The 44720-nt window shown below is 38.3% G+C and carries 40 protein-coding genes, 10 tRNA genes, 1 rRNA gene, 1 pseudogene, 2 riboswitches and 2 other annotated features; of the genes and pseudogenes, 41 read left to right on the top strand and 11 right to left on the bottom strand.

Features of this window, described 5'->3' with window-relative positions:
- Positions 1-10: 10 nt before the first annotated feature.
- The 24 genes from rrf (at position 11) to ACYVQZ_RS08540 (ending at position 16188) form a co-directional block, all read left to right on the top strand.
- Positions 11-127: ribosomal RNA gene (gene rrf, locus ACYVQZ_RS08425) — 5S ribosomal RNA — on the top strand.
- A gap of 55 nt (positions 128-182) precedes the next feature.
- A tRNA-Ser gene (locus tag ACYVQZ_RS08430) sits at positions 183-274 on the top strand.
- Positions 275-279: 5 nt separating this feature from the next.
- A tRNA-Glu gene (locus tag ACYVQZ_RS08435) sits at positions 280-351 on the top strand.
- 8 nt (positions 352-359) lie between these two features.
- Positions 360-432: transfer RNA gene (locus tag ACYVQZ_RS08440), tRNA-Val, on the top strand.
- Between the two features lie 43 nt (positions 433-475).
- Positions 476-548, top strand: a tRNA-Phe gene (locus ACYVQZ_RS08445).
- A gap of 6 nt (positions 549-554) precedes the next feature.
- Positions 555-637, top strand: a tRNA-Tyr gene (locus tag ACYVQZ_RS08450).
- A gap of 11 nt (positions 638-648) precedes the next feature.
- Positions 649-719 (top strand) — tRNA-Trp (locus ACYVQZ_RS08455).
- 17 nt (positions 720-736) lie between these two features.
- Positions 737-809: transfer RNA gene (locus tag ACYVQZ_RS08460), tRNA-His, on the top strand.
- Between the two features lie 7 nt (positions 810-816).
- Positions 817-889: transfer RNA gene (locus ACYVQZ_RS08465), tRNA-Lys, on the top strand.
- A gap of 18 nt (positions 890-907) precedes the next feature.
- Positions 908-978 (top strand) — tRNA-Cys (locus tag ACYVQZ_RS08470).
- A 33-nt stretch (positions 979-1011) separates the two neighbouring features.
- Positions 1012-1095 (top strand) — tRNA-Leu (locus ACYVQZ_RS08475).
- Between the two features lie 290 nt (positions 1096-1385).
- Positions 1386-2858, top strand: coding sequence for a choice-of-anchor L domain-containing protein (locus ACYVQZ_RS08480; RefSeq protein ID WP_461240969.1), 1473 nt, complete (start codon positions 1386-1388; stop codon positions 2856-2858).
- Between the two features lie 125 nt (positions 2859-2983).
- Positions 2984-3071, top strand: a riboswitch (TPP riboswitch).
- A 114-nt stretch (positions 3072-3185) separates the two neighbouring features.
- On the top strand, positions 3186-3746 hold the full coding sequence (locus ACYVQZ_RS08485; RefSeq protein WP_461240970.1) for an ECF transporter S component: 561 nt from the start codon (positions 3186-3188) through the stop codon (positions 3744-3746).
- A gap of 12 nt (positions 3747-3758) precedes the next feature.
- On the top strand, positions 3759-4673 hold the full coding sequence (locus ACYVQZ_RS08490) for an ABC transporter substrate-binding protein (RefSeq protein ID WP_461240971.1): 915 nt from the start codon (positions 3759-3761) through the stop codon (positions 4671-4673).
- A gap of 331 nt (positions 4674-5004) precedes the next feature.
- Positions 5005-7218, top strand: coding sequence for an anaerobic ribonucleoside-triphosphate reductase (gene nrdD, locus ACYVQZ_RS08495; protein WP_461240972.1), 2214 nt, complete (start codon positions 5005-5007; stop codon positions 7216-7218).
- Positions 7163-7744 carry an anaerobic ribonucleoside-triphosphate reductase activating protein gene (gene nrdG, locus ACYVQZ_RS08500; RefSeq protein ID WP_461240973.1) on the top strand — a complete coding sequence of 194 codons (582 nt, stop codon included), beginning with the start codon at positions 7163-7165 and terminating at the stop codon, positions 7742-7744. Before nrdD ends, nrdG begins: the two co-directional genes overlap by 56 nt.
- A gap of 169 nt (positions 7745-7913) precedes the next feature.
- Positions 7914-8681, top strand: a complete 768-nt coding sequence (gene sufC, locus ACYVQZ_RS08505; protein WP_461240974.1) for a Fe-S cluster assembly ATPase SufC — start codon at positions 7914-7916, stop codon at positions 8679-8681.
- A complete protein-coding gene (locus tag ACYVQZ_RS08510; RefSeq protein WP_461240975.1) occupies positions 8681-9847 on the top strand; it encodes a SufD family Fe-S cluster assembly protein in 1167 nt (388 codons plus the stop codon). The genes sufC and ACYVQZ_RS08510 overlap by 1 nt, the downstream gene beginning before the upstream one ends.
- A gap of 4 nt (positions 9848-9851) precedes the next feature.
- Positions 9852-11051: an aminotransferase class V-fold PLP-dependent enzyme gene (locus ACYVQZ_RS08515; protein ID WP_461240976.1), complete on the top strand. Its 1200-nt coding sequence runs from the start codon at positions 9852-9854 to the stop codon at positions 11049-11051.
- Positions 11044-11478 (top strand): Fe-S cluster assembly sulfur transfer protein SufU, encoded by a 435-nt coding sequence (gene sufU, locus ACYVQZ_RS08520; protein WP_461240977.1) that lies wholly within the window; start codon positions 11044-11046, stop codon positions 11476-11478. Before ACYVQZ_RS08515 ends, sufU begins: the two co-directional genes overlap by 8 nt.
- Entirely contained in the window at positions 11475-12881 is a 1407-nt protein-coding gene (gene sufB / locus ACYVQZ_RS08525; protein ID WP_461240978.1) for a Fe-S cluster assembly protein SufB, read from the top strand. Before sufU ends, sufB begins: the two co-directional genes overlap by 4 nt.
- A gap of 144 nt (positions 12882-13025) precedes the next feature.
- Positions 13026-13874 carry an aldo/keto reductase gene (locus ACYVQZ_RS08530; RefSeq protein ID WP_461240979.1) on the top strand — a complete coding sequence of 283 codons (849 nt, stop codon included), beginning with the start codon at positions 13026-13028 and terminating at the stop codon, positions 13872-13874.
- A 16-nt stretch (positions 13875-13890) separates the two neighbouring features.
- Positions 13891-14406, top strand: coding sequence for an acyl-CoA thioesterase (locus tag ACYVQZ_RS08535; protein ID WP_461240980.1), 516 nt, complete (start codon positions 13891-13893; stop codon positions 14404-14406).
- Positions 14407-14599: 193 nt separating this feature from the next.
- Positions 14600-14831, top strand: a binding site (T-box leader).
- 202 nt (positions 14832-15033) lie between these two features.
- A complete protein-coding gene (locus ACYVQZ_RS08540; RefSeq protein WP_461240981.1) occupies positions 15034-16188 on the top strand; it encodes a 5-methyltetrahydropteroyltriglutamate--homocysteine S-methyltransferase in 1155 nt (384 codons plus the stop codon).
- A 77-nt stretch (positions 16189-16265) separates the two neighbouring features.
- Here ACYVQZ_RS08540 and ACYVQZ_RS08545 read toward each other — a convergent pair whose 3' ends face one another.
- Complete coding sequence (locus ACYVQZ_RS08545) at positions 16266-16940, bottom strand: GntR family transcriptional regulator (protein ID WP_461240982.1); 675 nt, start codon at positions 16938-16940, stop codon at positions 16266-16268.
- A gap of 150 nt (positions 16941-17090) precedes the next feature.
- On the opposite strand from ACYVQZ_RS08545, the gene uxuA reads away from it, so the two are divergent.
- A complete protein-coding gene (gene uxuA, locus ACYVQZ_RS08550; protein ID WP_461240983.1) occupies positions 17091-18176 on the top strand; it encodes a mannonate dehydratase in 1086 nt (361 codons plus the stop codon).
- A gap of 34 nt (positions 18177-18210) precedes the next feature.
- A complete protein-coding gene (locus ACYVQZ_RS08555) occupies positions 18211-18855 on the top strand; it encodes a bifunctional 2-keto-4-hydroxyglutarate aldolase/2-keto-3-deoxy-6-phosphogluconate aldolase (protein WP_461240984.1) in 645 nt (214 codons plus the stop codon).
- 60 nt (positions 18856-18915) lie between these two features.
- Here ACYVQZ_RS08555 and ACYVQZ_RS08560 read toward each other — a convergent pair whose 3' ends face one another.
- Positions 18916-19887 (bottom strand): NAD(P)-dependent oxidoreductase, encoded by a 972-nt coding sequence (locus ACYVQZ_RS08560; protein WP_461240985.1) that lies wholly within the window; start codon positions 19885-19887, stop codon positions 18916-18918.
- 44 nt (positions 19888-19931) lie between these two features.
- A complete protein-coding gene (locus ACYVQZ_RS08565) occupies positions 19932-20564 on the bottom strand; it encodes an endonuclease III domain-containing protein (protein ID WP_461240986.1) in 633 nt (210 codons plus the stop codon).
- Positions 20565-20785: 221 nt separating this feature from the next.
- On the opposite strand from ACYVQZ_RS08565, the gene ACYVQZ_RS08570 reads away from it, so the two are divergent.
- Positions 20786-21226 (top strand): Hsp20/alpha crystallin family protein, encoded by a 441-nt coding sequence (locus tag ACYVQZ_RS08570; protein ID WP_461240987.1) that lies wholly within the window; start codon positions 20786-20788, stop codon positions 21224-21226.
- A gap of 146 nt (positions 21227-21372) precedes the next feature.
- Entirely contained in the window at positions 21373-23130 is a 1758-nt protein-coding gene (gene recQ, locus ACYVQZ_RS08575; protein ID WP_461240988.1) for a DNA helicase RecQ, read from the top strand.
- A 62-nt stretch (positions 23131-23192) separates the two neighbouring features.
- Here the strand turns inward: recQ and ACYVQZ_RS08580 are convergent, their stop codons facing one another.
- The 3 genes from ACYVQZ_RS08580 to ACYVQZ_RS08590 form a co-directional block, all read right to left on the bottom strand.
- Positions 23193-23363 carry a hypothetical protein gene (locus ACYVQZ_RS08580; RefSeq protein ID WP_461240989.1) on the bottom strand — a complete coding sequence of 57 codons (171 nt, stop codon included), beginning with the start codon at positions 23361-23363 and terminating at the stop codon, positions 23193-23195.
- 45 nt (positions 23364-23408) lie between these two features.
- Complete coding sequence (locus ACYVQZ_RS08585) at positions 23409-23942, bottom strand: VanZ family protein (protein WP_461240990.1); 534 nt, start codon at positions 23940-23942, stop codon at positions 23409-23411.
- Between the two features lie 84 nt (positions 23943-24026).
- Positions 24027-24485 (bottom strand): Fur family transcriptional regulator, encoded by a 459-nt coding sequence (locus tag ACYVQZ_RS08590; protein WP_461240991.1) that lies wholly within the window; start codon positions 24483-24485, stop codon positions 24027-24029.
- A 160-nt stretch (positions 24486-24645) separates the two neighbouring features.
- Here ACYVQZ_RS08590 and ACYVQZ_RS08595 point away from each other — a divergent pair, with 160 nt between their 5' ends.
- The 3 genes from ACYVQZ_RS08595 to ACYVQZ_RS08605 all read left to right on the top strand — a co-directional run bounded on the left by ACYVQZ_RS08595 (position 24646) and on the right by ACYVQZ_RS08605 (position 27632).
- Positions 24646-26058 carry an MDR family MFS transporter gene (locus ACYVQZ_RS08595; protein ID WP_461240992.1) on the top strand — a complete coding sequence of 471 codons (1413 nt, stop codon included), beginning with the start codon at positions 24646-24648 and terminating at the stop codon, positions 26056-26058.
- Between the two features lie 82 nt (positions 26059-26140).
- Positions 26141-27121 carry an asparaginase gene (locus ACYVQZ_RS08600; protein WP_461240993.1) on the top strand — a complete coding sequence of 327 codons (981 nt, stop codon included), beginning with the start codon at positions 26141-26143 and terminating at the stop codon, positions 27119-27121.
- A complete protein-coding gene (locus tag ACYVQZ_RS08605; protein WP_461240994.1) occupies positions 27108-27632 on the top strand; it encodes a DNA-3-methyladenine glycosylase I in 525 nt (174 codons plus the stop codon). Before ACYVQZ_RS08600 ends, ACYVQZ_RS08605 begins: the two co-directional genes overlap by 14 nt.
- 30 nt (positions 27633-27662) lie before the next feature.
- On the opposite strand, the gene ACYVQZ_RS08610 is transcribed toward ACYVQZ_RS08605, so the two are convergent.
- Entirely contained in the window at positions 27663-28391 is a 729-nt protein-coding gene (locus ACYVQZ_RS08610) for a hypothetical protein (RefSeq protein WP_461240995.1), read from the bottom strand.
- 135 nt (positions 28392-28526) lie between these two features.
- On the opposite strand from ACYVQZ_RS08610, the pseudogene ACYVQZ_RS08615 reads away from it, so the two are divergent.
- The 4 genes and pseudogenes from ACYVQZ_RS08615 to ACYVQZ_RS08630 form a co-directional block, all read left to right on the top strand.
- Positions 28527-29309: pseudogene (locus tag ACYVQZ_RS08615) on the top strand ((S)-acetoin forming diacetyl reductase); the annotation flags it as partial.
- A gap of 202 nt (positions 29310-29511) precedes the next feature.
- Positions 29512-30483: a S1C family serine protease gene (locus tag ACYVQZ_RS08620; RefSeq protein WP_461240996.1), complete on the top strand. Its 972-nt coding sequence runs from the start codon at positions 29512-29514 to the stop codon at positions 30481-30483.
- Between the two features lie 88 nt (positions 30484-30571).
- Positions 30572-30676, top strand: a riboswitch (SMK box riboswitch).
- Positions 30674-31861, top strand: a complete 1188-nt coding sequence (metK, locus tag ACYVQZ_RS08625) for a methionine adenosyltransferase (protein WP_461240997.1) — start codon at positions 30674-30676, stop codon at positions 31859-31861. (Overlaps the previous riboswitch by 3 nt.)
- A 91-nt stretch (positions 31862-31952) precedes the next feature.
- Positions 31953-33434, top strand: coding sequence for an MDR family MFS transporter (locus tag ACYVQZ_RS08630; protein ID WP_461240998.1), 1482 nt, complete (start codon positions 31953-31955; stop codon positions 33432-33434).
- 59 nt (positions 33435-33493) lie between these two features.
- On the opposite strand, the gene mnmM is transcribed toward ACYVQZ_RS08630, so the two are convergent.
- Both mnmM and ACYVQZ_RS08640 read right to left on the bottom strand, forming a co-directional pair.
- Positions 33494-34054: a tRNA 5-(aminomethyl)-2-thiouridylate-methyltransferase MnmM gene (gene mnmM, locus ACYVQZ_RS08635; protein WP_461240999.1), complete on the bottom strand. Its 561-nt coding sequence runs from the start codon at positions 34052-34054 to the stop codon at positions 33494-33496.
- Positions 34051-34695: a phosphatase PAP2 family protein gene (locus tag ACYVQZ_RS08640; protein WP_461241000.1), complete on the bottom strand. Its 645-nt coding sequence runs from the start codon at positions 34693-34695 to the stop codon at positions 34051-34053. The genes mnmM and ACYVQZ_RS08640 overlap by 4 nt, the downstream gene beginning before the upstream one ends.
- Positions 34696-34793: 98 nt before the next feature.
- Positions 34794-34991 (top strand) — a binding site (T-box leader).
- Between the two features lie 79 nt (positions 34992-35070).
- On the opposite strand from ACYVQZ_RS08640, the gene leuS reads away from it, so the two are divergent.
- The 3 genes from leuS (at position 35071) to ACYVQZ_RS08655 (ending at position 40144) form a co-directional block, all read left to right on the top strand.
- Complete coding sequence (leuS, locus tag ACYVQZ_RS08645) at positions 35071-37491, top strand: leucine--tRNA ligase (RefSeq protein ID WP_461241001.1); 2421 nt, start codon at positions 35071-35073, stop codon at positions 37489-37491.
- A gap of 266 nt (positions 37492-37757) precedes the next feature.
- On the top strand, positions 37758-39407 hold the full coding sequence (locus tag ACYVQZ_RS08650; RefSeq protein WP_461241002.1) for a putative polysaccharide biosynthesis protein: 1650 nt from the start codon (positions 37758-37760) through the stop codon (positions 39405-39407).
- A gap of 11 nt (positions 39408-39418) precedes the next feature.
- On the top strand, positions 39419-40144 hold the full coding sequence (locus tag ACYVQZ_RS08655) for a pseudouridine synthase (protein ID WP_461241003.1): 726 nt from the start codon (positions 39419-39421) through the stop codon (positions 40142-40144).
- On the opposite strand, the gene ACYVQZ_RS08660 is transcribed toward ACYVQZ_RS08655, so the two are convergent.
- Entirely contained in the window at positions 40141-40965 is an 825-nt protein-coding gene (locus ACYVQZ_RS08660; protein WP_461241004.1) for an NAD(P)H-hydrate dehydratase, read from the bottom strand. The genes ACYVQZ_RS08655 and ACYVQZ_RS08660 overlap by 4 nt on opposite strands.
- Positions 40966-41099: 134 nt before the next feature.
- Between ACYVQZ_RS08660 and pepV the strand changes: the two genes are divergently transcribed.
- Complete coding sequence (gene pepV, locus ACYVQZ_RS08665; protein WP_461241005.1) at positions 41100-42500, top strand: dipeptidase PepV; 1401 nt, start codon at positions 41100-41102, stop codon at positions 42498-42500.
- Between the two features lie 87 nt (positions 42501-42587).
- The gene (locus tag ACYVQZ_RS08670; protein WP_461241006.1) at positions 42588-43088 is read left to right on the top strand and encodes a universal stress protein; all 501 of its coding nucleotides are present in this window, start codon (positions 42588-42590) and stop codon (positions 43086-43088) included.
- 102 nt (positions 43089-43190) lie between these two features.
- On the opposite strand, the gene ACYVQZ_RS08675 is transcribed toward ACYVQZ_RS08670, so the two are convergent.
- Complete coding sequence (locus tag ACYVQZ_RS08675) at positions 43191-43919, bottom strand: helix-turn-helix domain-containing protein (protein WP_461241007.1); 729 nt, start codon at positions 43917-43919, stop codon at positions 43191-43193.
- 273 nt (positions 43920-44192) lie between these two features.
- Here ACYVQZ_RS08675 and ACYVQZ_RS08680 point away from each other — a divergent pair, with 273 nt between their 5' ends.
- On the top strand, positions 44193-44645 hold the full coding sequence (locus ACYVQZ_RS08680; protein WP_461241008.1) for a hypothetical protein: 453 nt from the start codon (positions 44193-44195) through the stop codon (positions 44643-44645).
- Positions 44646-44720 lie beyond the last annotated feature (75 nt).

Raw genomic sequence — 44720 nt, forward strand, 5'->3', positions numbered from 1 at the left:
TGCATATTAGTGTGGCGGCGATGGCCAGAAGGATACACCTGTTCCCATGCCGAACACAGAAGTTAAGCTTCTGAGCGCCGAGAGTAGTTGGGGGATCGCTCCCTGCGAGGGTAGGACGTTGCCATGCGAAATAGTGGACTTCGGCACTCGATGACGACATAGTTGTGTCGAGGTCGGATAATGGAGAGTTGTCCGAGTTGGCCGAAGGAGCACCACTGGAAATGGTGTAAACGGGTAAAAGCCTGTTTCAAGGGTTCGAATCCCTTACTCTCCGTTTATGACCCCTTGGTCAAGTGGTTAAGACACCGCCCTTTCACGGCGGTAACATGGGTTCAAATCCCGTAGGGGTCACTTATTTTGGAGGATTAGCTCAGTTGGGAGAGCGTCTGCCTTACAAGCAGAGGGTCACAGGTTCGAGCCCTGTATCCTCCACTAATGACTTAATTGTCATTGCGTTTAGTTAGCAGAGTCATTTGGCTCGGTAGCTCAGTCGGTAGAGCAACGGATTGAAGCTCCGTGTGTCGGCGGTTCGATTCCGTCCCGCGCCACTTTATGGAGGGGTAGCGAAGTCTGGCTAAACGCGGTGGACTGTAAATCCACTCCTTCGGGTTCGGTGGTTCGAATCCACTCCCCTCCATCTTTTTTTATAGGGATATAGTTTAATGGTAGAACTACGGTCTCCAAAACCGTCAGTGTGGGTTCAACTCCTACTATCCCTGCTTAACTGAATATTTTGGCGGTAGTGGTGAAGTGGTTAACACACCGGTTTGTGGATCCGGCACGCGTGGGTTCGATTCCCACCTACCGCCCTTTGATTGGGTTTATAGCCAAGTGGTAAAGCAATGGACTTTTGACTCCATCATGCGCTGGTCTAATCCAGCTAACCCAATTAGTTTTGGCAAGTCATGGTGGTATAGCCAAGTGGTAAGGCAGAGGTCTGCAAAACCTTTATCACCGGTTCAAATCCGGTTACCACCTTGTTTTTGTTTCGTTTAATTATAAGATTCATTTGCCGCTGTGGCGGAATTGGCAGACGCGCTGGACTCAAAATCCAGTTCCCATTAGGGAGTGTGGGTTCGACCCCCACCGGCGGCATTTAATTAAAGGAAATAAGACAGGGAATCCTCGTAAACAACGTTTACGAGGATTTTTTTGTATGTTGTTATTTAAGAAGGATCGGTGCGTTATCATATACTAATATTAACTAATTAAAAAATATTATAATTAAACAAAAAACTCTTTGTAGGATTGAAAAAACGAGATATATTATCTAATTTTTTAATATTTATCATAAAATTGTTTATTGTATTAACAATTATCGTTTGCTAAAATTAAGCGAATTTAACTTGTACAGACATTCACAGGACAATTTTGGGAGGAATATTATGAAAACAAGATTTGTAAAATTGGGGTTAGGGACGGCAATAATTGGTGTGGGCCTATTTGTTGCTAATCAGCAAATTGTTTCAGCTGATGATAACCAAGCTGATCCAAATACAGCGCAAACACCTAGTGCCACGACCACTGATCCTACACAACCACAAACTGATTCAATGGAAGTTGCAACCAGCACGCCTACTGATATGGCGCAAAAGCTAGTTTCGGCTGATAATACGGTGCAAATTAGCAACGTTAAATACGAAGGTAGCAGTGATGCTTCTGGAGAGTTCAAAGGTGGAACCCAAGTATTTGGTTTTGATAGTGGTGTTGTACTTGCATCCGGATCTGTTAAAGAGAGTGTAGAAGACCTTGGTGAATCAGGTGATGCAGATATTGATACAATGACTGGCTCAGACTCTCATGACGCAGCAGCGCTTGAATTTGACTTTGTTCCGAAATATTCACAACTTGAATTCAAGTATGCTTTTGGTTCCGAAGAATATCCAGATTTTGTTGATAGTCAATTCAATGATGCATTTGCGTTCTTTGTGAATGGTAATAATGTTGCAACACTTCCTAATAGCAATGAGTTTGTCTCCATTAACAATGTCAATAATGGGGACCTTAACGGTAACCATGTCAAAAATAGTGAATACTTTATTGACAATACGGATGCACATCTATCAGTGCCATTTACAACTTTTGGCGGCGTCACAAAGGAATTGACAATTTCAGCTCAGGTTAAGCCAAACGAAGTCAACCATATTAAAATTGTGATTGCTGATCTTAGTGATAGTGTCTTAACTTCATTTGTGGGAATATCTGACAACAGTTTTAAATCTGTTGGAAAAGTGCAAGTTCACTACATCGATGATGCTTCAAATACAATTGCCGATGACGATAATTTGGACGGCGCAACTGGAAGTACCTATACTGCCAATGAAAAAACAATTTCAGGTTATGTTTTTGACCACTGGGAAGGTAATCAAACTGGAACAATTGGTGAGGATCCAATTGAAATATTTGCCGTTTATAAAACTGCACCAATTACTAATGGTTCCGTTCAAGTTCAATATGTTGATACAGACGGCAATGCACTAGCAAACCCTATTGAACTGACAGGAACAACCGGTACTGGCTTTACAGCAGACGTTAAAGACTTCGATGGTTACACATTCGATCATGCTACACCAGCAACGAATGGTGAATTTGATGGTGGGCAACAAACTGTGACATTGGTTTATAGTAAAGATGTTGTCACACCAACAAATGACGTTGTGACACCGACACAATCAACACCCGAACCAATTTTAACTGCGACCACGGTTGTGAAGACACCAGTTGCGACACCAACAAAAAAAGCCGCTGCTAAATTACCACAAACTGATGAAAACAGATTTGCCGCAATTTTCCTTTCATTTTTAGGAGTCTCGGGCCTATTGGTGGGATTAGGAGTTAATCGAAAAGAAACTAATTAGATCGAATTTAAGAATGAAAAAGTTCAAGTAAACGCTTGAACTTTTTTTCTGGAAAAATTTGGATGAATTTAAGCAACAAAAATTTGTTATTTTTCCGATGCATGGTAAACTAATCCTAATTGAATAATCGTTAATTGGGGTGCCGAAGGCTGAGATTATACTCATTGACCTGATCTAGTTAGTACTAGCGGAGGGAATTACTTGAAATGTAGGGCAACTATATTTTACTTTGTGTAGCGCAATTAGACTTTTTGTTTAATTGCTTTTTTTATTCAGTTAGTTTGGTAAGCCATGATGATTTTCAAAAAATTTGTAGGGGGTTCTATTTTGATTAAGAAAATGAAAGTGCAGCATATCATTTTGTTAGCTTTAATTGCAATTTTTTTTGGTGTCATCTATTGGGTGATTGGACCATTATATAACGTTCTCACCGCATTGCTGGCCCCATTTGGTTGGGGACCAGCGGCAAACGATATTTTGGAGGGCGTCTGGGTCATGGCAGGACCATTAGTGGGTTATCTATTCCGCATTCCAGGTGCTGCCATTTTAGGAGAAACACTCAGTTCAGTGGTAGAAATGTTTATCGGTAGCCAATTTGGTGCTGCAGGAATTATAGCCGGTTTACTACAAGGATTTGGGGCCGAACTAGGTTACACGTTAACCGGATACAAAGTCTACAACTGGATTAGTTTATCATTGAGTGTGGTATTCGTGACAATTGTGACTTTTGGTCGGGAACTCTTTTTCTTTGGTTACAACAAGTACGCGCCATCAATGTTAATTGTATTATTCATTATTCGCTTAATTTCAACTTTCATTTTTAGCGGCGTCATCAACAAAATGATTATTAATTTACTAAAACGCGCAAAAGTTTTGAACATTCAATAGGGGGGTATTGGCATGCAAACAATTCGATTAGCATTAGAATGGATTCCAAACACTGTTCATACAGGATTTTATGAAGCAATTGATCGGGGTTATTATGCCCAAGCAGGGTTAAATGTTGAAATTTTTATGCCAGATGACCACGGTGATGGTCGTCAGTGGTTATTAAATGGCAAGGCAGATTTTGCGATTACTGAACAGATGTCGATGTCAGATTTTTTTGTGAAAGATCAACAAACCCCATTAGTGGCACTTGCTGCACTGATGGATCATAATCGTTCAGGATTATTAACTAACAGTGATATTAAGTCACCGAAAGACTTGACGCATCGAACATATGCGACATTTGGTTACCCAACTGAGCAGCACATTATTGGCGATACGATTAACGCTGATGGGGGCGATTTTAGCCAAACTAAAATGATTTCAAATGACATGATTTTCGACCCAGTAACCGATCTACAGCAAAGAAAATATGATGGTATTTTTGTCTACCATCATTGGGAAGGACTCATGGCTAAACTGGCAAATAATAATGAACACTACAATTTCTTTTATGTGAAAGACTTTGTGCCGGCGTTTGATTATTACACACCCGTAATTGCAGCCAATCAAAATTTTGTTGATGACAATCAAACAGTTGTCCGACAATTTTTGCAAGCTACAGCTCATGGTTACGCGGCAGCTAAAAATGATCCTGAAGATGCTGCCAAAGTTTTAATGAGATATGTCCCTGATCGAATGTTGCAACGAGAGTTAGTAGTGGCTTCTCAAGTAGAGGTTAGCCAGCACTATCGTCTTGCAGATGACCAGTCATTTGCTCCAATTGATGAACAAAACTGGCGTTTATTTTATGACTGGTTAAATCAACAAGGATTGGGTCAACAAATTGATCCAAGTATTGGATTCGATAATCAATACTTGAATTAGAGACCACAAAGTGTGGTTTAGGTAACAATATGTGGTGATAGACCAGTTTTAAAATGCATAAAAATGGCCTAGCAAATAATAAGTCATTTAGTGTGAATTTTAAGCATTGGTCGTACACAATTGATTATCGCAAATCTGAATTAAACAGGGTTGTCTTCTGTAATCAAATGATTAGCGAATCAGACAAAACAAGCTAAAAATTAAAATTAAATAAAAATGCATAAAACACAATATATTGTATTAATTAATTAAAGTTAACACAACATATTGTGTTTTTATGTATTTGGGCTTAGTATTATTAGTAACAATTTTAATGCTTGGAGGAATCAAAATGGATGTAAAACTAACTGCGCAACAGTCATTAGATCTATTAAAAAAAATAACGGTTGTTAAACGTGGTGGTGCGACAACCAAATTTTATGGATATAAGATTTTGTTTGTTTTGCATCAACTAACTGATGATGAATTGCTCATTCAAAGTGTTTGCCAATCGTTAGCGCAACACTTTGAAAATGCTGACGAAGTAACAACTGAAGAAATTGCAGACGAGTTAGTGTCAATCTTACAGGCATCCGATGCCACTGATGAAGCTAATGCCTACCTCAAAAAGTTTCATGAAAATCAAGCTGCATTTCAAGCAGCCATTGATCCACAACATCGCCTAAATAAATTATTTAATCAAAGTGATGATGTCGTTCATGAAAATGCCAATAAAGACAGTAAAGTATTTAATACACAGCGTGATTTAGAGGCGGGTTCAGTGAGTCGCGCCATTGGCTTGAAAATGTTACCAGAAATGGTGGCTAAAGCACATTTACGAGGCGATATTCATTGGCATGATCTGGATTATTCACCAGCAACACCAGAAACAAACTGTTGTCTCATTGATTTTGATGAAATGTTGACTAACGGTTTTAAGATCGGAAATGCCTGGGTTGATTCGCCCAAATCAATTCAGACAGCCACTGCTCAAATGTCACAGATTATTGCCAATGTAGCATCACTACAGTATGGTGGCTGTTCGGCTAATCGTGTGGATCAACTGTTAGCGCCTTACGCACAGTTAAATTACGATAAACATTTGGCTGATGCTAAGCGTTGGATTGCGCCTGACAATCAGGATGCATTTGCTAAGGAAAAGACCACCAAAGACATTTATGACGCGATGCAAGCGTTAGAATACGAAATTAACACCTTGTATTCATCACAAGGTCAGACACCATTTACAACGGTTAATTTTGGTTTAGGGACGAATTGGATTGAACGAGAAATTCAAAAGGCAATTTTGCAAGTGCGCATCAAAGGATTGGGCAAAGAACACCGAACAGCTATTTTTCCGAAGTTAGTTTTTACAGTAAAACGTGGATTGAATCTCAATCCTAATGATCCAAACTACGATATTAAGCAATTAGCATTGGAATGCTCAACAAAAAGAATGTACCCAGACTTGTTAATGTATGACAAGATTGTTGAATTAACCGGTAGTTTCAAAACACCAATGGGTTGTCGTTCATTTTTACAAGGGTGGAAAGATGAGAATGGTAAAGAAGTTAATTCAGGCCGGATGAATCTCGGAGTTGTCACTGTCAATTTGCCGCGAATTGCACTTGAATCAGCTGGCAATCAAGATGAGTTCTGGGAAATTTTTGATGAAAAAATGGCGATTTGCCACGAAGCACTATCCTACAGAGTTGAACGAACGAAGCAAGCAAAACCCGAAAATGCACCATTATTGTATATGTATGGTGCTTTTGGGAAACGATTGAATAAAGACGATAGTGTGGATGAAGCGTTCAAAAATCAACGGGCAACTGTATCACTTGGCTACATTGGATTATATGAAGTTTGTACTGCATTTTTTGGCTCAACTTGGGAAACCAATTCTGAAGCCCATGACTTTGCTGAAGAGATTGTAGCTAAGATGAATGCTTATTGTCAGCAGTGGGCAACTGAAAGTGGTTATCACTATAGTTTATATTCCACGCCTGCAGAATCACTGACTGACACCTTTTGTCGTGATGATATTGAAAAATTTGGCCGTATTAAAGATATTACCGATAAAGAATACTACACGAATAGTTTTCACTATGACGTGCGTAAACATCCGACACCATTTGATAAATTAGGATTTGAAGAGGTATTTCCTAAATATGCTTCCGGTGGGTTCATTCACTATTGTGAGTATCCAAATTTACGGCAAAATCCAAAGGCGCTCGAAGCAGTTTGGGATTGGGCCTATGATCATGTCGGTTATTTAGGCACCAACACATCGATTGATCAATGTTTCAAATGTGGCTTTAAGGGAGACTTCAAGGCCACTGCGCGCGGGTTTGTTTGTCCACAATGTGGTAACCATGATCCCCAATTTTGTGATGTGGTCAAAAGAACCTGTGGTTACCTTGGTAACCCACAACAACGACCAATGGTTCACGGACGACATAAAGAAATTGCTTCGCGTCAAAAACATATGAATCAGGAGATGATCGGCCATGCCGCAGCATATGAGAAAGCCAAACAATCCGACTCCCAAAGAGTGGTTGGCTAAGGATCATAGTTTAGAGTACATCGCCGACTATAAAGCGTTTAACTTTGTTGACGGTGAGGGCGTGCGATGCAGTTTATATGTCAGCGGGTGTTTATTTAATTGCCCGGGATGTTATAACGTTGCAGCTCAAAATTTTCATTATGGTCAACCATATACACAAGAACTAGAAGATCAAATTATTCGAGACATGAGTAACGATTACGTGCAGGGACTAACGCTCTTAGGTGGCGAACCATTTTTGAATACTCAAGTTTGTTTAAGATTGTGTCAACGAGTACGACAAGAATTTGGTCACACTAAAGACATTTGGTCGTGGTCAGGTTATACCTGGGAAGAATTACTACAAGACTCATACGACAAATTAAAAATGCTTTCAATGATAGATATTCTGGTAGACGGTCGCTTTTTAGAGGATCAAAAAGATTTGACGCTCCAATTTCGTGGGAGTGCAAATCAAAGGATTATTGACGTTCAGAAATCATTAGAACAAGAACGAGTTGTGATCTGGGATAAGTTGGTGCATTAAACTAGAGTGCGGAGAGCAACGGGTTGCTTCTGAGGATTAACGTGATATTAGGGAAATTCCAGAGCTTGGGATTTTTCTAATATCGGGTTAACCGCAGGAAGCAGTTGCTCGGAGCACGTTTCAGCAATAAAAAATTAAAAAAAAACAAGCAAAAAAGAAGGCCAAAAAAATGACACTCACCATCAAAAACCTCCACGCCACCATCAAAGAAACTCAACAAGAAATACTAAAAGGCGTCAATTTAACAGTACCCGATGGTGAAATTCACGCCATCATGGGCCCCAATGGTACAGGAAAATCAACCCTAGCCCAAACTATCATGGGCTACCCGGCTTATGAAATCACCCAGGGTAGCGTAACCTTTGATGATCAAAACGTCATTGATGCGAGCGTAGATGAGCGCGCAAAAATGGGGATGTTTTTGGGGATGCAATATCCGGCAGAAATTAGTGGCATCAATAATGCTGATTTCTTAAAAACTGCGGTAAACGCAGTGTCACCAGAACATATCAGTCCCATTAAATTTATGCAGCGATTAACTGAAACGATGCAATTTTTGGAAATGCCTGAAGATTTTGAAGAACGTTATTTGAATGTTGGCTTTTCCGGTGGTGAAAAAAAACGCAATGAAATTTTGCAAATGATGATGTTGCGACCCAAGATTGCAATTTTAGATGAAATCGATTCGGGTTTAGATATTGATGCCCTAAAGGTGGTTTCTAAGGGAATTAATCAATTACGCGGCCCAAAGTTCAGTGGCCTATTAATTACGCATTACGACCGGCTATTAGAATATGTGATACCTGATGTGATTCATATCATGGTCGATGGTCAAATTGTGACGTCCGGTGGACCAGAATTAGCACAAAAATTGGAGCAGTCAGGTTACCAACAATTTAAAAAATTAACACCAGCAGATAATGGAGTGATGAACTAATGACAGATTTACTCACTCAGATCGTGACGCAATCAATTAAAAATCATGAACCAAAATGGCTAACTGAAAAAAGAAAGTTAGCTTTTTTGCTCATGGATCAGTTGCCGGCAAATAAAGACGATGACTCAATCATGACCAGTTTGCAAAACCAGGCCACTGAATTAATTCAACCATTAACGCCACGAACGCAAGCAACAGTGGACGATGGCAATCAGTTAGTTAACATGGACTTATTAACTGCAGCACAGCAATTTCCAGAATTATTACAAGAAAATTTGATGGAAAAAGCCATTAATTGGCAAGATTCACAGTTAAATGCGCTCCACTTGGCTTTAATGACAGGTGGCCGGTTTATTTATGTACCAGATGACTGGCACAGCACGACACCAATCGTAATTAACTTAAATGCTCAGCAAAATGAACACGCACTAGTGATTGTTGGTGCTAACGCGCAAGTTGATTTGATTGAAAAGGTTGTCGGTGAGAAAAGTTCAATGAATTATTTAGGAACAGAAATGTTGCTCGGTGCTAATAGTCGGGTTAACTATTATCAAGCTAATCAATTAGCGGGTCAGGTAAATCACCAAGAAGTAAAGGTGTATCAAGCAAAAGAATCGCAATTGCAGATTTATGCCGCAATGTTTGAGAAAGTTGACTGTCAAAGTATCATTAATGTTGAATTAAATGGGTTTGGTAGTAGTGCGACGGTCAATATGGTGGCAATGGCGGATCAACAACAAACACAGACTATTGAGACGCATATTAATAATGTAGCGCCTAAAACGGTTGGTCAGATTAACCAACACGGTGTGGCAAAAGATGCATCTCAGTTAACCTTTCATGCTACTGGCAAAATCATTCATGGTGCTCATCAAGCTAATTCTCAACAAACTAGTCGCATTCTCACGTTATCTGATACATGCCATGGCGAAGCAGATCCGGTACTTTTAATTGATGAAAATGATGTTAACGCTGGACACGCGGCAAGCATCGGTAAGTTTGACGAAGAACAACTCTACTATTTGCAAACCAGAGGAATTACCAAACAACAGGCCCAATTTTTGTTAACGAGTGGTTTTTTGGAACCTGTATTGCATCAATTTCCATGTGAAGCATTGAAGCAACAAGTCACATCGATTATGAAACGAAGACTAAAGGTGGGGTGATGAGATGACGGTTCGACAAGATTTTCCGTTTTTGACAAATAATGAACTCATCTATTTTGATAACGCTGCAACAGCACAACGACCACAGACCGTGATTGATGCGATTAATGACTATTATTTACAAATGAACGTCAGCGTTCATCGCAGTACATTCCAGTTAGCCTATGAAGCAACACAACGGTATGAGCACGTTAGGAAACAAGTTGCTGACTTTATTCATGCTGAATCTCCAGAAGAAGTGGTGTTTACTAAGGGAACAACCCAATCCCTGAACTGGATTGCATTTGGTTTTGCCAAACAACAATTGCATTCGAGGGATGAAATTTTAATTTCGCAGATGGAGCATCACAGTAATTTAGTGGTGTGGCAACAAATTGCCGTGCAAACAGGGGCGATTTTAAAGTATATTCCGTTGACTGCTGATCAAACATTAGATATGAAAGCTGCAGCTAAACTAATTACGAGTAAAACCAAAATTTTAGCGATTACAGGTGCTTCAAATGTTTTGGGGGTCATTACACCAATCGATCAATTAAGTCAGCTGATTCATCAAGTAGGTGGCTATTTTATTGTTGATGGAGCACAGTTTCTACCAACTAAAGCAGTAGACGTTGTCAAAGCAGACATTGATTTTCTAGCATTTTCTGGTCATAAATTGTTTGGGCCTACTGGGATCGGCGTTTTATATGGCAAAGCGCAATTATTACAGCAACTAGAGCCCCAAGAATTTGGTGGTGAAATGATTGATGAAGTTACTGAACAAACGGCGACTTTTCAACCAGGGCCTGCAAGATTCGAAGCCGGTACTCAAAATGTGGCCGGTGTTTTTGGCTTAGGCGCTGCTATTGCTTATCTAGAACAACTTCAAATGTCTGTGGTTGAGAAAAGAGATGCTAATTTAGGTCAGTATTTGGCAGATCAATTGCGAAAAATTGAGGGTGTTGAGGTGTATGGCCCGCAAATTCGGCAAACCGGGATTGTTGCTTTTAATTTAGAGCAAGTTCATGCCCATGATGTGGCCAGTGTTTTAGACATGCAACAAATCTGTGTCCGGGCGGGTCAACATTGTGCCCAACCGTTGATGACTGCGTTGAATATTAATGCTTGTGTTCGCGCCAGTTTAGCATTTTATAATACTCAAAATGAATGTGATCTTTTAGTGGCAGCAGTGAAGCAGGCAAAGGAGTTTTTTATGCATGACTAATTTAAATCATCTGTACCAGCAAATCATCTTGGAACATGCGACTGAACAGCATCACGCCGGGAAATTAACAGGTGATGAGGTGGTTAAAATACATACAAAAAATATGTCCTGTGGCGATGATCTAGTGTTGATGGTTCAAATTCAAAATCAGCTTATTAGCAATATTGGGTATCAAATTAAGGGTTGTATTTTATCCAAAGCATCAACCAGTATTATGACGGATCAGATGATTGGCAAGTCGATTCTAGAATCTAAGAAATTAATTAAACAATTCTCATGCTTAATGACCAATCAAGATGTTGTTAATCAGTTAGATGAAGAAGCACAAATGTTAACACAGGTGGTATCATTTCCAATTCGAATTAAATGTGTCATGTTAGCTTGGCATGCGCTCGATCAATTATTAGAACAGGAGTTAACGGAATGAATGAAGAAGACTTCTACGACGAATTAAATCACGATTATCAATATGGATTTAAGGACCAGTTTACGCCGTTATTCACAACCGGCCAGGGATTGGATGAAGACAAAATTCGGGCAATTTCCGCTCATAAAAAAGAACCGCAATGGATGTTAGAATTACGACTTAAAGCTTATCAAAAATTTTTGACAATGAAAAAACCGACATTCGGACCTGATTTATCACGGTTAGATTTGGCTAAAATTAATTACTTCCAACGCCCAACTGAACAGGTGGCGCGTGATTGGGATGATGTTCCGGAAGAAATCAAAACGACATTTGAAAAAATTGGAGTTCCCCAAGCTGAACGAAAATACTTAGCAGGTGCTTCAGCTCAATATGAATCGGAAGTCGTGTATGCCAACTTGAAGCATGAGTTAGAGGCCCAAGGCATTATTTTTATGGATACTGATAGTGCTTTGAAACAGTATCCGGAGTTAGTTCATCAATATTTTGCTCAGTTGGTGCCCTATGATAATAATATTTTTGCGGCACTCAATACCGCCGTGTGGTCCGGTGGCACCTTTATTTATGTTCCCAAAAATGTACATGCGGATGTACCATTGCAAAGTTTTTTTCGGATTAATGCAGGTAATACGGGTCAATTTGAACGAACGTTAATCATTGTCGACGAAGGTGGCAGTGTTAATTATGTTGAAGGTTGTACAGCACCGATGTACTCACAAGAAAGTCTGCATGCTGCCGTCGTTGAAGTCTTTGTGAAAAGAGATGGATTTTGTCGCTATACTACGATTCAAAATTGGTCTGATAACGTCTATAGTTTGGAAACCAAACGTGCCCAAGCTGAAACCAATGCGGCAATGGAATGGGTGGATGGCAATTTAGGATCCAAGGTGACGATGAAGTATCCAAGCATCTATTTAAAGGGTGAATATGCAAAAGGCACAATGTTGTCGATTGCGTTTGCCAATGGTGCCGTTGATCAAGATACTGGCGCTCAAATGATCCATCAGGCTCCCCATACATCGTCTACTATTATCTCAAAGTCACTTTGTAAAGCTGGCGGCATATGTGATTATCGTGGCACGGTAGCAATGGACGAAAATAGCAAGGGGTCTAGTTCGCACGTCGAATGCGACACAATTATTATGGATGACCAATCTTCAAGTGATACGATTCCAATCAATAAAGTAGCGCTTGGGGATGTCTCAATGGAGCATGAAGCTAAAGTTTCTAAGGTTTCTGAAGAAGAATTGTATTATTTAATGAGTAGAGGATTAACTGAAAACGAAGCAACAAAAATGATCGTGATGGGCTTTATTGAACCATTTACGCAACAATTACCAATGGAATATGCGGTGGAACTCAATCGCTTGATTGATTTTCAAATGGAAGGGTCAATCGGTTAAAAAGCCTAATGTTTAGGTTATTGTATGTAACAAATAAATTAATTGCAATACACAATTTTATTAATAAGTGGCATTTCTTGACGACTTTTTAAATTGTAGTTACAATAATTACAATTAAACGAGTGATTTAAAGGAGAATTTAAAATGCGTGCAATTACAATAGCAAATCAGTCGGTTCCGGTCATTGGTATTGGAACTTGGTACATGGGTGAACACCCACAAAAACATGATCAAGAAATAGACGCTATTCAAACTGGTATTAATCATGGTTTGCGTTTAATTGATACTGCGGAGATGTATGGTAATGGTCAATCAGAACAATTAGTGGGTGAAGCAATTCAGCCATTTAATCGTCATCAACTATTTTTAGTTAGTAAAGTACTACCGCAAAATGCCAATCGTCGCAACATGGAAACAAGTTTAAATCAATCATTGAAACGCCTTAATACTGATTATTTAGATCTTTATTTGTATCATTGGCGTGGCGCGACACCGTTAACCGAAACTATTTCAGAATTAATTCGATTACAAAAATCTGGAAAGATTTTACGTTGGGGAGTCTCAAACTTTGATACAATTGATATGAGAGAATTGATGCAAATCACTGGTGGAAAACAGGTCGCAACAAACCAGGTTATGTACAATCTTGGTCAGCGCGGTATTGAATATGATCTCATTGATTTTATGAAGCAGCGCGATCTACCAATTATGGCCTACTCCCCTGTAGCACACGGTGATAGTTTAGGAGAGAATCTGAAGGATCAACAGGTATTACAAGAAATTGCTGTGGCACGGCATATTTCAGTAATGCAATTATTGCTGGCATGGACGGTTCAAAATTCGCAAGTAATGGCAATTCCTAAAACAAGTAGCCCAATGCACATGCTGGACAATATTGCGGCGGGAAAACTTATTTTGACAGCAGATGAACTAGCAGCAATTGATCAACAGTTTCCTAAACCAACAGGTAAAAAACGCCTTGCAATTCTATAAAAAATGGTGAGGAATTATGACGGAAAAACGAATTATTCATTGCAATAAAACACAGGTCATTGCGTGCCATCGTATTTTTGCTGAAGACTTAAACGAACATCAAACGTTATTTGGTGGTCGAATTTTAGATTTTGTTGATCGACAAGCATCAGTCAGCGCTATGAGAGTAGCCAGAACAACTGTCGTTACTGCCACGGTAGATCACGTTGACTTTATTGCACCTTTTAAAATTCAGGATTCAATGTGTCTGCATTCATATGTCACTGGAATGGGGCATCGTTCACTTGAAGTATTTGCCAAAATGATTGGTGAAAATTTATCAACTGGTGATCGATTCCTTGGATTTACCTGTTTTATGACGTTTGTCATCGATGATAAGAATATCTCGTTACCAGATTCACAATTAGTACCAGATACGAAAGAACAAGAAATATTATGTGCAGGCTATGAACAACGAGTTGCTTTACGACGTCAAACCAGAAATTTGCAGGGTGATTTAGGGACAATCATTAGTACTGATTTACCTTGGTAATTGTAACTTTTAAAGAATTTGTAAAGGCCGTCAATTATGATTGATGTTTTATGTGAATCGAAATACTATTAGGGTGTAAACTATTCATCTTGAATATTGTTTACATCAACGATGGCCGGTTAATTTATTTAACCGGCTTTTTTTATTTGACAATTTTAAATAAACCAATTATGATAATTAACAATTTAATTATTAAAATACGATGAAAAGATGAGTAGAAATAGTTAATTGCCCAGAGAGTTTCTATTTGGTGAAAAGAAACCATGCGACTATTTTGAATATGGTCTTGATAGTGTGGGTTGCTAAGCCTAGCAAAGCAATCATGGGGGCGCCCATTATAGCGGCAAGGTATGTTTGTACCTAGCAAGGAAATTTGTGTGAACAAATTTCAAAATAAGGTGGTAACCCGATAAATCGTCCTTACTTTCGCAATAGCGAGAGTGAGGACTTTTTTTGTAGCAAAAATCAAAAGTAGGTGAAAAAAATGGCATTACCCAAAATTTATTATTTACATTTAGATAAAATTACCACGGCTTGTTTCTTAAGTGGTGATGGCATGGTGGATTATGTCATGTCGCTGATTTAAGCCCATTAATTCAATTTTTATAATAAAAGGAGCAAATAATTATGACAGAAAAACAAACAACAGCATTTACACCTCGTAAAACATCACCTTTCCGCTTTGATGTTGTCGGCAGTTTCTTACGACCTGATAACCTGAAAGCAGCAAGACATCAATATGAAAATCACGAAATATCTGCCCAGCAATTAAAAGCAGTGGAAGATCAGGCGATTATTGAATTGATCAAAAAAGAAGAAGCTGCAGGACTACACTCAATTACTGATGGTGAATTTCGTCGGCAACTCTGGCATACAGACTTTTTCTGGGGCCTACAAGGCGTCCAAAAAATTTTTTCTCAGCAAGGATACCAATTCCATGACTTGGTAACGCGAGCTGAATCTGTGGAATTGACAGGTCCAATTAGTGGCGAGAATCATCCATTCGTCGAACATTTCAAGTTTTTGCGGGATCATTTAACTGACCCGGCCACTGCCAAACAAACGATTCCAGCCCCAGCACAATTTTTAGCCGAACTTTACCGCGGCGATAATTTGAAAGTAACCAAAAAATTCTATCCAAACGAAGACCAATTATTAGATGCGATCGCTTCAGCCTATAAAACTGTTGCCTTGGATCTTTATAATGAAGGCCTGCGTGTCTTGCAGTTAGATGACTGCACTTGGGGCATGCTTGCAGGTTTTCATAATGGTGCTATTAATAGCAGTGATACGATTGATGAATCATTTATTAATCAATCTAAAGAACTATATGTGACTGTGAATAATAAGTTCATCGAAGGGTTACCAGATGATTTGATTGTCAACACCCACGATTGCCGTGGCAATTATCAATCAACGTGGGCTTCTTCAGGTGGTTATGAAACAGTTGCGGATCCATTGTTTACGCGTGAAAATGTGAATGCCTATTTTCTTGAATACGATAATGATCGCTCAGGTGATTTTCAACCATTAGCAAAGGTTCGAGATGATCAGTTTGTCGTTTTAGGCTTGATTACTTCTAAAACTGGTGAACTTGAAGATAAACAATCCATTATTAATCGCATTCATGAAGCTGCTAATTATATTGATCTGGACCGTCTTTGTTTAAGCACACAGTGTGGCTTTGCTTCAACTGATGAAGGCAATAAGCTTACTGAAGCTCAACAGTGGGCAAAAATTAAACTAGTCAAAGAAATTGCTGAAGAAGTTTGGGGAGACTAGCTACTACTATGTAATAACAATTAAAAACAACGTCTATGAAATAAAATTTTCATAGACGTTGTTTATTTTACGTAATACTATTTGTTGGCAAAGTACTCAGGAAATGTTTGAAAAAGTTGCGGTTGCTCTTGCAGCATCAGGCGAAGATGTTCACTAATCAAGGCACCCGCTTGCTGAGGTTCATTTTTCTTAACAGCTTCAAAAATTTGAACGTGTTGTTGTTCCAATAAATCCCAATTTAAGTCGACGACTTTAAGACGTAACCAGCGAAAACGATTGAGTTGGATATTCAATGTTTGTAACCAATTCCAGACTAAATTTTTATCGGTAATTTCATAAAACATTTTATGAAATTGTTCATCACTTTCAAAAAAGCCTTCAATATCATGTTTTGCGAGGACGTGGTGTTGGACATTTAAAATGTCTTCCAAGATTTGCGCTTGATTGTCAGTTATTTTTCCGCATGAATCCATGATGATACTTTTTTCGATATTTTCACGAACGAATTGAGCTTCAAGCGCCGCATGGGTGTCAATTAGGGCAATGAATGTTCCGCTTTGAGGAATAACCTTGATCAGGCCGTCACGGCGCAAGTGAAGTAAGGCTTCTCTGACGGGTGTTCGACCAATTTGAACGTCTGTTTCAATGTTTTTTTCAGAAATTTTATTACCAGGTTGATATTCAGCTCGTAAAATTTTGTTTTTGATTAAGTAGTAAGCTTTGTCTTGTAAATTAGTAGCTGCATTTTCCATAGTGATCCTCCAATAACTTCACTAAATATTGTAGCGATTTGAGCAGGTAAAAGTCAAACTAGTTTGTGATTGATTTTTTAAGAACGATTGCTATAATGAAAACGCAAACAAGCGTACTGGTAGATTACTTTTGAAAGGGTTGTTGAATTCATGTTAAAAATGGGATTCCGCTGGTTTGGGTCAAATGACGATGCCATTTCTCTAACCAACATTCGTCAAATTCCTGGAACAACACAGATTGTGGGTGCGCTATACGATGTTGCTGTCGGGCAAACATGGCCAGTACAAAAGATCGCAGAGCTAAAAAAAGAAATTGAAACTGCGGGTCTGAAATTTGAAGTCGTGGAAAGTGTCAATATTCATGATGACATTAAAATTGGCAAGCCATCACGCGACCGGTATATTGAATATTATCAACAAACTATTCGTAATTTAGCCGCAAATGGCATTAAGGTGATTTGCTATAACTTTATGCCCATTTTTGATTGGTTACGAACCGATTTATCATACGAGCTTTCTGATGGTTCCAAAACGATGGCCTTTGAAAATGAAAAGGTTCAAGGCGCTCCTGAAGACATTATTCGATTAGTCAAAAACGATAGTAATGGCTTTTCTTTGCCCGGGTGGGAACCAGAACGACTCGCACAAGTGCAACGACTATTTGCTGACTATGCAGATGTTGATGAAACTAAATTACGGCAAAATTTAAAGTACTTTTTGGATGCCGTCATTCCAGTCTGTGAAGAAACTGGCATTAAAATGGCGATTCACCCAGATGATCCACCTAAGCCGTTGTTTGGATTACCAAGGATTTTTAAAAATCGTCAAGACATGTTGGCTATTGAAGCATTGTACGAGAGTTTTGCGAACGGCTTTACTATTTGCACAGGTAGTTTAGGTGAAAATGCTGACAATGATGTACCAGCTCTTATTCGTGAATTTGTCAGTAAGAATCGGGTTCCGTTCATGCATGTTCGCAACATTAAGTTTGACGGATCAGATGGGAATTTTCATGAGTCAGCGCATCTTTCATCTGCTGGTTCATTAGATATGTATGAAATTATGAAGGCTCTTTATGAAAGTGGATTCGATGGGTATATCAGACCTGATCATGGCCGAGATATTTGGGGCGAATCAGGCAGACCGGGGTATGGTTTATATGACCGCGCTTTAGGAAGTGCTTATCTGAATGGACTATGGGAAAGCTTTGAAAAAAGTCACCGATCTACAAATTAGTTTTAGGTATTTTAGTTGAGAAGGAGAACCAAATATGAAGCGCGTTGATATTTTACAAAGAATTGAACAGGCGGGTGTGATTGCAGTGATTCGTGCACAAACTCCTGAACAAGCTATTAAAACTACTCAAGCTGTGGTTAATGGTGGTATCACAGGAATCGAATTAACCTTTACGGTGCCGCATGCCGATCAAGTGATTACGAAGCTGGTTTCGCAATATGCACTCACAAATGCAATCATTGGTGCGGGAACGGTGTTGGATGCCATTTCAGCTCGTCTGGCAATTATAGCAGGGGCTCAATATATTGTGAGTCCCAGTTTTGATCAAGCCACCGCTGAACTATGTAACCTTTATCAGATTCCTTATATTGCGGGTTGTTATACCGTGACTGAAATAACTGTTGCGATGAAGGCTGGTGTCGATATCGTCAAGCTATTTCCTGGCAGTGTTGGCTCGACGGGCATGGTTAGCGCTATTAAGGCTCCATTACCACAAGCCAATCTGATGCCAGCTGGTGGTGTTAGTTTGGAAACAATGAAAGATTGGTTTGCTGCCGGTGTGGTGGCGGTCAATGTTGGTCATGCGTTGATTGGCCCAGCTGATGATAATAATTTCACTGAAGTAACTGACCGTGCTAAAAAATATGTTGCGGAGTTTAAAAGTATTAAGACAAAATAATCACATTAAAAAGCTTTAGATTCGATTTATGAATCTAAAGCTTTTTTAATCAGGATTAAATTAATAGCCGCGATCTAATTTGACTTCATTCACACTTAGTTGCTGATTTTGCAAAAAAGACTGTAGATTTGGCCAAAGAATTTTAAATTGAGCATCTTCAAAATGACTAATATAACCAGTCGTATGAGGTGTAATCACAACTTGATCTAAATCCCATAATTCATTATCTTCTGGTAACGGTTCAGTTTCAAAGACGTCTAGACCGGCATGCAAAACCTTGTCAGCCTTTAAAGCTGCAATTAAGTCACTAGTGTTGACACTTGGTCCGCGACCAATATTGATAAAACTGAATAGTTGTTCAAAATGGTTAAAAAAGGCTTGATTGAAATAATAATGGGTTTCTTTAGTGAGTGGTAAGGCATTAATGACGACGTCTGCATTAAACACAGCATCTGTCAGGTGATCTAATGCGACGGCCTGATCAAAATAATTACCGGGATGGCCGGTTGTATTGACGCCAATTGTGGTTGCATTGAATGCTTTTAGTAAACGAGCAATTTGTTGACCAATGTGGCCTGTACCAAAGACTACATAAGTGAAATCATCGACAGTTTGAGCTTTTAATTCTGGTTTATAGGCCCAATGATGTTTTTGTTTGTTTTGGTTAGCGAGGTCCAGCTGACGAACAAAATATAAGATATAGGCGATAACAGATTCACTGATAGATTGCGCGTGAATACCGCTCGCGTTGCTTAACTTTATTTGTTTTGTTGCAAATTCTTGTAGTGGCAACGAATCAACTCCAGCAGAAATAGAATGAACCCACTTTAATTTTGAGTTAGGCAATGCCAACAATTTTGGTCCAATTTCTTTATCCCAACCAAATAAAATAGTGATATCAGCGGACGCAACTTTTTTGTCTAAATCTTCCGGAGAAAAAATAGCTACGCCAGCTTGCTCAATTTTTTGTTTTTGTGCAGGAGCTAAAGAAGAAATTAATAATAAATTTTCTGACCTATGATCACCTTTCATTTCAGAATTAAAATTGTCGTTATTATAACACTGCTCGCAAGAGATTAGTTTTCGAGCTGGAAATCGGCAAGAAAACTTGTCTCAAATGTTTTTAATTCTTGTTTGCCGAAATTATCCAACAACCCGTGAAATTCTTGCATTTGTTCTAAGTTAAGCGTTAATTGTTCTTCAGCTAAGCGTTTAAGTTTTAAATAAGTCAAATTCGGTCGTCCAAGTTTAGTAAAGAGTCGTCTCGTATAACTATCTGCAACAAAGACCGGCTTGTCTAAGCAATACAGCAAAATAGAATCAGCTGTCTCATCACCGATACCAGGTAAAGTGATTAATTGTGATCTTAATTGTGCAGTGGTTTGTTTGCTAAGATTTGCCAGCTGAAAATTAGCGGTTTGAAACCAAGCAAACAAAGCAGAAATACATCTTGCTTTGTTAGTGTAAAAGCCGCTAGGTCGAATTAAAGTCTGAAGAGTTTCATTAGAAAGCTGGACAATCTTTTGCGGTTCTAAATGAGTTTCTTGGCGCAGATTCGCTAATGAATATTCAACATTGTGCCAGTTAGTGTTTTGAACCAAAACGGCACCTAATGCAATTTCAAATTTTGTTTCACCGGGCCACCATCCTTGCGGGCCCATATGTGAAAACATCTGATAGTATAGTTGTTCAATTGTGACAGTTTTCAAGGTTGTCCACGCTCCCAGTAAAGTAACTGATTCAAAATTAGCATTGTTGAACCGGAAATACAAAAATATGCATTTAAATCTATGAAAAAAGTGTGAATGTCAAGTAATTAGCACTCTGATATTTAGAGTGCTAATTACTTGCTTTACGGCAAAAACCTGACTACCATAAGAATTGTACGAAGGAATACCGAGTACTTAATACTAGAAAGGAAGTTGTTAGTATGGCTAATGATTTACAAAATCGTCGTAATGATTTATTTGGAGATTGGTTTAATGGTGGCTTCTTCCCGAGCTTTAATAAAGCTTTCGATGCCTTAAGTTCTTCATCAGATGTCATGAAAACAGATGTGTCAGAATCCGATAAAGGATACAAAGTTAAAATTGATTTACCTGGCTATGATAAAAAAGATATTCATTTAAACTATGCCAATGATATTTTAGCAGTAACTGGTCATCGCTCTACATTTGATGATGTTAGTGATGATAACGGCAATATCTTGCATAGTGAACGTGCTTATGGTCAAGTAAGTCGTCAATACAGATTGCCTGATGTGGATCGTGACAACATCAGTGCTAAGTATGACAATGGTGTTTTGAGTCTCACATTACCAAAATTAGATCACACAGGTAAAGATGACGAAGGGTTTATTCAAATTGATTAGATGATCGCTAATTGAATTTCAAAAAGTGCTTATCTCAATAGGATAAGCACTTTTTTGTTTGTAATAAAATTATTGAGTTAATTTAGGAGTTCTCCGTCAAAATAACGTATAGTAGTAATAGACAATCAAACGAGGGGAACTATAAAATGACACCAATTGATGTTTTGCAAAGTAAATTTGGGTACGATAACTTTCGATCAGGTCAACAAGAGGTTATCGATACAATTCTGAAGCGTGAAAACATGCTGGCCATCATGCCAACTGGTGGGGGAAAATCACTTTGTTATCAAATCCCGGCGATGATTCAATCTGGTTTGACATTAGTGGTATCCCCATTGATTTCATTAATGAAAGATCAAGTAGATGCGTTGAACGAAAACGGAATTTCAGCAACCTTTATTAACAGTTCCTTGGAATATACCGAAGTGCTTGACCGCATTCAACAAGCATTTGATCAAAAAATTAAATTATTATATGTATCACCGGAACGTCTAGATTCTGATTTTTATCAACAATTAGAACAATTGCCAATTGAATTAGTGGCCATTGACGAAGCGCATTGTATTTCACAATGGGGCCATGATTTTCGGCCGAGTTACCTAAAATTGACAGATTTAATTGCAAAACTACCGTCCCAACCAACAATCGTCGCCTTGACTGCGACAGCCACGCAGCGAGTGGCTGAAGATATCAAACAACGTTTGAACATCCACCATGAAGTTAATACAGGATTTGCCAGAGAAAATCTAGCGTTTAAAGTTGTCAAAGATCAAGATGAGGATCAGTTTTTAATTGATTATTTGAAATTAAACCACGACCAATCTGGCATTATTTATGCTAGTACTCGTAAAGAAGTTGAACGGCTAACTAAGTTACTCACTAAAAAGAAATTTAAGGTCACGATGTACCATGGTGGTATGACAAAACAGCAACGACGAACACATCAGGAAGATTTTTTATTCGATCGTGTCTCCATTATGATTGCCACGAATGCTTTTGGGATGGGAATTGATAAAAGTAATGTGCGCTTTGTAATTCATGCGCAGACACCCGGTAGTATTGAATCTTATTATCAAGAAGCTGGTCGTGCTGGTCGTGATGGGCTACCAAGCGAAGCAATTTTATTATTTAAATTACAGGATGTGCAAATTCAACATTTTCTGATTGAACAATCGGAACGCCAAGATGCCGAAAAAAACGCCGAGTATCAAAAATTACAGGCGATGACACAGTACGCCAATACTGAACAATGTTTACAAAAGTTTATTCTAGAATACTTTGGTGAAGCTGGGACTGACTGTGGTCGTTGCAGCAACTGTTTAGATGGACGAGAAAAACAAGATATTACGGTCGATACACAAAAAGTATTATCCTGTGTCAAACGAATGGATCAAAGATTCGGGAAAGTACTGGTTGCTCAAGTGCTCGTAGGATCTCACTCTAAACGAGTGGAACAATTTGGATTCGAACGATTGTCTACTTACGGTATCATGAAAAATCAATCCCAAAAACAGGTGGCACAATTAATTGATTATTTGACCGCAGAACAATTTTTGTTGGCCGATGGTGGTCAATATCCCGTTTTACGTGTGGCTAATAAGGGACGGGCAGTCCTGACGGGCCAGGAGAAAGTTTTTCGAAAAACTGCGATGGCGGCCCAAAAAAGTTTACCAGAAAATGATGCCTTGTTTGAAGAGTTGCGAACGCTACGCTTGGACCTAGCCAAACAACAAGAAGTACCACCATTTGTCATTTTTTCTGATCAAGCTTTGCGAGATATGTGTGCTATTTTACCGAGCAATGGTTCTGAGTTCTTATCTGTGCGGGGTGTTGGTGAAAGTAAACTAGCAAAGTATGGCGAAACATTTATGGCACAAATTGAATCATTTTTAGCAAAAAAATAAAAAAGTCGTGATTAACAAGCAAAAGTTGTTAATCACGATTTATTTTTCAAAATGAAATTAAATTATTCCAGGTGTTCTTTAATGCCATTTGGGAAATCTTTGTCGATTTCTTTTAAAATGGGTAGTAAGTAATTGACGTACGTATGGTAAGCCTCGATTGGCTTGGCATCTTTTGCATTAGCAGTAGTCAGAGCTAACGCAATTTGATGAGCACGTTCTTCGTTTGTAATCATTTAGTCATTCACCTCGTTCATTCAGTGTAGCAAATATTGCAATAATCACAAAGCAATTTCTAGCTTTTTAATGAGATTGCGTAGTTTTGTTTGGTTTAACAAATAGACTACACCTAGTCCAATCAACACACCAATCGCATTAGTGATTAAATCATCAACTTCAACCCAGCGGCCTAAGTTGACAAACCAGTTGATGATAAATTGCGTGGTTTCAATCATTAGTCCAGTAGCTAAGGATAAGCCAAGAACTGATTTGACACTTTTTGGATGGAAGATGAGGGCATAGAAAATGCCAGCCGGAATGGTCATGACAATATTCAACCAAAAGGCAATACTCAAATCTTGGAATGGGATTAGGTTAACAATCATGCCGTGTACCCAAAAATAATGAATATTATGCGTGGGGATAAAATAAAACGGTTCTGGGGCAAAACAAATACGACAAATGAAGAACGCATAAATCCATGCCGAAAGCAGCGTGATTTTTTGCCAGATCGTGTCGTGATGTCGTAAGACTAAGTTAATCAAGAGACAAATCATGGCAAAAGCAATCAAAATAAATGGAATCCAAATTTTCATATTGTAAAATACTCCCTTTGTTCTGTAATATCATACCAAAATAAAAAAAGAAAAACAGCCATTAGGCTGTTTTATTTATAAAGATTAAAGACGATCTAAATGTAATTTTTTTTGACATTCGGGACAGATACCATGAAGTTCCATCTGATTACCAGTGACCAAATAATTTGTTTTCTGCGTAGCCGTTTTTGCCATGTGTTCACTGATGTTTGTAAACTCATCATCAAAGACGTCAGTAATTTTGCCACAATTATCACACACAATATGGTAGTGAGGATGACCAAAATAATCAAAATGGGTACTGCCGTCACCATTTTTTAATTCGATCACTAGGCCGTGATCCACAAATAGTTTTAACGTATTGTATACAGTTGCCACACTCAGGTTATCAACATTTTCTTTTAGGGCCGAAAAAACCATTTCAGCACTCGGATGGGTATGATGCGATATGAGATATTGCAAAATAACTTTGCGTTGAGGGGTCAATCTTACTTTTTCTGAACGCAATTGGGCCAACGCATTTGAATACTCATTATTTGCCATCACAAAAACTCCTTTTTTACTATTTACTATATTAAACCACCAAAATGAAAATCTGCCAAATTAATTTACTTATTCTAAAGTAAACCTTGAAAATTGTGTTTGGTAGACTAAAATAAATATTAGATTAATTAATAATGATTCTAATATAGGAGTGGCAATTTTGAAAGAGAATATTGGTCAAAAGAGAAACAATTATAATTATACGTTGTTTGTGATAACACTGTTGGCGGGGACTTTTACGATGTCGATTAGCCAGTCTTCACTGTCAACGGCTTATCCAACTTTAATGAATTATTTTGGTGTTTCTGCCTCAACGATTCAATGGTTAACTACAGGATTTATGTTGATTATGAGTGTCACGATGCCGCTGAGTCCTTGGCTGTTGAATAACGTCAACTTTAAGCCACTGTTTATGGGTATCTTACTTTTGTTTGATATTGGGACATTAATTATTGTTGTCGCTCCGAATTTTTGGTTGATGATGATTGGCCGTGCATTGGAAGCTGTTGCTGTCGGTGTGCTATTTCCTTCATTTCAGTCAGTTTTATTAAGTATTACTGACAAACAAAAGCGTGCAACGACAATGGGAATTGCCGGACTAGTCATGGGTTCAGCATTAGCTTGTGGTCCGATTATTTCTGGAATTGTGTTAAATTATTTTTCTTGGCAAGGACTATTTATTGTCTTTATGATCGTTATTACACTGGTGTTAGCACTATCTACCCAGTTTATTAAAAATGTCATGCCCAAAAATAAATCTAGTTTAGACTTTTGGTCCGTAATTCTGTCATTTGGACTAATTGGCATTTTATATGTCATCAATCAAATCGGCAAAGCCAATACAAATTGGCAAGTAAATTGGCTGATTTTGATTATTAGTTTTTTGGCAATGACGTGGTTTGTGATTCGTCAATTTAGATCAAAAACACCGCTACTAGAATTAAATGTTTTGCGGACGATTAATTTTGATTTATCAGTTTTGTTAACCGGTATTTCATATGTGGCATTAATTGTGGTGACAATTTTATTTCCGCTGTACTACCAACAAGTTTTACATGTCTCTCCATTTATTTCAGGAATGTCATTAGTCCCAGGCGCGGTGTTACTCAGTATTTTGAACCCATTGACTGGCAAGTTAGCAGATCAATTTGGTTTTCGTAAAGTGATGTTAACGGGGATGAGTTTAATTGTCTTGGGTTGGTTATGTGTTTCATTATTAGCCACACATTTAAATATATGGTTGGCGATCTTTTTTACCATGATTATTGAAGGTGGCAATGCTTTTGTCATGATGCCAGCAGTTACTTTAGGTGCCAATTCACTGCCAACCAAATTAGTGCCCCATGGTACTGCAGTCACAACCACGTTCCGTCAAGTTCTAGGATCCGTCGGTGTCGCCATTGCCACTTTAGTTTTAACAGCACAAACACAACATAATGTTAGTGTTGGCATGGCACAGCATCAAGCACAGATTGGTGCTTTTAAAACAACATTTTTTATGATGCTTGGTATTGAATGTCTTGGATTACTAATGGCAATTTGCTTGAAAAATAATCAAAAAAAGGTGTCATAAAGTAAAGTTATTCTTGTGTGAATTGACAAACTACTTCCGTACTTAGACAATGGAGAACGAATACATTGTGACGGAGGATAATATGCATAAAATTTTAATGATCCATACCGGTGGGACAATCTCCATGCAAGAAAACGAACAAGGTGTCATTTCTAAAAATCAACACAATCCGTTACTGGAACAAGTATCAGGACGTGAGGGTGATGTGGAAATTACACAGAAAACATTATTTAACGTTTCGTCGCCGTCAATGGATACTGAAAAAATGCTGGAATTAAGTCAGTTAATTGATCAGCGAGCAAATGAATTTGATGGGATTGTTGTCACTCATGGCACTGATACTTTAGAAGAAACCGCCTATTTTTTAGATTGCACAGTAACTGAAAAAATAGCAGTTGTGGTTACTGGAGCGATGCGGTCTACAGATCAACTTGGAACAGATGCACTGATTAACATTAAGGATGCCATTAGCGTAAGTGCAGACAAGAAAACCGCATCACAAGGGGTTGTAGTTGTTTTGAATAGTCAAATTTTTGCAGCAAAGTACGTGACTAAGACGCATACGACTAACTTAGCAACTTTTCAGGCACCTCAAACGGGAATGATTGGTGAAGTTAACCATGGACAGGTGACGTATTTTGTTCAGCAATCAACTGCTTCAAAAAGAAAATTAGATCATCTAGTTGATCATTTATATTTGGTGAAAGCGTATGCTGGCATGGATGATACGTTACTGAGAATGTTAGATTCAGATCAGACTAACGGTATTGTTATTGAAGCATTTGGCGCAGGTAATTTACCAGCTAAATTGATGCCCGTGATTGAATCATTACATGAGCATCATATTCCAATGGTATTAACATCTCGAACGATGGCTGGAGTTGTGGCGCCAATTTATGGTTACGATGGTGGTGGTCAGCAATTAGCTGAAGCGGGATTAATATTTGCAGGTGCATTGAGTGGTCAAAAAGCAATGATCAAGTTGCAAGTTGGATTAAGCAGCGGATTAAGTGGATCAGAATTGCAAGCGTATTTTGAGGATGATAATCATGACACAAATTAAACGACCTGAGTGGGCCAACCAGAATGAATTGATGCAGCATTATTACGACGATGAGTGGGGATTACCTGTAAAAGAAGATCAAAAATTATTTGAAATGTTATCATTAGAAACCTATCAGGCGGGGTTAAGCTGGTTGACTGTATTAAAAAAAAGAATGGCATTTCGACAGGCATTTTATGATTATGATATTAATAAAGTAGCGCAGATGAGTGATGAGCAAATTTCAACGTTATTAAGTAATAAAGCAATTATTCGTAATCAGCGAAAATTGAATGCCACAGTGAATAATGCCAAAGCTATTCAACAACTTTCAAAAAGCTTTACAGATTATGTATGGTCAATTACTGATGGAGAAGTTATTAAAATGCCGTTCAGTGAAGACTTGCCAGCACAAACTGAGTTATCAAAACGTGTTTCTAAGCAGATGAAAAAAGATGGATTTAATTTTGTTGGTCCCGTCACAGTTTTTTCGTTTCTACTGGCTGTGGGCGTTGTTAATGCGAGAATTTAAAAAGATGACCTGGATTTTCAGGTCATCTTTTTAAATATAAAGTAATAAAATCAAAATCGCTTGAACTGCTGAATATTTCACGAATTTATCTTGCATAAGAGGTCGACTGTGCATTACAAACCAAGTTACAACTAAAATTATAATTGCCATAATGTGAGTTATTGAAATTGATTGTATTAGCAACCAGATAATGAATATACTACCTATTACAGTGGAAATAATTCTATGATTACGAGTGTTTTCATGCATGAAAACAGGCGTCAAGAAAAATAAGTATGATAGACAATAACTGCCTAGGTTGGCAATAAATGTCCAAGAAAGAAAATGTGCTGTTAAAAAAACAATTGATGCCGGAATACAGATTGAAAAAATAATACCATAAAGTAAAAGGCCGAATTCATTTTGCATTTCCAACTGAGGAAAATAAAGAACAAGTAAAAATGTCGGAACAAGTAATAGCAGTAGTAGAACCACCAATTTTCCTTGAACGACCCCAGAAAATGAAAACAGAAAACTCGCAAGAATGGGTAACAAGGCAAATCGGGATTTAAAATTTGAATTTAAAATTAGGTGTGCACTACCGGCTACTAACAAGCTGTATAACGCAAAAAAAACTAGATCAATCTGAAAAGTAGCGGTAGAAATTTTAGCTGCATATGAAATGGGGACATACCACCATGTAATCAGTTGAATAATAACCGAAATGGTGAGCAGTTTCCAATTAACGGAACGCCATTGGGCAGCGATTGACTTAATCAAGAGCAGTCTCCTTTAAACGTATTATCACTATCCTAATTAATTTTGAGATGGTAGTCAATTAATTACTGAAGATTGGTTGACATTTTAAATGGACTATACTAATATACAGATTGTGAAAAAAATAACAAGAGGTGCAAGAGAATGGCAGATAAGAAAGTAGCATTAATTACCGGTGCAGGACAAGGAATTGGCGAAGCAATTGCCAAACGCCTTCATCATGATGGTTTTAAGGTCGCTTTAGTTGGTCGAACAAAGTCTAAAGTGGAAAAAGTTGCTGATGAAATCAATGCAGATGGTGGTCAAGCATACGCTATTGGAGCTGATGTTTCTGATCGCGATCAAGTATTTGCCGCAGTAGATGAAGCAGCAAACCATTTTGGTGATTTCAATGTGATTGTCAACAATGCAGGTGTGGCGCCAACGACACCAATTGAAACGGTGACACCCGATATTTTAAATGACACCTTAGCAATCAACTTGGGTGGTGTCATTTGGGGTATCCAAGCAGCCAGTGCTAAATTCAAGGAACTTGGTCATGGTGGTAAGATAATCAACGCCTCATCACAAGCCGGTCAAGTTGGTAATCCTAATTTAACCGTTTATGGTGCAACAAAATTTGCTATTCGCGGTGTGACTCAAACAACTGCTAAGGAATTAGCCAAGTTCAATATCACAGTGAATGCCTATTGCCCAGGAATTGTGAAAACACCGATGATGAACGATATTGCGCAACAAGTTGCCGATAACGCTGGCAAACCATTTGAATGGGGAATGGACCAATTTGCAAAAGATATTGCATTAGGCCGTTTGTCAGAACCAGAAGATGTAGCCGCTTGTGTCGCTTACTTAGCCGGTCCAGATTCCGATTATATGACTGGTCAATCACTATTAATTGATGGTGGTATGGTATTTAGCTAGAGCTAAATGAGTGCCAAAGAGATATTCTACTTTTAATCGCTTGTGCGATAATCAACACACAAAAAATTCACAGAAAAGTACAGTTTCTTGCCGAACTGTACTTTTTTAATACATAAAATACAAATAAGTAACAAGCACATCATAAATAATTCAAACGTCTTATTTACACTATTCTTATCAACTAAATGAGGGGATGGCAAAAATGACTGAACAAAAACAAAATAATTTTACAGATGAAAACGGGCAAACAAAAACCCCACAAAAACGAAGAAAAAATAAATTAATTACACTAGCGGTACTGTCAGGCTTATTAGGTGGAGCGGCAACTTATGGTGGCGTGACAATGGTGCAAACCTATATTGCCAGTAATGGCACTTCAGTTTCGTTAAATTCAAAGAGTAGCGGCACAACAACTGTTGAGCAGACTTCAACTTCTGGCTCCAGTGACGCTACGAAGGCATATAATAAAGTTAAAAGTTCTGTTGTTTCAGTGATTAATTTACAAAATGGTAGTACAAGTTCAGATTCACAATTAAATGTGTATGGGAATACACAATCAGGCGATTCAAATTCAGATGGTGATACAACAACAGGATCAAGTTCTAGTGGCTCAAATTCTAGCGATTTGCAGGCAGCTAGTGAAGGTTCAGGTGTTATTTATAAAAAGGCGAATGGCTCTGCTTATATTGTGACAAACTACCATGTGGTATCAGGTTCATCTGCCGTTGAAATTGAATTGAGTAGTGGTAAAAAAGCAAATGCCACAGTGGTTGGAACTGATAAAACGACCGACTTAGCAGTTTTGAAAATTAGTGATAAAAATGTCACTTCAGTCGCCAGTTTTGGTAATTCAAGTGATATTGAGGCGGGCCAGTCAGTCTTAGCGATTGGATCACCTTTAGGAACGAGCTATGCGTCATCTGTGACGAAGGGGATTGTTTCAGCAAAAAGTCGATCAGTTACCACGACATATGGAAAAGCAACGGTTATTCAAACTGATGCTGCAATTAACGCCGGTAACTCTGGTGGACCGTTAATTAATATGGCTGGGCAAGTGATTGGTATTAATTCAATGAAACTGGCTTCAGATAATTCGGGAACCAGTGTTGAGGGTATGGGCTTTTCCATTCCAAGCGACAAAGTGGTAGAGATTATCAATAAAATAACAGCTTAAAACTGATGAATGAGGCAAAACAATGGTTTTGTCTCATTTTTTGTGGGGTTTTACATTGAATTATCAGGGAAAATTGTGCTAATATGTTTATCGTTATAAGTCAATTCCCGATAGGATTCACTACCTGTGAAGAAGCCTTGTAACCTCAATCAGGAAAAGTAATTTTCCAAATATAATGGGGGAATTTATTTTGTCAGAAAGACATTTATTTACATCAGAATCAGTTTCAGAAGGACATCCAGATAAAATTGCGGATCAAATTAGTGATGCAATTTTAGATGCGATGTTAGCACAAGACCCGGATGCACGTGTTGCTTGTGAAACGTCAGTAACAACTGGCTTGGTGCTCGTATTTGGCGAGATTTCAACTAAAGCCTATGTTGATATTCAGCATGTCGTCCGTGAAACCATCAAGGAAATTGGTTACACGAATTCGGCCTTTGGTTTTGACGGTGACACTTGTGCTGTCATGGTGGCCATCGATGAACAATCACCAGACATTGCGCAAGGAGTTGACGATGCACTTGAACGACGTCGCGGAGATGAAGATCCATTTGATCAAATTGGTGCTGGCGATCAAGGCTTAATGTTTGGCTACGCCATTGATGAAACACCCGAATTAATGCCACTACCAATTTCTTTAAGTCATAAGTTAATGCATCGAATTGCTTGGTTGCGCAAAAATGGTACGCTAGATTATTTACGTCCAGATGCCAAAGCTGAAGTGACTGTTGAATATGATGACAACAATCAACCTGAACGAATTGACACGGTTGTGTTAAGTACGCAACATGATCCAGATGTGACACTTGATCAAATTCGTCATGATGTGATTGAAGAAGTCATCAAGCACGAAATTCCAGCCAAATATTTAGATGATGATACAAAGTATCTGATCAATCCAACTGGTCGTTTTGTCATTGGTGGACCACAAGGGGATGCCGGCTTAACCGGTCGCAAGGTAATCGTCGATACGTATGGTGGTGCTGCTCACCACGGAGGTGGAGCTTTTTCTGGTAAGGATGCGACAAAGGTGGATCGTTCTGCAAGCTATGCTGCCAGATACATCGCCAAAAATATTGTAGCTGCTGGGTATGCCCATAAGGTAGAAATCCAACTAGCTTACGCGATTGGCGTGGCCCAACCTGTGTCGATTTCAATTGATACATTTGGCACTGGTAAAGTCAGCGAAACTCAATTAACACAAGCGGTTCGTAAAATTTTTGATTTACGTCCTGCTGGCATTATTGAAATGCTAGATTTAAAACGACCAATTTATAAACAAACAGCTGCCTATGGTCATTTTGGTCGTACTGATATTGATCTGCCATGGGAACATACAGATAAAGTTGATGCACTGAAGGCCGAATTAGGGTAAACTAAATATAGTAAACAAATCGAATAATTCATACAACGAGGTGGGTGGGCATTCATTTCGTTGTATTTTTTTGTGAAAGTTAGGGGAATTTATGTCTAAAAAGAAAACAAACGTGACGATTGTCACGATCGCCCTGTTTGTGGCTACTTTTATTAGTGCAATGGAGGGAACCATTGTTTCAACGGCGATGCCAACCATTGTAAGTGATTTAAGAGGAGTGGCCATCATGAACTGGGTCTTCTCAATCTATTTATTGACTAACGCATTAGCGACGCCCATCTATGGTAAGCTGTCTGATCGCATTGGTCGTAAACCGGTGTTTATTTTTGGCCTCTTTGTGTTTGTCATTGGGTCTGCCATGTCTGGATTATCACATTCCATGCATGAATTAATTATTTGGCGTGCCATTCAAGGTGTTGGTGCAGGCACAATCATGCCAGTTTCTTTTACGATTATTGCCGATATTTATCCTTTTGAAAAACGCGCTAAGGTGATGGGGTGGAATGGATCTGCCTGGGGAATTGCTTCAGTGATTGCCCCATTATTAGGTGGTTTTATAGTTGACCAGCTCACTTGGCATTGGGTCTTTTTCATTAATGTGCCCATTGGCTTAATTACAATTGCACTAATATGGTTCTTTTTAAATGAGCCCAAACGTGTCAGTGATGCTAAATTGGATTGGCTGGGTATTATCTGGTTAACATTGTCTTTATTAGGATTAATGTATGGGGTCCAATTGTTGAGTCAAGGTGGCCAGTCCTTACTTCAAGCAGGTGTGAGTTTTGTGGTGTTTGTAGTTGCTTTAAGCTTGTTTATTCGTCAAGAAAAACGAGCTGCTGATCCCATCATTTTCCTCGAACTCTTTAAAAATCGAGTTTTTGTCATTCAAAATATTGCTGCAGCATTGGTGTCAGCATACTTGATTGCCTTTAACGTGTACTTACCAATGTGGACACAGGGATTACTGGGTTTACGCGCGTCGATTGCCGGTTTTGCAACTACACCAAGCTCAATTTTATGGGTTGTCGGGTCATTTATTGCTGGTAAATTACTAGCGAATGCAACACCTAAAAAATTGTTAACAGTCAGTTTAGGGTTATTAATTATAACGGGATTAGTGATGATTCTGTTGCCACAGACAACGCCATTCTGGTTCTTTTTATGCTTATCAGGTGTATTTGGAATTGGGTTTGGTATTTCGATTACTGGAACAACTGTGACGTCACAAAGCTTAGTATCTTCCGATATTGTGGGTGTGGCAACCTCATTTAATACGTTGGTCCGATCGCTAGCACAGACCATCATGATCTCAGTTTTTGGAATTGTCATGAATTATTCAATTGCTAATGGAATGACGCGTTATCATAATACCGGTGTCACTGAAGAAATGATGAATAAGGTCATTAACCCACAAACGGTACATCAGTTACCGCATCAATTAATTCCTATCTTGCGCAAAATTTACTATTCAGGATTACACAATATCTTTATTTTAGGGTTTGTGTTCATACTATTAGCGTTCATCATTAACTTGATGAAACAACCAAAAGACCAAAAAAAGCAAGCCAGTTAGGGCTTGCTTTTGTATATAGCAATAATTTATTAGAACGCCATCTTGCGTATAACAATTAATTAACGTTTTTGCAACGCAATTAATTTTGGTGGTGTGTGTGTTTGATTTAAAAATGAATAGTTTAAAACTGTCCACTCGTGCTGGTCTAATTTTTGAACAAAAGCTTCAACAGCTTGTTTTTCGTCTTGTCCACCTGGATGACCATAGTAAACAACCAAGCAAATAATGCCACCACGTCGTAATAGATTCATAATTGCTTGAACGGCCGTAATGGTTGTAGTTGCGTTGGTAATGACAGTTTTATCACCACCTGGTAAATAGCCCAAATTAAAAATTGCAGCTGCAACATCTTGTGTGACATATTGGTCAACGTGTTCGTGACCGTCCTTGATCAAAGTTGTTTGTTTTAATTGTGAGCTTAAAATTAACTTTTCTTTAGTATTTTTGATAGCAGTGTCTTGAATATCAAAGGCATAGACATGACCAGTGGGGCCCACTAGCGAGGCTAAGAAAACCGTATCATTGCCGTTGCCCATAGTGGCATCAATGACTGACTGTCCTGGCCCTGCGACTGTTTTAATGAGGGTATGGCTGTATTCAAGTGCGTTTTGAATGTTCATGATCTTGATCTCCTGTGTAGGCCAAAGAGTGTTTCACTGATAATTAAAATAATGAGTCCTAAACTAAATCCAGCCAATACATCGGTTGGATAGTGAACACCAACATAGATGCGTGAGTAGCCAACTAGAATAATTAACAATGTGAGAAGCGTGTTAATAAAATACCGCCAATTTTTGGATTGTAAGTAATACTGACTCAAGATAATGAGTCCACCTAAAACAAGCATTGCGCCAATCGAATGGCCACTGGGGAAACTGTATCCGCCATAGTGCATCAAAAGGTGATTAGTTGGACGCGGTCGATCCACAATTTGTTTGATGAAGTGATTGGCATATGATCCAAAAGCGGGGGTGAGTGAAAAGAAAAAAGCTGCGCGTACTTTGCGTCTTAATGCTAATAATATCGTCCCAATGATCATCCAAATCGCTGTTGGTGTTGGATTAAATAAAACTGTATACCTCGTTAAGATTACTGTTTTCCACGATGGAAATGTTCCACGAACGTGATTAATAATAAATGTATCAAGTTGGTGAATCCAAGGGCGATTGGCTGTAACACCATGATATAAACTCACAAAGGCTACGATCGCCAAAATGAATAAGATTTGCTGAAACTTACTGATGTTAAAATTGCGTTTCATTATTTAATGACTCCTAATTTAATTACTGACAAGTATTGTAGCATAATAGCAAGACAAAACTTGCTCATCAGGTATTTTTTTGCTAAGATTGATGCAATATTTAATCGTTGATCGAGAATAGTAAAGAACGAATTGTCAGAGACCACGTGGTTGGTGAAAACGTGGATTAGTTTTTGAACTCGCTCGTGAGAATTTTTTGCTGAAATTAGTAGGTAAAAACGTGATTTCGCGTTAAGAATTAAGCGCTACGATAACGTAGAACTTAGGTGGTACCGCGGAACTCATTCGTCCTATAGGAAGGTTTTATTTCCTATGGGATTTTTTGTTTTCTGTCAACGATTTTACATAATACAATTTTGAGGAGACGATTGATTCATGGCTTATAATCATGACGTCATTGAACGTAAATGGCAACATTATTGGAAAACACATAAGACTTTTAAGGTGGAGATTGATCAAACAAAGCCGAAATACTACGCTTTAGACATGTTTCCTTATCCATCAGGACAAGGACTACACGTTGGGCATCCTGAAGGCTACACAGCCACTGATGCGATTTCGCGAATGCGCCGGATGCAAGGATTTAATGTTTTGCACCCTATGGGTTGGGACGCATTTGGTCTTCCTGCAGAACAATATGCCTTAAAAACTGGGCATAATCCCAAAGATTTTACTGCTCAAAATGTGAAAGTCTTTAAACATCAAATTCAGTCACTTGGTTTTTCATATGATTGGGATCGCGAAATTAACACAACCGACCCGAAATTTTATAAATGGACGCAGTGGATTTTTGAGCAACTTTATAAAAAAGGTCTCGCTTACGAAGACGAAATTGAAGTTAACTGGGCACCTGACTTTATGGGTGGAACAGTGGTTGCAAATGAAGAAGTGGTTGACGGTAAGACTGAACGCGGAGGCTATCCGGTTTACCGTGTACCAATGCGTCAATGGGCATTAAAGATCACAGCGTACGCTGATCGTTTAATTGATGATTTGGACGATTTAGATTGGCCTGAATCTATCAAGGAACAGCAGCGTAATTGGATCGGTCGGTCACAAGGTGCTAGTGTCTTTTTTGCCGTGGATGGTCATCCAGAAAGTAAAATTGAAGTTTTCACCACGCGTCCTGATACGCTATTTGGCGCTACTTACATGGTATTGGCACCAGAACATGATCTGGTTGATAAAATTACCACACCAGATCAAAAAGCTGCCGTTGAAGCTTACAAAGATGAAGTTTCTCGTCGCTCTGACCTAGAACGAACCGATTTAAATAAGGACAAAACAGGTGTTTTCACAGGAGCTTACGGAATTGATCCAATTAACGGCCGCAAAGTTCCCATTTGGATTGGCGATTACGTACTTGCTTCATATGGTACTGGTGCAATTATGGCCGTGCCTGCTCATGATGATCGTGACTACGAATTTGCCAAAAAATTTGGGTTAGATATTGTTCCAGTCATTGAAGGTGGCGATGTCGATCAGGCAGCGTTCACTGGTGATGGGGTTCACATTAATTCTGACTTTTTAGATGGCATGCATAAAGAAGAGGCTATCGAAAAGGCCATTGCTTGGTTAGAAGAAAATGGTGCTGGTAAAAAGAAGATCAACTACCGACTCCGTGATTGGATTTTTTCTCGTCAACGTTATTGGGGTGAACCAATTCCAGTGATTCATTGGGAAGATGGTGAAACCACCCTTGTTCCGGAAGATGAATTACCACTGCGTTTACCAGCAACCAAGCAACTTGAACCATCAGGGACTGGCGAAAGTCCACTAGCTAATATTGACGATTGGGTCAATGTGGTTGATGAAAATGGCCGAAAAGGTAAACGTGAAACAAACACTATGCCACAATGGGCAGGTTCGTCATGGTACTGGCTGCGCTACATGGATCCTCATAATGACCACGCCATTGCGAGTGAAGAAGCGCTCAACTATTGGTCACCAGTCGATTTATACGTTGGTGGTGCTGAGCACGCTGTTTTGCATTTACTATATGCACGTTTCTGGCAAAAAGTTTTGTATGATTTAGGGATTGTACCAACTAAAGAACCATTCCAAAAACTGGTTAACCAAGGAATGATTCTCGGTGAAAATCACGAAAAAATGTCTAAATCAAAAGGTAATGTGGTTAATCCTGATGATATCGTTGAACAGTATGGTGCAGATACACTGCGCCTTTATGAAATGTTCATGGGCCCACTGGAGGATTCTGTTCCTTGGGATGAAAAAGGACTTCATGGTAGTTACAAGTGGATTCAACGTGTTTGGCGGTTACTAATGGACGACAATAATCATCTGCGTGACCGCGTCACCACGATTAATGATGGTAAACTGACAAAAATTTATAATCAAACTGTTAAGAAAGTCACTGAAGATTTTAGCAGAATGCATTTCAACACTGGCATTTCACAACTGATGGTCTTTGTAAACGAAGCCTATAAAGTCGATGATTTACCAGTTGAATACATGGAAGGCTTCGTGAAGATGATTGCGCCAATTATGCCACATTTAGCTGAGGAGCTTTGGAGTGAATTCAATGTCAGTGAAACGGTGACATACGAAAAATGGCCAACATATGATCCAGATCAATTGGTTGAAGATGAAGTTGAAATTGTTGTTCAAGTTAACGGTAAAGTGAAAGCACATTTGAAAGTTGCTAAGGATGCTGATAAAGATACTGTTCAAGAACAAGCTTTAGCTCAAGAGCACGTTAAGGCAACAATTGAAGGACAAACGATTCGTAAAGTAATTGTGATCCCAGGCAAAATTGTAAATATTGTTGCTAACTAATTATCGATACATCATTTAAAAGTTCGCGATTATTCCACGGGCTTTTTTATATGCTTGAATTAATAAAGTTTCATTAAAATTGAATTTGTCTTTTATCCAGTAAAGATTTTCAGTAAATGAGCGTTAAGCTTTTTAACCACAAGATTTAATGATTGAAACAATCAAAAATTGGTCTGCTTTTAGGTAATAAAAACGGCTTGCCACAAGGTCTCAATAACGATAGAATGATACAAGTTGAAAAATCGGAAAGTAGGACAACGACAATAATGAACAATCAAGTCGATGGTGAAAATGAACAACAAGCACCTGTTCAAGATTCACGCTCGAAGATGTTAACCGGCTCCGCATGGATGACAGCGGGTAGCATCTTTTCGCGTATTTTAGGTGCGATTTATATTATTCCTTGGGTGACCTGGCTGGGCACAAATAGTGATCAAGCCAATGCCTTGTACAGTAAAGGGTATAATATTTACAGTTTATTTTTGACTGCGGCAATTGCGGGTGTTCCATCTGCAATGTCAAAGTTAGTGGCCAAATATAATGCGTTAAATGAATATGGAATTAGTCGCAAACTGTACCACCACGGAATGTTTGTTTCTGGATTAACAGGATTAGTATGTGCATTAATTTTGTATTTTGGTGCGCCTATTTTTGATCAAGGCGATACCAGTGTGATCCCTGTTTTACAATCGTTAACTTTAGCAATTCTTGTGATTCCTGCGATGAGTTTGACGCGTGGCTTTTTTCAAGGCTACCAGCAGATGGCACCGTCCGCAATTTCACAGTTTGTCGAGCAGTTGTTCAGAGTTGTTTACATGCTTGGTGCGACTTTCATTATTATGAAAGTGATGGGTGGACGTTGGCAGGATGCTGTGACTCAATCAACATTTGCAGCGTTTATTGGAGCATTAGGTAGCATTATGATTTTAGGCTATCACTACTTCAAAGAAAAAACGCGGATGGATATTTTGGTTGATAACAGCAACAATTTAATTGAAGTCTCTTCATGGGAAATGATTCGAGACATTATATATCAAGCTATTCCATTTATTATCGTTGGCGCAGGAATTAATTTATTCCAAATTATTGACCAATTTACATTTTTCAAAGTTATGACACGTATGGATGGATTTACGATGCGTCAAATTAACGAACTGTGGGCGCTATTTTCATTTAATGCCAATAAATTGATTATGATTGTAATTTCCTTAGCTTCTGCGATGTCGATTACTGTAGTTCCTTTACTTGCTGCCGCACGAGCTGTTCATAATAATGATGAAATTCGGAATCAAATTTCTAATGCGCTGTTGCTGTTTTATTTTGTGATGATGCCTGCAGCACTAGGCCTCGCAGCAGTTTCACAACCAATTTATACACTGTTTTATCGATATAGTGCTGCTGGAACACAGATTCTAGCTTTTTCAGCTTATTTGTCAATTATTTTAGGAATGTATACGGTTGTTGCAGCTGTTATGCAAGGTATTTCAGAAAATGGTAAGACACTAAAATGTTTAGGCATCGGGATCATTGTTAAATTTATTTTTCAGGTACCAGCTATCTGGCTTTTTAAAGGAATGGGGCCTTTGCTTTCAACAATGTTAGCTATGGTAACAGTCGTTTATTTAATTATCCATTCGCTTAATAATGAATTTCAGTTACCATTGAAAAAAATGGCGCCATTAACCAATCACATCTTACTTTATTCATTATTCACTTATATCACTGCAAAATTAGTTGTGCTTGGTATGTATTTGTTCATTGATAAAGGTGGACGGTATACTTCAATCATAGTTTTGGTTTTGGCAGTTGCTGCCGGTGGATTTGTCTATGTCTATTTTATGCTCCGTTCACGATTAGCAGACAAGTTATTAGGCCCTCGAGTAGCCTTTCTCCGTCGTATTTTAAGAATTAAGTAGGAGATATAATCATGAGACTGGACAAATATTTGCATGATCAACAGTTTGGCACACGTTCAGAGATTAAAAAGTTAGTCAAACAAAAACGAGTGATGATTAATCAACAAGTCATTACTAACGCTGGGCAAGCAGTTGTAACTAACGATCAGGTGTTTGTAGATCAACAGTTGGTGACAGCTGAGCAAGCATTTTATTTTCTGTTAAATAAACCCGTTGGTACCTTAACTGCTACAAAAGATGAGTCGCAACGAACAGTGATGCAGTTGCTAAAGCCAAATGATAGACGAAATGATTTGTTTCCGGTAGGACGCTTAGATAAGGACACAACAGGTATGTTGTTAATTACTAATCAAGGTCAACTGGCGCATTTATTACTAAGTCCAAAAAGACACGTTGACAAAACTTATATTGCCACAGTGACTGGGCAAATTACTAACGAACAACTAGAGAAACTTATGAACGGCGTCACATTGAAAAATGGTGACAATGTTCAAGCTGTTCATGCAAAAATTATTGACCTAAAAGAAAACCAAACAGTGATTAAATTAACGATTCAACAAGGAATGTATCATCAAATTAAACGAATGGTGGCTTACTTGGGCCAACGGGTTCTTAGTTTACATCGCGAGCAGTTTGCTAATCTAATGGACTCCAATTTGAAAGTAGGCAGTTACCGACCATTAACAAAAAAAGAAATTCACCAATTAAAACAGTTGGTGAATTTCACAGAAGTTTAATTTTCAAAGGATTTCATAAATGTGGGTAACGCCTGGCTAATTTGATGCGGTAAAACCACATATTGTGCTTTACCCAGAGACTCTGCAATGGCACTGTGGCTATAAACAGCTGCTAGCAGGGCTTTTTTTGTATCTTTAAATTGGGCCGTAAAACCACCAATCATACCCGCCAAAGTATCACCCATTCCACCAGTGGCCTGTGCAGGTGTACCGATGGGGAGTTGATAGACATCTTCGGAAGTGTATATTTCAGTATGATGCTTTTTTAAAACCACAGTTGCTTTTAATTGACGTTGTATTAGCTGGTTTTTTTCTGGTGTTTGATCTTTAATTTCAATTCCAGAAAGTCGTTGCCACTCCATTTCATGAGGTGTATAAATGATATTTCCAGCAGGCTTTGCAGTGTGGTTAGCTGCCATCAAAGTAATAGCAGAACCATCAATGACCACAGTTTGGCTATCGTTTGTGTTGGCTAGAACAGTGGCTAACACTTCTTGACTATGAAAATCATCACCGAGCCCCGGGCCAATAACTAACACATTAGCCTGAGTAATTAGTGCACTGAGTTTAACTTTATTGTAGTAATTAACAAACATCGTTTCTGGTAACTGGGCATGTAAACTTGAAAGATTACTGGTGTCAGTTGCCGTGGTTACTAACCCCGCACCTGAGTATACCGCTGCAGTAGCCGCCATCATAATTGCCCCTCCGAAGTTAGCATTGCCACCAACCAACACGACTTTGCCAAAAGTACCCTTAAAACTGTCAACTGGTCTTTTTTTGATAACTTGTTTTAAAATTTCTTCTGAAAGTATTTGCATAATAATTGCCTACCATTGTTTTAAATTTAGTATAAGTATAGCATGAGCTAACTGATTTACACGGATTTTAGTCTGAAATAGAATTGAATTTCATGTTATCATTAAAGATAGGAAACTGTAGGAGGTTACGGATAATGACCGATTGGAAAGCAAAAGCACAAGAACAAAAAGACGAGTATTTAAAAGATTTAATGTCACTGATGAAAATTGCCAGTGTCAGAGATGATAGTCAAGCAACTGATGATTTTCCGCTTGGCCCAATGCCTGCGCAAGCACTACAAGCGTTTTTAGAAATGGCGCAACAGGATGGGTTTAAGACCAAAAACATTGATAATTTGGTTGGTTATGCAGAATATGGTGATGGTGAAGAAACATTTGCTATTTTGGCGCATTTAGATGTGATGCCCGCCGGTAATGGCTGGGATACAGATCCATTTAATCCAGTAATCAAAGATGGTAACTTGTATGGGCGTGGTGCGTCTGATGATAAGGGACCAGGTATGGCAGCCTATTACGCACTGAAAACGTTAAAAGATATGGGTGTTAAATTAAATAAAAAAGTGCGTTTTATTGTTGGGACGGATGAAGAAAGTGATTGGACTGGGATGAAACGGTATTTTAAAGTGGAACCGGCTCCAACATTTGGCTTTTCACCGGATGCCGAATTTCCATTGATCAATGGGGAAAAAGGCAATATTTCAATGAAATTGAACTTTGGAGGACAAAATGAAGGTTCAGTGATTTTGAAGTCGTTTCATTCCGGATTGCGACCAAACATGGTCCCGCGAGAAGCAACTGCAGTGATTGAAACCGATAATAATCAGCAGATTGCCAATGATTTTACTAGCTATCTAGATAACAATCCTATTTCTGGTGAAATTAAGGAAACTACTGAAGGTATGCAAATTGAAATTGTTGGGAAGGCAGCGCATGGTATGGAACCCAAAAATGGTGAAAACGCTGGTACCTACCTCGCACAGTTTTTGATGAAGTATGACTTTGGTGGGGATGCCAAAAACTTTCTCACGTTGATTGGTGGTTATATGCACCAAGATTCTCGAATGCATAATTTTGACCTGAACTTTACAGATGATGTGATGGGCGATCTGACCATGAATGCTGGCTTAATGGATTTCACTAATTTTGATGGTGGGCAAGTCGACATGAATTTCCGTTATCCAAAAGGAATCACACCAACTGAGATTGAAGGGAAGTTAAACGAAACGGTTGCCAGTATGAACGTGAAAATTGTACCTGGGACCTACATGGAACCTCATTATGTGGATCCAAAAGATCCATTAGTAACAACCTTAATGAAGGCCTACCGCGAACAAACTGGAGAAACTGATGCACAACCAGAAGTAGTTGGCGGTGGTACCTATGGTCGTATGATGGATCGTGGAGTTGCATTTGGAGCGTTGTTCCCACATACCCAAGATACAATGCACCAAGCTAATGAATTTCAACCAGTGGATGATTTGTTAAGTGCAATGGCTATTTATATGCAATCAATCTATGATCTAGCAGCTCAATAATCTATCTTATCTGCCAGAATCTTGTTACAATAAAACTAGGAAGGAATTTGTTGAACAATCACATGGATTATACCGGAGGTGACAGTGATGAGTAAGTATCAAAATATTTTAGTTGGGATTGATGGTTCTAAACAGTCAGAAATGGCGCTAGACAAAGCAATTAATCTTGCGGTACAGAGTGATGCAACTTTATCAATGGTTAGTGTAATTAATGGAGAGCGTTTTCCAAATACTAGTACAATCGGATTCGGGTTTATAGACAGAGATGTTTATGATCAGGAAGTTGAGCAAATGGAAAAACAACTTGCTAAATATAAAGAAAAAGCTCAAAAAAGTGGGGTAAAAGAGGTCAATACTGAGGTATCCATCGGAAATGCAAAAGTAGTTTTAGCCACTGAATATCCGAAGAAACATAATGTTGATCTGATCGTTGCAGGGGCAACAGGATTAAACTTTATTGGTCGAATGATTGTGGGATCAACAGCAACTTTCGTTATTCGTGAGGCACCATGCGATGTCATAATTGTTAAAACTGATAATGATAATCAGCCAGTTGACTTAGCCAAAACCACATATCCTCAAATTTAAGTTTAAACCAAAAAGAAGCTTTCACTAATTATCATAGTGAGAGCTTCTTTATTTTATATAAACAACAAACGTTTCGGGAATTATACTTAATAATAATTTAAATTATTCAGCTGCATATTGCGCAAAATTATTTACAAATTTAGCGCTAATTTGATAATCCTGATTATTAGTAATATGTTTGATTAAACGTTTCTTTTTTTGTTTATCATTATTAGCATCAAAATAACGATAAGCATAATCAACACAAGTCTTAAGCCAGAATAAATCTAACTCATTATTAACTTCAAAATTAATAAGATTATCGAACATTGAATTAAAGTACAACGAGGCACGGTCCATTTGTTCTTTTAAAAAATAGATCTGGCCTAAACAAATATTAGCGGTTAGCGCATAGGTTGAGGCACCTTTTTGTGGGCCGTCGCTCACAAAGTTGAAGTGGAAAATGGCACCGTCAAGATCGTCATGCATTAAACTAAGATAACCGGTTAAAAATTGATATTGGGTACTTTGCAATTCACTATCTTGAGATAATTTGTTCGAAAACTTGGTTAATTTTTTTGTAGCTTCGTCGATATTACCAATGGCAATTAATCTTTCGATCTTTGTTAGGCTATCTGCGTCAGTATTTTCCGGAGTGCGAAAATCAGAAACTACATCATTTAACGTTAAATCTAATCGTTTACAGATATTGATTAAAGTACTCAATGATGGTACAGTTCCTTTATTTTCGATATTACTCATGGTCGCTTGGGTACAGATTCCTTGGGCTAACTCGGATTGATTAAGTCCTTTTTGTTTGCGCCTTTCTTTAATGACTGAATTTAAAAACATTTACATCCCTACCTTATATTATCTTACGAACATGATATCATTATATACGTTTATGACAAATTTAACTACGTTTATGCCTAAAATAATTTAAAAAATTTTTTTAAATGTTATAATAAAAGTGTGAGGTAATGGATTAATTGGATAGTTAATGTAATTAAAACGCCATAGTTAATAGGTAAAATTGATGAAATATCTGATTAATTTGCATTATCATATTGTGATATTTTTATGATTGTAATAATTATTTTTGGAAACCTGATGGGAAGTTTTAACATGACGCGTACAATTTTATGGTACAACTTTTGGATGGACATGATTAATCAGTTTTTAACTGTGGTTATTTTTACAATCATTTCTCGGACAAAATTTAAAAAAAGTGTTCTGTTTTTAGGAGCTGTGATTGCTGTTGTTGGGGCTTTTTTAGACACTGTTCATAATGATATTGGGTATTTAACACTACTTTTGTTTTTAGTTGGAGTGATTTGGATATACCACAGGGATCCAATTGTTACTTATAATCAATTAATGGTCAGTTTTATAATTGTTATTATTGGTATCACGCTTACTTTTAGATTGTTGATGTTTAAATACCCAATTTTTTTGCCACAAATTGGAACGTATGCGATTATAAATGGTAAGATGTTGTTATCATATAGTTTAATTATGGTTGCATTTGGATGTAAGCTGATTCCTGAGACAACTTTTAAGAGAGCGTATAATGAATAAATCGTCTCTCAAAAGGAAGGAATTTTTACATGCCAACTCGTTACGACAAAGAATTCAAACAAAACATCATCAACC

The sequence above is a fragment of the Paucilactobacillus salsurae genome (assembly GCF_054784995.1).

Excerpts from the sequence above, each read along its gene's own strand:
- ACYVQZ_RS08585 (WP_461240990.1), bottom strand. The coding sequence starts at position 23,942 with ATGAAAATTTGGATTCCATTTATTTTGATTGCTTTTGCCATGATTTGT.
- recQ (WP_461240988.1), top strand. The coding sequence starts at position 21,373 with ATGACACCAATTGATGTTTTGCAAAGTAAATTTGGGTACGATAACTTT.
- ACYVQZ_RS08675 (WP_461241007.1), bottom strand. The coding sequence starts at position 43,919 with ATGTTTTTAAATTCAGTCATTAAAGAAAGGCGCAAACAAAAAGGACTT.
- ACYVQZ_RS08515 (WP_461240976.1), top strand. The coding sequence starts at position 9,852 with ATGACGGTTCGACAAGATTTTCCGTTTTTGACAAATAATGAACTCATC.
- ACYVQZ_RS08670 (WP_461241006.1), top strand. The coding sequence starts at position 42,588 with ATGAGTAAGTATCAAAATATTTTAGTTGGGATTGATGGTTCTAAACAG.
- sufB (WP_461240978.1), top strand. The coding sequence starts at position 11,475 with ATGAATGAAGAAGACTTCTACGACGAATTAAATCACGATTATCAATAT.
- ACYVQZ_RS08660 (WP_461241004.1), bottom strand. The coding sequence starts at position 40,965 with ATGCAAATACTTTCAGAAGAAATTTTAAAACAAGTTATCAAAAAAAGA.
- sufC (WP_461240974.1), top strand. The coding sequence starts at position 7,914 with ATGACACTCACCATCAAAAACCTCCACGCCACCATCAAAGAAACTCAA.
- ACYVQZ_RS08600 (WP_461240993.1), top strand. The coding sequence starts at position 26,141 with ATGCATAAAATTTTAATGATCCATACCGGTGGGACAATCTCCATGCAA.
- ACYVQZ_RS08650 (WP_461241002.1), top strand. The coding sequence starts at position 37,758 with ATGAACAATCAAGTCGATGGTGAAAATGAACAACAAGCACCTGTTCAA.
- ACYVQZ_RS08570 (WP_461240987.1), top strand. The coding sequence starts at position 20,786 with ATGGCTAATGATTTACAAAATCGTCGTAATGATTTATTTGGAGATTGG.
- ACYVQZ_RS08480 (WP_461240969.1), top strand. The coding sequence starts at position 1,386 with ATGAAAACAAGATTTGTAAAATTGGGGTTAGGGACGGCAATAATTGGT.
- ACYVQZ_RS08590 (WP_461240991.1), bottom strand. The coding sequence starts at position 24,485 with ATGGCAAATAATGAGTATTCAAATGCGTTGGCCCAATTGCGTTCAGAA.
- ACYVQZ_RS08655 (WP_461241003.1), top strand. The coding sequence starts at position 39,419 with ATGAGACTGGACAAATATTTGCATGATCAACAGTTTGGCACACGTTCA.
- ACYVQZ_RS08640 (WP_461241000.1), bottom strand. The coding sequence starts at position 34,695 with ATGAAACGCAATTTTAACATCAGTAAGTTTCAGCAAATCTTATTCATT.
- ACYVQZ_RS08680 (WP_461241008.1), top strand. The coding sequence starts at position 44,193 with ATGACGCGTACAATTTTATGGTACAACTTTTGGATGGACATGATTAAT.
- ACYVQZ_RS08510 (WP_461240975.1), top strand. The coding sequence starts at position 8,681 with ATGACAGATTTACTCACTCAGATCGTGACGCAATCAATTAAAAATCAT.
- ACYVQZ_RS08560 (WP_461240985.1), bottom strand. The coding sequence starts at position 19,887 with ATGAAAGGTGATCATAGGTCAGAAAATTTATTATTAATTTCTTCTTTA.
- pepV (WP_461241005.1), top strand. The coding sequence starts at position 41,100 with ATGACCGATTGGAAAGCAAAAGCACAAGAACAAAAAGACGAGTATTTA.
- ACYVQZ_RS08545 (WP_461240982.1), bottom strand. The coding sequence starts at position 16,940 with ATGGAAAATGCAGCTACTAATTTACAAGACAAAGCTTACTACTTAATC.
- ACYVQZ_RS08555 (WP_461240984.1), top strand. The coding sequence starts at position 18,211 with ATGAAGCGCGTTGATATTTTACAAAGAATTGAACAGGCGGGTGTGATT.
- ACYVQZ_RS08535 (WP_461240980.1), top strand. The coding sequence starts at position 13,891 with ATGACGGAAAAACGAATTATTCATTGCAATAAAACACAGGTCATTGCG.
- ACYVQZ_RS08630 (WP_461240998.1), top strand. The coding sequence starts at position 31,953 with ATGTCTAAAAAGAAAACAAACGTGACGATTGTCACGATCGCCCTGTTT.
- ACYVQZ_RS08580 (WP_461240989.1), bottom strand. The coding sequence starts at position 23,363 with ATGATTACAAACGAAGAACGTGCTCATCAAATTGCGTTAGCTCTGACT.
- leuS (WP_461241001.1), top strand. The coding sequence starts at position 35,071 with ATGGCTTATAATCATGACGTCATTGAACGTAAATGGCAACATTATTGG.
- nrdG (WP_461240973.1), top strand. The coding sequence starts at position 7,163 with ATGCCGCAGCATATGAGAAAGCCAAACAATCCGACTCCCAAAGAGTGG.
- sufU (WP_461240977.1), top strand. The coding sequence starts at position 11,044 with ATGACTAATTTAAATCATCTGTACCAGCAAATCATCTTGGAACATGCG.
- uxuA (WP_461240983.1), top strand. The coding sequence starts at position 17,091 with ATGTTAAAAATGGGATTCCGCTGGTTTGGGTCAAATGACGATGCCATT.
- ACYVQZ_RS08490 (WP_461240971.1), top strand. The coding sequence starts at position 3,759 with ATGCAAACAATTCGATTAGCATTAGAATGGATTCCAAACACTGTTCAT.
- ACYVQZ_RS08620 (WP_461240996.1), top strand. The coding sequence starts at position 29,512 with ATGACTGAACAAAAACAAAATAATTTTACAGATGAAAACGGGCAAACA.
- ACYVQZ_RS08605 (WP_461240994.1), top strand. The coding sequence starts at position 27,108 with ATGACACAAATTAAACGACCTGAGTGGGCCAACCAGAATGAATTGATG.
- mnmM (WP_461240999.1), bottom strand. The coding sequence starts at position 34,054 with ATGAACATTCAAAACGCACTTGAATACAGCCATACCCTCATTAAAACA.
- ACYVQZ_RS08540 (WP_461240981.1), top strand. The coding sequence starts at position 15,034 with ATGACAGAAAAACAAACAACAGCATTTACACCTCGTAAAACATCACCT.
- nrdD (WP_461240972.1), top strand. The coding sequence starts at position 5,005 with ATGGATGTAAAACTAACTGCGCAACAGTCATTAGATCTATTAAAAAAA.
- ACYVQZ_RS08530 (WP_461240979.1), top strand. The coding sequence starts at position 13,026 with ATGCGTGCAATTACAATAGCAAATCAGTCGGTTCCGGTCATTGGTATT.